Origin of the sequence: Streptosporangium sp. OZ121 (assembly GCF_051918885.1) — a bacterium.
Taxonomy (GTDB): domain Bacteria; phylum Actinomycetota; class Actinomycetes; order Streptosporangiales; family Streptosporangiaceae; genus Streptosporangium.
Genome location: NZ_JBPXMC010000014.1, coordinates 56,131 through 113,801 on the forward strand (window position 1 = coordinate 56,131; position 57,671 = coordinate 113,801).

General features: G+C 72.9%; 40 protein-coding genes (2 of these 40 only partly in view). 22 read left to right on the forward strand and 18 right to left on the reverse strand.

Going from position 1 to position 57,671, the window contains the following annotated elements:
• From ACTOQ1_RS24000 to ACTOQ1_RS24020, 5 genes are all read left to right on the forward strand, one after another.
• On the forward strand, positions 1-1,901 hold the 3' portion of the coding sequence (locus tag ACTOQ1_RS24000; protein ID WP_440070267.1) for a glutamate--cysteine ligase. The gene continues 637 nt to the left of window position 1, outside the view; only the last 1,901 of its 2,538 coding nucleotides appear in the window; its start codon lies beyond the left edge, outside the window; its stop codon occupies positions 1,899-1,901.
• A 121-nt stretch (positions 1,902-2,022) separates the two neighbouring features.
• Positions 2,023-3,810 (forward strand): N-acetylglutaminylglutamine amidotransferase, encoded by a 1,788-nt coding sequence (locus ACTOQ1_RS24005; protein ID WP_440070268.1) that lies wholly within the window; start codon positions 2,023-2,025, stop codon positions 3,808-3,810.
• Positions 3,810-5,975: a S9 family peptidase gene (locus ACTOQ1_RS24010; RefSeq protein ID WP_440070269.1), complete on the forward strand. Its 2,166-nt coding sequence runs from the start codon at positions 3,810-3,812 to the stop codon at positions 5,973-5,975. Before ACTOQ1_RS24005 ends, ACTOQ1_RS24010 begins: the two co-directional genes overlap by 1 nt.
• Positions 5,976-6,320: 345 nt before the next feature.
• Positions 6,321-6,512, forward strand: a complete 192-nt coding sequence (locus ACTOQ1_RS24015; protein WP_440070270.1) for a hypothetical protein — start codon at positions 6,321-6,323, stop codon at positions 6,510-6,512.
• 447 nt (positions 6,513-6,959) lie between these two features.
• Entirely contained in the window at positions 6,960-8,711 is a 1,752-nt protein-coding gene (locus ACTOQ1_RS24020; protein WP_440070271.1) for a proprotein convertase P-domain-containing protein, read from the forward strand.
• A gap of 128 nt (positions 8,712-8,839) precedes the next feature.
• Here ACTOQ1_RS24020 and ACTOQ1_RS24025 read toward each other — a convergent pair whose 3' ends face one another.
• Entirely contained in the window at positions 8,840-10,084 is a 1,245-nt protein-coding gene (locus ACTOQ1_RS24025) for an ROK family transcriptional regulator (protein ID WP_440070272.1), read from the reverse strand.
• A 273-nt stretch (positions 10,085-10,357) separates the two neighbouring features.
• The gene (locus tag ACTOQ1_RS24030) at positions 10,358-11,290 is read right to left on the reverse strand and encodes an AraC family transcriptional regulator (protein ID WP_440070273.1); all 933 of its coding nucleotides are present in this window, start codon (positions 11,288-11,290) and stop codon (positions 10,358-10,360) included.
• Between the two features lie 113 nt (positions 11,291-11,403).
• On the opposite strand from ACTOQ1_RS24030, the gene ACTOQ1_RS24035 reads away from it, so the two are divergent.
• Positions 11,404-12,270, forward strand: coding sequence for an NmrA family NAD(P)-binding protein (locus ACTOQ1_RS24035; protein ID WP_440070274.1), 867 nt, complete (start codon positions 11,404-11,406; stop codon positions 12,268-12,270).
• Between the two features lie 123 nt (positions 12,271-12,393).
• Here ACTOQ1_RS24035 and ACTOQ1_RS24040 read toward each other — a convergent pair whose 3' ends face one another.
• The 3 genes from ACTOQ1_RS24040 to ACTOQ1_RS24050 form a co-directional block, all read right to left on the reverse strand.
• Positions 12,394-13,584, reverse strand: coding sequence for an FUSC family protein (locus ACTOQ1_RS24040; RefSeq protein WP_440070275.1), 1,191 nt, complete (start codon positions 13,582-13,584; stop codon positions 12,394-12,396).
• A gap of 302 nt (positions 13,585-13,886) precedes the next feature.
• Positions 13,887-15,368: a cryptochrome/photolyase family protein gene (locus ACTOQ1_RS24045; protein WP_440070276.1), complete on the reverse strand. Its 1,482-nt coding sequence runs from the start codon at positions 15,366-15,368 to the stop codon at positions 13,887-13,889.
• A 277-nt stretch (positions 15,369-15,645) separates the two neighbouring features.
• Entirely contained in the window at positions 15,646-16,281 is a 636-nt protein-coding gene (locus ACTOQ1_RS24050) for a TetR/AcrR family transcriptional regulator (protein ID WP_440070277.1), read from the reverse strand.
• 152 nt (positions 16,282-16,433) lie between these two features.
• Between ACTOQ1_RS24050 and ACTOQ1_RS24055 the strand changes: the two genes are divergently transcribed.
• The 3 genes from ACTOQ1_RS24055 (at position 16,434) to ACTOQ1_RS24065 (ending at position 18,908) form a co-directional block, all read left to right on the forward strand.
• Entirely contained in the window at positions 16,434-16,637 is a 204-nt protein-coding gene (locus ACTOQ1_RS24055) for a hypothetical protein (protein ID WP_440070278.1), read from the forward strand.
• A 38-nt stretch (positions 16,638-16,675) separates the two neighbouring features.
• Complete coding sequence (locus ACTOQ1_RS24060) at positions 16,676-17,236, forward strand: hypothetical protein (RefSeq protein WP_440070279.1); 561 nt, start codon at positions 16,676-16,678, stop codon at positions 17,234-17,236.
• A 574-nt stretch (positions 17,237-17,810) separates the two neighbouring features.
• On the forward strand, positions 17,811-18,908 hold the full coding sequence (locus tag ACTOQ1_RS24065; protein WP_440070280.1) for a hypothetical protein: 1,098 nt from the start codon (positions 17,811-17,813) through the stop codon (positions 18,906-18,908).
• Between the two features lie 152 nt (positions 18,909-19,060).
• On the opposite strand, the gene ACTOQ1_RS24070 is transcribed toward ACTOQ1_RS24065, so the two are convergent.
• The gene (locus ACTOQ1_RS24070; RefSeq protein WP_440070281.1) at positions 19,061-19,984 is read right to left on the reverse strand and encodes an AraC family transcriptional regulator; all 924 of its coding nucleotides are present in this window, start codon (positions 19,982-19,984) and stop codon (positions 19,061-19,063) included.
• A 114-nt stretch (positions 19,985-20,098) separates the two neighbouring features.
• Between ACTOQ1_RS24070 and ACTOQ1_RS24075 the strand changes: the two genes are divergently transcribed.
• A complete protein-coding gene (locus tag ACTOQ1_RS24075) occupies positions 20,099-20,650 on the forward strand; it encodes an NADPH-dependent FMN reductase (protein ID WP_440070282.1) in 552 nt (183 codons plus the stop codon).
• A 238-nt stretch (positions 20,651-20,888) separates the two neighbouring features.
• Here ACTOQ1_RS24075 and ACTOQ1_RS24080 read toward each other — a convergent pair whose 3' ends face one another.
• Positions 20,889-22,493: a phospholipase D family protein gene (locus ACTOQ1_RS24080; protein ID WP_440070283.1), complete on the reverse strand. Its 1,605-nt coding sequence runs from the start codon at positions 22,491-22,493 to the stop codon at positions 20,889-20,891.
• A gap of 395 nt (positions 22,494-22,888) precedes the next feature.
• Here ACTOQ1_RS24080 and ACTOQ1_RS24085 point away from each other — a divergent pair, with 395 nt between their 5' ends.
• On the forward strand, positions 22,889-25,771 hold the full coding sequence (locus tag ACTOQ1_RS24085; RefSeq protein ID WP_440070284.1) for a carbohydrate-binding protein: 2,883 nt from the start codon (positions 22,889-22,891) through the stop codon (positions 25,769-25,771).
• Between the two features lie 66 nt (positions 25,772-25,837).
• On the forward strand, positions 25,838-27,001 hold the full coding sequence (locus ACTOQ1_RS24090; RefSeq protein ID WP_440070285.1) for a ThuA domain-containing protein: 1,164 nt from the start codon (positions 25,838-25,840) through the stop codon (positions 26,999-27,001).
• Between the two features lie 178 nt (positions 27,002-27,179).
• On the opposite strand, the gene ACTOQ1_RS24095 is transcribed toward ACTOQ1_RS24090, so the two are convergent.
• Together ACTOQ1_RS24095 and ACTOQ1_RS24100 are read right to left on the reverse strand one after the other, a co-directional pair.
• Positions 27,180-28,040 (reverse strand): class I SAM-dependent methyltransferase, encoded by an 861-nt coding sequence (locus tag ACTOQ1_RS24095; RefSeq protein WP_440070286.1) that lies wholly within the window; start codon positions 28,038-28,040, stop codon positions 27,180-27,182.
• Entirely contained in the window at positions 28,037-28,333 is a 297-nt protein-coding gene (locus ACTOQ1_RS24100; RefSeq protein ID WP_440070287.1) for a hypothetical protein, read from the reverse strand. The genes ACTOQ1_RS24095 and ACTOQ1_RS24100 overlap by 4 nt, the downstream gene beginning before the upstream one ends.
• A 62-nt stretch (positions 28,334-28,395) precedes the next feature.
• Here ACTOQ1_RS24100 and ACTOQ1_RS24105 point away from each other — a divergent pair, with 62 nt between their 5' ends.
• Complete coding sequence (locus ACTOQ1_RS24105; protein WP_440070288.1) at positions 28,396-29,031, forward strand: TetR/AcrR family transcriptional regulator; 636 nt, start codon at positions 28,396-28,398, stop codon at positions 29,029-29,031.
• A gap of 135 nt (positions 29,032-29,166) precedes the next feature.
• On the opposite strand, the gene ACTOQ1_RS24110 is transcribed toward ACTOQ1_RS24105, so the two are convergent.
• Entirely contained in the window at positions 29,167-29,523 is a 357-nt protein-coding gene (locus tag ACTOQ1_RS24110) for an ArsR/SmtB family transcription factor (protein ID WP_440070289.1), read from the reverse strand.
• Between the two features lie 56 nt (positions 29,524-29,579).
• Between ACTOQ1_RS24110 and ACTOQ1_RS24115 the strand changes: the two genes are divergently transcribed.
• Both ACTOQ1_RS24115 and ACTOQ1_RS24120 read left to right on the forward strand, forming a co-directional pair.
• A complete protein-coding gene (locus tag ACTOQ1_RS24115) occupies positions 29,580-30,344 on the forward strand; it encodes an SDR family NAD(P)-dependent oxidoreductase (protein ID WP_440070290.1) in 765 nt (254 codons plus the stop codon).
• A gap of 130 nt (positions 30,345-30,474) precedes the next feature.
• Positions 30,475-30,930, forward strand: coding sequence for an N-acetyltransferase family protein (locus tag ACTOQ1_RS24120; RefSeq protein ID WP_440070291.1), 456 nt, complete (start codon positions 30,475-30,477; stop codon positions 30,928-30,930).
• A 153-nt stretch (positions 30,931-31,083) separates the two neighbouring features.
• Here the strand turns inward: ACTOQ1_RS24120 and ACTOQ1_RS24125 are convergent, their stop codons facing one another.
• Positions 31,084-31,815, reverse strand: a complete 732-nt coding sequence (locus tag ACTOQ1_RS24125) for an SDR family oxidoreductase (RefSeq protein WP_440070292.1) — start codon at positions 31,813-31,815, stop codon at positions 31,084-31,086.
• Positions 31,816-31,935: 120 nt separating this feature from the next.
• Between ACTOQ1_RS24125 and ACTOQ1_RS24130 the strand changes: the two genes are divergently transcribed.
• Entirely contained in the window at positions 31,936-32,412 is a 477-nt protein-coding gene (locus ACTOQ1_RS24130; protein ID WP_440070293.1) for an Rrf2 family transcriptional regulator, read from the forward strand.
• Positions 32,413-32,760: 348 nt separating this feature from the next.
• Entirely contained in the window at positions 32,761-35,949 is a 3,189-nt protein-coding gene (locus tag ACTOQ1_RS24135; protein WP_440070294.1) for an AfsR/SARP family transcriptional regulator, read from the forward strand.
• Between the two features lie 190 nt (positions 35,950-36,139).
• Here the strand turns inward: ACTOQ1_RS24135 and ACTOQ1_RS24140 are convergent, their stop codons facing one another.
• From ACTOQ1_RS24140 to ACTOQ1_RS24170, 7 genes are read right to left on the reverse strand one after another with little or no spacing between them, the layout of a single operon-like run.
• Positions 36,140-37,411: a Zn-dependent hydrolase gene (locus tag ACTOQ1_RS24140; RefSeq protein WP_440070295.1), complete on the reverse strand. Its 1,272-nt coding sequence runs from the start codon at positions 37,409-37,411 to the stop codon at positions 36,140-36,142.
• The gene (locus tag ACTOQ1_RS24145; RefSeq protein WP_440070296.1) at positions 37,408-37,584 is read right to left on the reverse strand and encodes an MbtH family protein; all 177 of its coding nucleotides are present in this window, start codon (positions 37,582-37,584) and stop codon (positions 37,408-37,410) included. The genes ACTOQ1_RS24140 and ACTOQ1_RS24145 overlap by 4 nt, the downstream gene beginning before the upstream one ends.
• Before the next feature lies 1 nt (position 37,585).
• Positions 37,586-38,344: a thioesterase II family protein gene (locus tag ACTOQ1_RS24150; protein ID WP_440070297.1), complete on the reverse strand. Its 759-nt coding sequence runs from the start codon at positions 38,342-38,344 to the stop codon at positions 37,586-37,588.
• On the reverse strand, positions 38,341-41,385 hold the full coding sequence (locus ACTOQ1_RS24155; protein WP_440070298.1) for a condensation domain-containing protein: 3,045 nt from the start codon (positions 41,383-41,385) through the stop codon (positions 38,341-38,343). Before ACTOQ1_RS24155 ends, ACTOQ1_RS24150 begins: the two co-directional genes overlap by 4 nt.
• Before the next feature lie 20 nt (positions 41,386-41,405).
• Complete coding sequence (locus ACTOQ1_RS24160; protein WP_440070299.1) at positions 41,406-42,095, reverse strand: TIGR00730 family Rossman fold protein; 690 nt, start codon at positions 42,093-42,095, stop codon at positions 41,406-41,408.
• A 10-nt stretch (positions 42,096-42,105) separates the two neighbouring features.
• Positions 42,106-43,446 carry a crotonyl-CoA carboxylase/reductase gene (gene ccrA, locus ACTOQ1_RS24165; RefSeq protein ID WP_440070300.1) on the reverse strand — a complete coding sequence of 447 codons (1,341 nt, stop codon included), beginning with the start codon at positions 43,444-43,446 and terminating at the stop codon, positions 42,106-42,108.
• Entirely contained in the window at positions 43,443-44,945 is a 1,503-nt protein-coding gene (locus ACTOQ1_RS24170) for an amino acid adenylation domain-containing protein (protein WP_440070301.1), read from the reverse strand. Before ACTOQ1_RS24170 ends, ccrA begins: the two co-directional genes overlap by 4 nt.
• 143 nt (positions 44,946-45,088) lie before the next feature.
• Between ACTOQ1_RS24170 and ACTOQ1_RS24175 the strand changes: the two genes are divergently transcribed.
• The 5 genes in view from ACTOQ1_RS24175 to ACTOQ1_RS24195 are tightly spaced (at most 8 nt apart) and all read left to right on the forward strand, a layout consistent with a single transcriptional unit that may run on beyond the window.
• Positions 45,089-49,534: an SDR family NAD(P)-dependent oxidoreductase gene (locus tag ACTOQ1_RS24175; RefSeq protein ID WP_440070302.1), complete on the forward strand. Its 4,446-nt coding sequence runs from the start codon at positions 45,089-45,091 to the stop codon at positions 49,532-49,534.
• Entirely contained in the window at positions 49,531-51,231 is a 1,701-nt protein-coding gene (locus tag ACTOQ1_RS24180; protein ID WP_440070303.1) for a fatty acyl-AMP ligase, read from the forward strand. The genes ACTOQ1_RS24175 and ACTOQ1_RS24180 overlap by 4 nt, the downstream gene beginning before the upstream one ends.
• On the forward strand, positions 51,228-54,239 hold the full coding sequence (locus ACTOQ1_RS24185) for a type I polyketide synthase (RefSeq protein WP_440070304.1): 3,012 nt from the start codon (positions 51,228-51,230) through the stop codon (positions 54,237-54,239). The genes ACTOQ1_RS24180 and ACTOQ1_RS24185 overlap by 4 nt, the downstream gene beginning before the upstream one ends.
• Positions 54,236-55,858 carry an amino acid adenylation domain-containing protein gene (locus tag ACTOQ1_RS24190; RefSeq protein ID WP_440070305.1) on the forward strand — a complete coding sequence of 541 codons (1,623 nt, stop codon included), beginning with the start codon at positions 54,236-54,238 and terminating at the stop codon, positions 55,856-55,858. Before ACTOQ1_RS24185 ends, ACTOQ1_RS24190 begins: the two co-directional genes overlap by 4 nt.
• 8 nt (positions 55,859-55,866) lie before the next feature.
• Positions 55,867-57,671, forward strand: partial view of an amino acid adenylation domain-containing protein gene (locus ACTOQ1_RS24195; protein WP_440070306.1) — the 5' portion only. It continues 1,330 nt past the right edge of the window; the window shows 1,805 of its 3,135 coding nt (coding positions 1-1,805); it begins with the start codon at positions 55,867-55,869; the stop codon falls past the right edge of the window.

Sequence of the window (57,671 nt, forward strand, 5' to 3'; positions counted from 1 at the left end):
GCATGATCTACTTCGACATCCGGCCCTCGGCGCACCTGCCCACCATCGAGCTGCGGGTCTGCGACGCCTGCCCCCGAGTGGGCGACATCGTGCTGATCGCCGGGCTGTTCAGGGCACTGGTGGCCAGAGAGCTGGAGGCGGCGCAGAAGGGCCCCGAGCGCACGGTCCGGCTGGAGATGGTCCGCGCCGCGTCGTGGCGGGCGTCGCGCTCCGGGCTGGAGGGCGATCTCGTCGACCCGGTCGACGGCACCCCGGCGCCCGCGGGCGAGGTGATCCGGCGGATGATCGACGGCCTGCGCCCGCAGCTGGAGCAGTGCGGCGACTGGGAGCTCGTCACGTCCCTGGCCAGGGAGTCGCTGGCGCGGGGAAGCTCCTCGGCCCGCCAGCGCGAGGCGTACGCCCGCAGCGGCAGGCTGTCCGACGTGGTCGACCTCGTCATCGCCGAGACGCGCTCCGAGGAGTGGGAGACCGCCTTCGGCGGTCCGATGCCGAGGATGCACACCAATCTCCTCGACGGCTACGAGGCTCCCGGCGACGAGGCGATCATCGAGGGAACGGTGCGCGAGTCCTACCAGCCGGTGCTGCGGGTCCTCGACCGCCTGGGCGTGGAAGGACTGCGCGACCGGGAGGAGAAGCGCGACGCCTACCAGCGCCGCAACGGCATGACCTTCCAGGTCGAGGGCGGCGGCGAGAGCCGGATCTACCCGTTCGACCTGGTCCCCCGCCTGGTCCAGGGCGGCGAGTGGGCCGAGATCCAGCGGGCCCTGCCGCAGCGGGTGCGCGCGCTGGAGGCGTTCCTGCACGACGTCTACGACGGGCGCGAGATCATCAGGGACGGCACGATCCCCGCCTGGGTGGTCGACGAGTCGCCCGGCTACCGCAGGCCCGGCCGCAGGGTGCCGCAGGGCACCGTGCGCTGCGCCGTGGCCGGGCTGGACCTGGTCCGCGACAACGTCGGCCGCTGGGCGGTGCTGGAGGACAACCTGCGGGTGCCCTCGGGCCTCGGATACGCCGTGACCAACCGGCGGCTGGTCGCCGAGCTGATGCCGGAACTCGTCCGCGGCGAGGAGCTCGCCGACCCGAGGGAGGGCCTGCGGACGCTGCGGGAGGCACTGCTCGCGGCGGGCTCCGGCGACCCGTCGGCTCTCGCCGTGGTCTCGGCGGGGCCCGAGGACTCCGCCTACTACGAGCACAAGATGCTCGCCGAGGAAATGGGGGTGGTCCTGGCCGTACCGGCCGACCTGTCCTTCAAGAACGGCAACCTGGAGATCGACGGGCGCAGGATCGAGGTGCTCTACCGCAGGATCGACGAGAGAGACCTGCTCGACGGCCGCCTCGGGCTGGAGATCATGGACGCCGTCGAGCGTTCCGCGCTCGTCCTGGCCAACGCGCCGGGCAACGGCGTCGCCGACGACAAGTGCCTGTACCGGTACGTGCCGCGCCTCATCGAGTACTACCTGGGCGAGCGGCCCCTCATCGACAACGTCCCCACCTACCTGTGCCGGGACGCCGAGGACCGGGAGCAGGTGCTCGACCGGCTGGCCGAGCTGGTCGTCAAGCCGGTGGACGGGTTCGGCGGGCAGGGCGTGGTCGTCGGCCCCGACGCCTCCGCCGAGGAGCTCGAGCGGGTCAGGAAGACGATCCTCACCGCACCCGAGGGCTGGGTCGCCCAGGAGACGGTCCGGCTGTCGACGCACCCGACCTTCGACGGGCGGCGGCTGAGCCCGCGCGTGGTCGACCTGCGGGCCTTCGTCTGCTCCGGCGAGACGGCGACGGTGCCGCCGACGGCGCTGACCCGCGTCGCCCCGGCCGGCAGCATGATCGTCAACTCCTCCCAGGGGGGCGGTTCCAAGGACACCTGGCTGCCGAGGAGGGCCGCCGGTGCGCGGCTTGAGCGGTGAGCTCAGGCGTGGACCGGTCACCGAGGGGTTCGATGCGTGAGACGTGTGAGACGTGTGAGACGTGTGAGATGGGTGATCTGGGTGACGGGCTCCGGCCCGAGCCGGTCACCGGGGGGTTTCGATGTGTGGTCTGAGCGGTGAGCTCCGGTTCGACGGCCGCCCGGCGGACGTCGCCGCCGTGGCCCGGATGAGTGACGTGATGCACGACAGGGGACCCGACGGGGCCGGCCTGTGGTCGCTGGGGCCGGTCGCCCTCGGCCACCGGCGCCTGAAGATCATCGACCTGTCGGACCGGGGCGCCCAGCCGATGGTGGACAGCGACCTCGGCCTGGCGGGGGTCTTCAACGGGTGCCTGTACAACTACCGCGAGCTGCGCGAGGAACTGGAGGGCCTGGGCTACCGCTTCTTCTCCACCTCCGACACCGAGGTGCTGGTGAAGTCCTTCCACCGCTGGGGGACCGGCTGCGTCGACCGCTTCAAGGGCATGTTCGCCTTCGTGGTCGCCGAGCGCGACACCGGCAGGCTCACGCTCGGCCGCGACCGGCTGGGGATAAAGCCGCTGTACCTCACCCAGGACGCCGGGCGGCTGCGCTTCGCCTCGTCGCTGCCCGCGCTGCTCGCCGGGGGAGGGGTGGACACCGGCATCGACCGGGTGGCCCTGCACCACTACATGACCTTCCACTCCGTGGTGCCCGCCGAGCGCACCATCCTCGCCGGGGTGCGCAAGCTTCCCCCGGCCACCGTACGCACCGTCGAGCCCGACGGAACCGTCACCGACCACCTGTACTGGCAGCCGCCCCACACCCGGTCGGCCCTGCCCGAGTACGCCGGGCTGACCGCGGACGAGTGGGGCGAGGTCGTGCTCGACCGGCTGCGGGCGGCCGTACGCAGGCGCATGGTCGCGGACGTGCCCGTGGGCGTGCTGCTCTCCGGAGGCCTGGACTCCAGCCTGATCGTCGCGCTGCTGGCCGAGGAGGGACAGCCGGGCCTGTCGACCTTCAGCATCGGGTTCTCCTCGGCGGGAGGGGAGCGGGGGGACGAGTTCGCCTACTCCGACCTGGTCGCCGCCGAGTTCGGCACCGATCACCAGCGCATCCCCATCGACGACGCCCGGCTGCTGCCCGCCCTGGAGCACGCGGTGCGGGCCATGAGCGAGCCGATGGTCAGCCACGACTGCGTCGCCTTCCACCTGCTGTCGGAGGAGGTCTCCAAGCACGTCAAGGTCGTCCAGTCCGGCCAGGGCGCCGACGAGGTGTTCGCCGGCTACAGCTGGTACCCGCCGCTCGCCGGCGTGTCGCGCGAGGACGCCGCCGCCGTCTACGAAAGGGAGTTCTTCGACCGCTCGCACGGGACGCTGGGCGCGATCCTGTCGCCCGACTACATGCCGGCCGAGGACGTCAGCGGCGATTTCGTCCGGCGCCATCTCGCGCGGCCCGGCGCCGACACCGCGCTCGACGCGGTGCTGCGCCTGGACACGAACGTCATGCTCGTCGACGACCCGGTCAAGCGCGTGGACAACATGACCATGGCCTTCGGGCTGGAGGCCAGGACCCCCTTCCTCGACCACGAGCTGGTCGAGCTGGCCGCGGCCTGCCCGCCCGAGCTCAAGCTCGCCTCCGGCGGCAAGGGCGTCCTGAAGAGCGCCGGCCGCAAGCTGCTGCCCGCCGAGGTCGTCGACCGGCCCAAAGGATACTTTCCTGTCCCGGCCATCAAGCACATCCACGGCCCGTTCCTGGAGCTCGTCAGGGACGCGCTGACCGGTCGGACCGCGAGGTCCCGGGGCCTGTTCGACCAGCCGTACGTCGACAAGCTGCTCGCGGCACCGGACGAACACCGCACTACCCTGGGTGCCAACGCGTTGTGGCAACTCGGACTCCTGGAGCTGTGGTTGCAGGCACAAGGAGTTTGATGACCGAAATTCTTGGCGCCCGTTCTGGTCCCTCGATGGGCACGGGCCTGACCGCCTGGAGCTGCCGGGCGCCCGCGCTGGCGCCCGACCTGAGCGCCGTCGCCTTCGTCGGCGACCGGGACGGCTCGCCGCGGGTCTGGATCCAGCCTCTCGGCGCGGAGCTGGAGGCGTGGCCCCCGGGGGAGACGCCGGAGGCCTTCCAGGGGGAGGACCCGGAGGCCTGGCCGGTCGACACGGGTCCCGAGCCAGTCGCCGACGTGAGCTGGTCCCCCGACGCCCGGCGCCTGGCCGTCCTCGTCGTGCCGGGCGGCGGGGAGCACACGCAGGTCTGGACGGTGCGGCCCGACGGCGGCGATCTGCGCCCGCTGGCCGCGCCCGAGGGCGGATCGGCGTCGTTCGTGCGCTGGACCGGCCAGGGAGAGGTCCTCCTCGTCGCGGAGGTCTCCTCCTGTGGCCGTACGGACGCGGTGCTGATCGACGCGGCCTCGGGAAGCCGGGAGGTCATCGCGGACGGGGCACTCCTGCAGCCGGCCGCGGTCAGCCGCGACCACCGGCGGATGCTGCTGCGACGCGGCCCGCGCGGCGTGCGCCGGATGTACGTGGCCGATCTTCCGGCCCTTCCCGGCGATCCCACCGGCCACCTTCCGGCCCTTCCCGGCGACCCCGCGGACTCCCACCCCGGAGGTCTCGTCTCCGGACTGGCCCATCCGGGAGATCTCACCGCGGGCCCGCCGGAGGGAGTTCCGGTCGATCTTCCCGCCGTGATCCGTTTCGATCTTCCTCCGGGCCATCACGCCGACGGCTCGCCCGTTCTGCCCGCCGATCCTCCTGCGGGAATGCGCTTCGATCTTCCTCCGAGCCATCTCTCCGACGTCCCGCCCGGCCTGCCCGCGAGCCTTCCCGACGAGGCCGCGGGCGACCTGCCGGGCCACGGGGAGCGGCCGTTGCTGGCCGGGCTGACCGGCACCACCGACTACGGGATCCTCTCTCCCGACGGGACGACCGCCTACCTGCTGTCCGACGTCGGCCGCGACCGGGCCGCGCTGGTCGCGGTGGGCGAGGACGGGGCGGGGATCGTGCTGGCCGAGCGTCCCGACGCCGAGCTGGACCAGTTCGCGCTGAGCGCCGACGGCCGTATCGCCGTCCTGGTGTGGAACGACTCCGGCCGGTCGGAGCTGGAGGTGATCGAGACGGCCACCGGCGAGACGCGCCCGCTCCCGCCCCTGCCCGCCGAGGTGGTGTCCTCGATCAGGGTGTCCCTGGACGGCAGCCTGGCCGTCCTGGCGGCCGAAGGGCCCGGCCACCCCTCCCACGTGCTGCTCTGCGACCTGGCGACCGGTGGTTACCGGCGGATCGCGGGATCCGGGCGGATCCCCGGAGCGGCCGGCGCGGAGCTGGTGCGCTTCCAGGCGCGAGACGGCATGGAACTGACCGGCTGGCTCTACCGGGTCCCGGGCGTCCGGGGTCCTGCGCCCTTCGTCGTCTACCTGCACGGCGGTCCCGAGAGCCAGGAAAGGCCCACCTTCAACCCGCTGTTCCAGAACCTGCTGGCCGCCGGGATCGGGGTGCTCGCGCCGAACATCCGCGGCTCGTCGGGATTCGGGCGGGCCTTCCGCAACGCCGACAACCACGCCCTCCGCTTCGACGCGATCGACGACGTCGCCGACTGCGCCCTGGAACTGGCACGGGCGGGCCTCGCCGACCCGGCCAGGATCGCGTGCATGGGACGCTCGTACGGCGGTTACCTGACGCTGGCCGCCCTCGTCACCCACCCGCGTCTCTTCCGCGCCGGAGTCGACGTCTGCGGGATGGCCGACTTCGAGACCTTCTACGAGCGGACCGAGCCGTGGATCGCCGCGGCGGCCGTCAGCGAGTACGGCCATCCCGTCGCCGACCGCGAGCTGCTGCGGGCCCTGTCGCCCCTGCACTCCTTCGACCGGCTGGCCGCTCCGCTGCTGATCGTGCACGGTGCCCGCGACACCAACGTCCCCCTGTACGAGGCCGAGCAGGCGCTCCAGGCGGCGCGGGCCCGCGAGGTGCCCTGCGAGCTCCTGCTGTTCGAGGACGAGGGGCACGAGATCCGGCAGATCGCCAACCGGGTGACCTTCGTCAAGAACGTCGTCGAATGGCTCAGATGGCACCTGGCGGTTCCCGACCGGGCATGAGGTCGCGCATTTCCCACCCGGGAACGACACTCGATGGAGTAGACCTCGGGGAATGGACGGCAGACGGTGATCGAGAATGGTTCCGTAAGGCTGGTAGGTTAGCGAGCCGTCTCTGTGGTCGATCACTCGTTGTGGCAGAGGGATGCCGTTGCGATACCTCGTATTCGAGCCACCGGTCGCTGGTGCCGCAGTCACACTGCACGCGAGAAAATCGCTCAGGAAGACCAATAAGTCTGATATTTGGACATACTTCTGGTCTGACTGTCCAATAGCGGACATGTCATGGTTAAGGCGAAATAGGCTGCGGGGCCTCAGGGCGACACGCTTAACGGTGAGGAGGTCGTCGTGCGCGGTGGATTCCATCATGGAGCGGGTGCTGGCGACGCGTGGTCGGTTCTCGATATCACCATGACCCTGAAAGCCGGTGCGGCGGATACCGCCGGCGCCTGCACCTTGTTCGAAGTCACCGCCCCCGTAGGCTTCGGCTCTCCACGCCATATCCACCGGGCCGAGGACGAGGCGTTGAGATGGCCGTGATCTGCGCCGAGCATGGCATGGATGTCATCGGCCCCTCGCTCGCTTGATTCTTCGGCGCGCAGCGGACCGGCCGGACAACGGGCCACCGGCGGCGAAGAGTGAAGTGGTGACGACATCTTAATGTCAGCGGTCAGCCAGGAATCGGCTCCCGGTCTGGGGGGCGTCTCTCATGTGTGGCTCTATTCCGGCTTCTGCGTGCGCGGCATATCCCGCGCAATCTGACCAGATTTCCTGACGTGCCGATCTTCTGAACTCGTGAGCGGCGCGGTGATGAAGCACGCGCATGGCTGTTGTCCGACCACAAGTATGCCCACCCGCGCGCGATTCTTTCCAGCGCGCGAGATCGATCGGCGGCGAGGACGTTCCGCATCTCACGCTAGGCCGCCCATGATTCATCCTGGTACAGGCTTACCCGGTTGCTCCTGTCTTTTCTCGGCCCATCTTCGAATGTCGAATAAAAATTCGGCCCTAAATATGAATATGGCTGTGGTCAATCCAAAGGAGAACGAAAGCATGCTCTCGATCAGAGGGGTAATGCTCTGCCGGGTGCTGCCCGCAGTCGCCTTGCTCGCCGGTTCGGCGGTCGTCGCTCAACCCGCCTCCGCAGATCTGGCTCCCAGACCTACAGCCGCCGTCATGCTCGGCGACAGCTTCGCATCCGGCGAAGGCGGGCGATGGGAAGGCAACAGCAAGCGCGACTCCGGCAACCGGGGTAATACCGACAAGGCCGCGTACCTGGACAATCCCAACGGCGGCGCCGACTTCCACTGGTACTACGACCCGAAGCGGGTCTATGAGCCCGAGTCGGTCGACAACGCGTGCCACCGATCCCTCTCCGCGCCCATCCACCAGGTGAAGGGCTTCGACAAGACGATCAACCTCGCTTGCTCGGGGGCTCTCAACAAGCACTTGTGGCCCATCGCGAACGGGGGCGAATCCTTCCGGGGCGAACTCCCTCAGATCACCCGGCTCGCTCAGCTCGCGCCCTCCCATGACATCGAACTGATCGCCGTCGGCGTCGGCGGGAACGACATGGGCTTCGCCAACGCCATCTTCAACTGCATCGGGGCGTGGGCCATAAAGCACTACACCACCAACGACGGCGCGCTCTGCAGAGACGGCTACGCTGCTCCCGGCCCCTACGGTGAGGACGGCCTCAAGGACCTCACGATGGGGAACCTGAAGCAGGTCTTCGACAACACCGTCAAGACCATCAAGCTGGTCAAGCAGACGATGACGGCGGCGGGCCACCCGGAGGGGAGCTACCGGATCGTGCTCATGGGCGCCCCCGATGTCCTGCCCGGCTTCACGGGTTTCAAGTACGGCGCGGGTGATCGCCGTGAGGCACAGTGCCCGTTCAACGGTCCGGACGTCGCGTACATCGACGAGTCGCTGGTCCCCGCGTTGAACTCCACGATGCAGGCCGTCGCCGAGACCTCCATGGTGGGATTCATCGAGATGTCGCAGGCGTTCGACGGTCACCGGTTGTGCGAAGCCGGCACACGCCGGTCCGGTGAAGGAGGCGGCGCCCTCTACACCAGCGGGATCGACATGGAATGGGTGCGCTTCACCGATGTCGACGTCCCGCTCACCGAGCTCTTCGTCGAGCTCCTGTTCAACCCGGCCTACCCCGTGTGGCTCGCCGGTGATCTGCTCACCGGAACGGGAGACGATGTCGGCAACCAGGGAGACCTCTCCGAATCCATGCATCCGAACATCTACGGCCAGCGGGCGATCGGTACCTGCATGAACCTGTGGAAGGACGTCTCGAACAGCACGAGACGCTACAAGTGCCGCAACACCCCTGGTTCGGACTGGACGGGCATGTACCTGAGCGGACAGCTCCCGGTCACGCCGTACGTCGAGGACACCGTCGACGTTCCGATCGGTGACACCGGCGTGATCACCCGCACACAGATCGTTCCCGCCAGCGGCTACACGCGTCCGGGCAACGTCATCTCCACGTACATGGACATCGTTCACAATCGGAAGGGGCAGCTGAAGGTCTGGCTCACCAGCCCTTCAGGCAAGCAGTTCCTCATCAGGGACTACAACCCGGACGACACCGGCGCCTTCGTCCAAAAGAGGTTTCTCTTCCCCCACGCACCTGCGGAGCCGGGCGCCTGGACGTTGCGAATCGATGACAACACCGCGGGCTTCACCGGTGTCCTGCGCGGCTGGGACATCAACTTCTACTGACTGACAGCGGGGTGCGCGCGAAGGAAACATCGGGCTCACCCCGCCCGCCACCCGGGTCGACGTCACCAGCGGCTTCCCGCTCTCCCGCAGCGGCCGAAAGCCGGGACCGGGGGCGAAGGGGAAGACGGTCACCGCGGGGCGGGGTGTGCCCTCCCGGCCCCGATCCGGCCGGCGCCGTGGGCGAGCGCCTCCAGGGGGTTGGCCAGCACCTCGGAGAAGGCGAGCTCGGCCGCGCCGGTCAGGGTGGCGTCGTCGCCGAGGGCCGAGGTGCGCAGCCGCACCCTCTCCCGGGAGATCACCAGCACGTTGGCCTCGACCCGGCTGTGGACCTGGGCCGCCGAGCCCTGGTAGACCTCGCGCAGCATCCCGCCGAAGATCACCAGGCCGGGGTTGAAGAGGTTGATCAGATTCGCCACCCCGATGCCGAGCCAGTCGCCGATCCGGCGCAGCGCCTCCACGGCCGCGACGTCCCCGCGCCCGGCGGCGTCCACCACGGCCCGTACGCCATCGCGGCCGGTCAGCTCGGAGGAGCGGCCGGCGGCGTCGATCAGGGCCTGCTCGCCGACCTCCGCCTCCAGGCAACCGTGCGAGCCGCACCCGCAGGGCCGACCGTTGTACGGGTTCACCATCATGTGCCCGAGCTCGCAGCCGTACCCGCCGTCGCCGTCGAGCAGCTTGCCGCCGACGATGATCCCGCCGCCCACGCCGACGTCCCCGTGCAGGTAGACCAGGTTCTGGAAGCCGACGCCCACCCCGCGCTCGTGCTCGGCCAGCGCGCCCAGGTGGGCCTCGTTGCCCACCGACACCGGCAGCCCGAGCCCCAGCCTGAGACCGAGCTCGGTGCCGAAGGCCTGGTCCACCCAGCCCATGTTCGGCCCGAAACGCACCATCCCGTCACCGGGCCGGATCATGCCGCAGTAGGCCGCGCCGACCCCGACGCACACCGCGTCCGGGCGTGCCTCGCGGTACATCTGGCGGGCGAACCCGGCGAGGGTCCCGACCACGTCGTCGAGGTCGGCCCCGGCGCGCGGCCGGATCGCCTCCCTGCGGTCCAGGACCGTTCCGCCCAGCCCGACCCTGGCGGCGACCAGCCGGTCCACCCGGACGTCGAAGGCGATCACGTAGACCCGGTCGGACTCCGGCCGGACCACCAGCGACGGCCGGCCCGCCCTGCCGGTGTCCTTGGGGAGTTCCTCGCGGACCAGGCCCGCCGCGGTGAGCTCCCCGGTCAGCCCCATGATCGTGCTGCGGTTCAGGCCCATCCGGTCGGCCAGCTCGGTGCGGGAGAGCGGGCCGCCCAGGTGCACGTGCCGGAGCAGGGCGCCAAGGTTGTGCTGGCGGATCTCCTCCTGGGACCGACCGGCTTTCAGCATCGTGGGGATCCTGACGACTCGGGGCTTGCCATCGTTGCGCGCCGCAACGGCGGGACGGGGCGGCCACGCCGACCGCGAGCACTGGAACAGATCCTGTCACACCAGGAGAACACCGGCCGGTGGCCGCGGGAGTATTTCCCCGTTGCTCCCGGCCGGTGGGTGCGGGATGTCCGGATGTCCACCTTCGGGCGAGTGGCGGGCCGGCGGCGGGCCGGCGGCGGGCAGGCGGCGGGCAGGCGGCGGGCAGGGCGTCGGCGATCGTGGCTATGCGTCTTACCCGCCCGTCCGATGGCGGCTCGGGGACACGCCGCGTACTCGTTTGAAAGCCACGCTCAGCGCGAAGGCGTTGGCGTAGCCGACGTCCCGGGCGACCGAGTCGATCGTGGTGTCGGAGGAGCGCAGCAGATCGGCGGCGAGCGCCATCCGCCAGCCGGTGAGATACGCCATGGGGGGCTCCCCCACGAGGGTGGTGAACCGGCGCGCGAACGCCGCGCGCGAGGCGCCCACCTTCCCCGCCAGTGAGGCCACCGTCCACGGGCGGGCCGGGTCGTCATGGATCAGCCGCAATGCCGGACCGATCAACGGATCGCTTTGCGCCCGGTACCAGCCGGGTGCCTGAGCCTCGGGGCGGGCGAACCAGGCGCGCAGGGTCGCGAGCAGCGCCAGATCCAGAAGCCGGTCAAGGACGACCTGCTGGCCAGGCCCTTCGCTGTTGACCTCTTGAGCGAGCAGTTCCATGATCGGGGACTGCTCGCTCGACCGCGGCACGAGCACGACCTCCGGCAGGGCGTTCAGGAGCCGCTCGCTCACGTCTCCGCTGACCTGGTAGGTCCCGCTGGCCACGATCGCCGACCCGTCAGGGGTGCGTCCGCTCGTGCGCGGCCCGAGCCGCAACTCGTCGGTGACGTCGATGCCGTCCATGGTGGTCAGCCGGTTGCCCGGATGGACGATGATCTCCGGCGGGGTCGATGGATCGTCGCTGATCGTGTACGGATCCGGCCCCTTGACGATGGCCACGTCCCCGGTGCGCATCAGCACCGGCTCACCGCCGCCGAGCATGATCCAGGCGTGCCCGCGCAGCGTGGTGGCCAGGGCGAGCGGGGCGCCGTCGGAGATCAGCAGCGACCACGGTGGTTCCAGTATCGCCTGACAGAACGCCGCGCTTCGGGCACGAACGCCGTCGAGTAGGTCAGCGAGCGGATCCACCACCTCAGTTTAGACGGACAGAAATGGAAGTGAGCGTACGGAATATGGATCGTCTCTCCCGGCGCGTGTTCACTGGGGCGTGACCCACCTCGACGACTCACCGGAGGTATCCGATGTACGCGATCACAGGAGTGACAGGCCACGTGGGAGGGGCGGCGGCCCGGGACCTCCTGGCCAAGGGAGAACCGGTGCGAGCCGTGGTCCGCGACGCGGCCAGGAGCGCGGACTGGATCGGAGCGGGAGCCGAGGTCTCCGTCGCAGACTTCGGCGACAGGGCGGCGCTGGCGGAGGCGTTCCGCGGTTGCCGCGGGGCGTTCGTCCTGCTGCCGACGGATCCGGTGGCGGCCGACGCCGACGTCTACCATCGCCGGCTGGCCGACTCGATCGCCGGTGCGGTCCTGGACAGCGGCGTCCCGCACGTGGTGATGCTGTCCTCGATCGGGGCCGAGCTTGCTGAGGGCACCGGTCCCATCCGCTGGCTCCACCATATGGAGAACCGGCTGCGAGAGACGGGCGTGCTCCTGACCGCGATTCGCTCGTCGCACTTCCAGGAGAAGGTCGAAACGGTGCTCGGCGCCGCTCTCGGGGCCGGCGTCTACCCGGTCTTCGGCGCGTCGGCCGACGTGCCCGTCCCGATGGTCGCGACACGCGACATCGGCAGGGTGGTCGCCGAATCCCTCACGGCGCCCGCCACGGCCGGCGAGATCATCGATCTGGACGGTCATCAGTACTCGGAACGGCAGGTGGCCGAAGAGCTGGCGGCCGTTCTCGGCAGGCCGCTCACGGTGGTGACCATCCCGCAGCCCGCATGGGTCGGCACGATGGTGGAGGCGGGCGTTCCGCCCCAGCTCGCCGAGGAACTCGCCGGCCTGTACGACGCCGAGCAGCGAGGCATCCTCCAGCCCGGAGGCGACAGGAGCTTCACGTGCCCGACCCCGCTCGGTGAGACACTGCGCCATCTCGTGAAGACCACTCTTTGAGCTGGGCCGAAGGGCTCTCACCGGATGGTCTCGGTGCTGAGCCCGAGGCCGGCGACGTCGCGACCGGCTGAGATCCGGCACGCGCCGCCGGGCCGCAGCGGGAATTCAGCGGGGCGGTCGGCCTCACACCACGGCATCGGCGGCATCGGCGACATCGGTGGCCTCGGCGATTTCGGCGGTGGCGTGCAGGGTGGTCAAGATGGTCAGGATCCGCTCGGCGTCGGTGAGCAGGCTTCCGGTCACGGCCCAGCCATGCGGCTGGTCCAGCCGGCCGGTGCGGACCTCTTCGGTCATCTGTTCCTGGATCGCGCCGGCCCGCTCCAGCGCGGCGGAGATCACCGCGTTCAGCCTCGCGGGCTCATCGGCGGTGCGCATCTGCGCCTGGAGCGCCTGGGCGAGCAGGTCCAGCAGCGCGGCGTAGTCGCGGGCGAACTCGTCGCTGATCCACGGCGGAGCGTCGGCGTGGCGGTGCCGGCGCTGGGCGGCATAAGCCAGCGCCCGCACCAGGGCGTGGATGTGCACGCCGATCTCGCTCATCGCCTCCAGCAGCCCTTCGTGATCATCGTTCGTCTCGGGGACGCGGGTGCGGCGCAGGTTGTAGCGGCGGCTTTCCGCGCCGGCGGCGATGGCCGCACTCGCTCGGGCCAGATGGGCGTCCAGCCGGGCGGCGTGGCGCTGCCAGCCGGGCAGGTCCGACAGATCACAACGCTCGCGCAACCCGCCTGCCACGGCCTCCAGCAGTTCGGCGGCCTCCTTGCTCAGCCGGCGCACCGCCTCATAGGGGCGGCGCTGGTACAGCGGCGGCCACAGCATCGCGTTGACCACTCCTCCGGACAGCGCGCCGATGCCGGTGGCCACCACATAGGCCAGCAGATAACGCTCCTGGGAGGCGGCGCCGAACGACAGCATCAGCACCGCGGTGGTCGCCACGTCCGTGCCGTGCCGGCCCATCCGCCGCCAGCGCGCGGCCACCAGCGCCGGTGGCACGACCAGCACCAGGCTGAAGGCGTTGAGGCCGATCAGGTGGCCGACGCTGCCGGCCAGGATGACACCGGCGGCCACCGCGCACACCCGCCGCACCCCGTTGGTCAGTGTCTGGTACACCGTCGCGTGCACCATGATCACAGCGGTGGCCGGGGCGATCCACACCGTCTCGCGCGGCAGCAGCCGATCGGCCAGGAACCAGGCCAGCACCGCGGCCAGGGTCGCCTTGGCGATCTGGCGCAGCTCGAAGCGCTGCTCGGAATCTCGCCGGCCCAGCCCGGCCAGCTGGCCGCGCAGATACCGCACCTCACGGCGAACCGTTGTCCGCACCCAGTTCATGTTCCGGTTAATCACCATGTGGCATTTACCTAATGTTGTGACCGGAAACCTGTGCCGGGCTCGCGACGATCAGAGGCCGGAAAGATCATCAGATGTCGGCCCGGCGGCCCCCTCCGGTCTCGGCACCAGCGGCCATCACCTGGCGAACGGTGAACGACACCCGGCCCCCCGGGCAGCGTTTCCGCAGATCGCGGTGACCATCCGCACCATGACCCATCTCACCGCCAACGGCTGTGCTCGCGGTCCCCGACTCCGCATCCGTGCCGCCCACCGGACCGGCGGGCGGGCCGGGGTCAGGGGGGCGCGTCGCCGCGTGCGGCCTCCTGGGCGCACACCTCGTCCAGGTCGTCGAGCCGCCGCATGCCGTGCACGCCGCGGGCCGTGCGCGGGTTGGCGGCCAGCCACTCCTGGTTGCGGGCGAAGAACCACCAGTAGCCCGCGGTGAACGGGCAGGCGTCCTCGCCGGTCCGCCGGGAGGGCCGGTAGCGGCAGGGCGCGCAGAAGTCGCTCATGCGGTTGATGTACGCGCCCCCGGCCGCGTACGGTTTGGTCGCCAGCATGCCGCCGTCGGCGTGCTGCGACATGCCGATCACGTTGGGCACCATCACCCAGTCGTACCCGTCGACGAAGCAGCGGTGGAACCAGTCGGTCAGCCGCGCGGGGTCGTACCCCCGCTGGAGCGCGAAGTTCCCGAGCACCATCAGCCGGACGATGTGGTGGGTGAAACCGGTGTCGCGCACCTGGGCGAGCGCCCACGACAGGCAGCGCGCCTCGACGGCACCGGCGTCCAGCTCCTCGAACCAGGCGGGCGGCGCCGCGCGGGCCGACAGCCGGTTGAGGTCGCGGTAGTCCTCACCGAAGTGCCAGTACAGGTGCCAGATGTAGTCGCGCCAGCCGATGAGCTGCCGCACGTAGCCCTCGACGCTCGCGAGCGGGGCGTGGCCCGCCCGGTAGGCGGCCTCGGCGGCCCGCACGCACGTCATGGGGTCGAGCAGCCCGAGGTTGATGGCGGGCGAGAGCATGCTGTGTGCCATGAACGGGTCGCCGGCGAGCATCGCGTCCTGGTGCGGGCCGAAGGCGGGCAGCCGGTGGCCGACGAAGCGCCGCAGCGCGCTGCGGGCCTCCGCGGCGGTGGCGGGGAACGTGCGCGGGCCGTCGCGCCCGACGAAGGACATCTCGCCGTCGCGTTCCCACCGGTCGAGGTCGTGGCGCACCCGCTCGTCGATCTCGTCCTCCTCGGCCGTCCACGGGCCGGGCACGTCCAGCCCTCCGGCGGGCGGCGGCTCGCGGTTGTCCGCGTCGAGGTTCCACCGGCCGCCGGCGGGCTCGTCGCCGTCCATGAGCACGTCCAGGCGGCGCCGGGCGTCGCGGTAGAAGTCCTCCATCAGCAGCCGGTGGCCGTCCCTGCCCTCGGCCCAGGCGGCGAACTCCTGCGCGGTGCTGGTGAACCCGCGCGAGGGCAGGACGGTCACCTCGGCGCGGCCCCGGACGAACGCGTCGGCCGCGTGGCTGGTGGGCCCGCAGACGGTGACCCGGCCGCCGGCGCGGCCGAGCGCCTCGGCGAAGGTGTCGGTCCGCAGGAACAGCGCGCGGTCGCCCAGCTCGGCCGCCCGGTGCCGCAGCGCCGAGAGCACCAGGTGCGCCTTCTGCCGGTGGTAGCGCCGCCGCCGCAGCACCGACCTGGCCTCGACCAGCAGCACCGGCTGGTCGTCGGAGTCGAGGAAGTGGTCCCCGAGCTGATCGGCGAAGAGCCATCGCCTGCCGTGTTCCCCCATGCCGCCATCTTGGCGGCTCGGCGCGCCGCTTCCTCCGCGCCTCGCTGGTCGGACCGCGCGCGATACGGCTCCTCGTGGCGGCCGCGCCCGAACGGCGGGGCGGCGTGCGTGCCGCGCTCGGCCGGCGGGGCGGCGTGCGTGCCGCGCTCGACGCCCCCGCCGGCAGCGGGCGCGGGTGGTCGTCGGAACGCGTCGTCGAGCCGGCGGCGCGGCTGCTCGCGTGAGGGTCCTTCCTCGACGCTGACGTCCCACGTCACGAGATCGGCGACAGGGCCGGTCAGCGTGCGGGTGCGTCAGCGGCGTCTTCGGGCCCCGCCGGTCCGGTGTCGCCGGTGGCGGCGTGAACCCGCACGAGCCTCTCGACTCCGTGCAGGAAGGTCTCGCAGATCAGCGCCGGGTCGAACAGGCAGCCGGCGGCCATGGCGCCGTCGCGCATCATCACGAAGTGGCGGCCGGCGGGCTCGGCGCCTGTCTCCCGGACCTTGGCCAGCAGCTCCGTGACGGTTTCCAGGAACCACTGGCGGTGGGCGAGCACGGCCTTGCGCACCGGGGACTCGGGGTCGGGAAACTCGGCGGCGGCGTTGAGGAAGGCGCATCCCCGGAAGCCGGGGGACCGGATGCCCTGGGCGATGGACGTGCCGAGGGCTCGGACGGTGTCGGCGGCCGGGAGCCCGGCGGCGACGGCCTCGTCCGCCTGGCTTCGCATGATCCGGTCGACCTCGTTCAGGTAGGAGAGGACAAGGTCTTCCTTGCCGGGGAAGTGCCGGTAGAGGGTGGCCCGCGTCACCTGCGCCTCCGCGACGATGCGATCGATGCCGACGGCGTGGATGCCCTCCGCGTAGAAGAGCCGGGTGGCCGTGCCGAGCAGCCGCGATCGCGCTTCGGACGGCCGGCCTTCGGATTGGCTGCGCATGCCGCCATCCTAATAGGTAGAACGTTCGGTCTTGACAGTCCGTGCCGCGAGTTGCCATGCTGTGGAGCGATAGAACGTTCTGTCTTGCGGGGAGTTGTTCCAGTGGTTCGTACACGCGAGCACGCACCGCCCCGCTGTTCATCGGTACAGCCGTGGTCACCCGCGGCCGGCCTGTCGGCGGCGACCCCGACGCCGAGGCCCTGGTCCACGTGGCCGGCCAGGTCCTGGACGCGGGAGAAAGCCCGGGCTCGCCGGCCCGGGTTCCCGCCGAGCACCCCATGCCGGCACCGCGGGCGGCCGAGGTCCTGACCGTCGCCGCCGACCTGATCGAGAAGGCCGGCCGCGGGACGCGCTGAACCGCTCTCCTCGTCACTCCTTCACCGAAAGGCTCATCATGAGCACCATCGCTGCTTCGCCCAATGTTTCCGGGACCGCGTCCGCGCTGCGGCGGCTGTACTTCGTCCGGTTCGCGTTCGCCATCGTCTGGGCCCTCGCGATGTTCACGACCGCCTCGCAACTGGGTCCGGTCGCGGTCACCCTGCTCGTGCTCTACCCGCTGTTCGACGTGGCCGCCGCCGTCATCGACGCCCGCGCGACGCGCACCACCGGATCACCCGCACTGCTGTACGTGAACATCGCGGTCAGTCTGATCACCGCCGTCGGCGTGGCCGTCGCCTGCGCGTCCGGTATCCCGGCGGTGCTGCGCGTGTGGGGCGCCTGGGCGATCGTGGCCGGGCTGGTCCAGCTGATCGTGGGTGTCACCCGCCGCAAGATGGGCGGCCAGTGGCCGATGATCATCAGCGGCGGCATCTCCGTACTCGCCGGTGCGTCGTTCATCCTCGGCGCCTCCGCGGCCAACCCGACGCTGACCAACGCGGCCGGCTACGCCATCCCCGGCGGCATCTTCTTCCTCATCTCGGCCTTCCGCCTCGGCCGCGCCGCGAAGGGGAACTGACGCGACTCCTCCGCTTCCTGAAGGAAGCGGCTTCTCGCTGAGCCGCTTGCGCAGCCCGACGAAGGGCAAGCCCTGCCCTGAGAACGTCGATCCCCACTGCGGCGCCCGCCCCACCGGTCAGGCCGGTTTTTCACCGTATTTATTTATCTTTGCGGCCTGCTGCTGATAACAGATCGGTAAGACCGTACTGTCATGGGCCGCATACAGTGGGTGATTTTGCCAGGGTGAGGAGGCCAGACGCGACACGGGAGGCGAGATGCACGGTGAGCACGATCGCACTCACGGCCACGGCCTCAAGGCGAGACCGCGAGGGCGCATGCCGTACGCCGACCCGCCGCTCCCGCCTCCCGCCGAACCTCCGTACTCCGCCGGATTCCCCGGCTCCGCGGGGTCTCCGGAGCCGGCCGGGCCGCCGCGATCCGTACGCCTTCCGGAGTCTTCGGAACCTTCGCGCGCCGGGCGCGTTCCGGCGCCCTCGGAGCCTCCGCGACCCGGGGGGTTTCCGGAGTCCCGGACGCCCGCGGAGCCGGCGCTTCCCTCGGATCCCGGCCGGCGCGAGGGGGAGGGGGCGTCGGTGCCGCGCGGGGCCGCGCGGCACCGGAAGGACGAGGAAACGGGCAACGCGAACGACGCGGGCGACGCGGGCGACGCAGGCGACGCGGATGACGCTGCCACCCGTCCGATGGTCCGCCACTCCTGGACATACCTCGACAGCAGGCCGTTCTCCATGCCCCCGCCCCCCAGCCCGTGGCGGCGGCCCTGGGCCCGCCTCTCGCGCGACCAGCTTCTGAGACCCGCGCTGATCGCCGGGTTCCTCGCCGCCGCGGGGATCGGCGTCTGGTCGTCCGGCTGGTCCCCGTGGGGCGGGGTGCCCATCGCCGGCACGTCGCCCGCGTCTCCCGGGGAACGCCTCCTCGCCGGGCGCGACATGGTGATCACCCCCTCGCGGGCCCCGGTGGTGGCCGAGACGGACGCGAAGGCGCCGGCGGGGAAGCGGAAGGCCCTCGAGGGCGAGAAGGGGCCGGGCGCGGCGGGGGCCGGCGGTGGCGGCGGGAAGAAGGTTCCGGGGCGTGATCCGGAGCGGGTGCTCCCGGCGGAGCGGGCCCTTTCCGGCGCCGGAAACATCCGGGACGAGTGGGTCGAGCGGGTGGAGCGTGCCCAGACCGTCAAGAAGCCGGCCAAGCGGGCCGGGCGGCACCGCGAGGGCGAGGGCTCCGCGCGGGCCGGTGCCGGGCCGGGAGGGACGGGCGGGGCGGGAACCGCCGCGCCGGGGACCGGTGCCAGGCGGGCGAACGGAGGCGCCGGGCACGAGAGCGGAGGCCGGGGAGGCGGAGGCGCCGGGCGGCGCACCGCGAGCACCGGCGGGGACGCCGGGAGTGCCGGGACGGCGGGACGGCCGCGCTCAGGGACGCGGGGCTCAGGGAAACAGGGCTCAGGGACGCAGGGTTCCGCCGGGCAGGAGGGCAGGTCACAGCCCCGGGCGGGCAGGACGGGCACGCCGGCCACCAGGTCGCCGTCGCCCTCGGCCTCCAGGAACAGGCCGCCGGCCACCGGGGGCGCCGCCGGCATCAGCGCCGCCTACGCCTGCCGCCACCTGCCTTCCGGGGACTGGCGCCACGCCTACTGCGTGCGGGTGTGGAACGACTACAAGACCAGGAACGGCCTGCCCTGAGGCCTGGCTGACACTTCGAGGTGGCGGAACCGGAGCATGACGGATGCCAGGGCGGCACCTGCGAGCCGGCGCCCGGCGAGCTTGCCGGAGCGGGTGGCGACGGCTCGCCACCCGACCCCCGGGCACGTGCCACGCCGCTTGACCGACCGGGCTCAAACCACCGCGACTCGGCGGCGGTACCGGCCGGGCGCCACACCGAACTCCCGCTTGAAGGCGTTGCCGAAGGCGAACTCCGACCCGTACCCCACCCGCTCGGCCACCTCCGCCACCGACGCGTCGGACTCGCGCAGCATGCGCGCCCCGCTCACCAGCCGCCACCAGGTCAGGTACGCCAGTGGCGGCTGTCCGGCCAGCCCCGTGAAGCGGCGGGCGAAGCCGGCGCGGGACATGCCCGCGTGGGCGCCGAGCGACTCGACCGTCCAGCGGCGGGCCGGGTCGCGGTGGATGGCGTCGAGCGCGCGGCCGATGGCGGGGTCGGCCAGCGCGGCGGCCCAGCCGGACAGCGTGCAGGGCTCGTCCTGGGTCTCGAAGTAGGCCCGCAGGACGTACAGCTGCAGCATGTCCAGCAGGGACGACACGACGGTGTCCGTGCCGGGGCGAGGGGTGTCGATCTCAGCGGCCAGCAGCTCGACGGCGGCCCGCAACTCCGGATGGCTGCCGAGCGTCGCGGGCAGGTGGATCACGCCGGGCAGCGAGGCCAGGATCGGGTGAGTCCTGCCGAGGTCGAGCTGGTAGCCGCAGGCCAGGATCACCGTCTCGGGCCCGGCGCCACCGAAACCGGCCGAGGCGAACAGCTCCGAGTGCGAGGCGCAGTCCGACTCGACGAGCGGCCTCGCGGGATCGTCGGCCAGCCCGAACGAGTCGCTGTGCGGCATGAACACCACGTCGCCCACGCTCAGCGGAACGGGCTCGCCATCGGGGGGGATGAGCCAGCAGGACCCGCGCAACACCACCTGGAAACCCGCGGAACCGGGCGTCGCGCGAAACGACACGCCCCAGGGAGCCCGCCAGGAGACGCGGGCGGAGGAGGGGCGCCCACTTCGCATGAAGGACACCACGTCGCTCAGCATATCCATACGCCGAGTCTATAGCCTGAGACGCTCGCGTATAAATGTTGGACAGGCACGCATTCAGTATCTCAGCAGCTCTCCCTACTGTTGGTTCGCGTAACCAATCGAGGGAGCATCGACATGCTGAGGGTAGGCATCATCCTGGGCAGCACCCGCCCCGGCCGCAACGGCGAGGTGGTGGCGCAATGGGTCCGCGATCTGGCGGTCAAGCGAGGCGACGCCGAGTACGAGCTCGTCGATCTGAAGGACTACGACCTGGGCAACCTGGACGAGCCCGAGCACCCCGCCACGGGCGACTACCGGCATGAACACACCAAGCGCTGGTCGGCCAGGATCTCGCCCCTGGACGCGTTCGTGATCGTGACCCCCGAGTACAACAACTCGTATCCCGGCGCGCTCAAGAACGCCCTCGACTTCCTGTACGCGGAATGGCACAACAAGGCGGCCGGTTTCGTCGGCTACGGCGTGGACGGCGCGCCCCGGGCGATCTCGCACCTGCGGCACGTGCTGGGCCTGCTCAGCGTGGCCACCGTGTCGAACCAGGTGGGGCTGTCGATCCACACCGACTTCGCGGACGGCTTCAAGCCCGCCGCCGCCCACGAGGACCGACTGAACCTCGTCCTCGACCAGGTCCTCGCCTGGGGCTCCGCCTTGCGTCCGCTCAGGGGCTGAGCGGAACCGGCAGGAGCCCTCGTCCGCTACCTCGTCGCCCTCCCCTGGACGGTCCTCATGTCCGTGGGCCTGTTCGCCGGATACGCCTCGAGCGACCTCCCGGGCCCCTGGGGCGATCTCGCTCTCGTGCTCGGACCCGGCCTGCTCGTGACAGTGGTGGTCTTGCGACATCTCCGCATGTGTAGGCCTCGGTGCGCCGGCGCCTTATCTGGTCGCCCGACCGCCCGGTCGTGCGGGATCAGTACCTCCCGGCGCGGCGCATGGCGCGGGGGCGGCCGTCGGGGTCGCAGAGGAAGCGGTAGAACGGGGTGGCCCAGGCGGTGGTCCACGGGGACATCCGCGGCACCTCGTAGGCGCGGAGCCGTCCGGGGGGCCGGGGGCCGCGGCGGCCCTCGGCGTACCAGCTCTCGAGTTTCGCCGCGGAGGAGGCGAAGGCGTCGAAGAAGGAGGCGGGGTCGAGCAGGTCCGCGTCGGAGCCCTCGTGCCGGTCGAGGTGCTCGCGGGCGAGGGTGAGGCGCAGGTCCCTGGGCAGGCGGCGGGCGCCGTCGCCGAGCCCTCCGGGGTCGAGCGGTTCGCGGCCGTCGTGGGTCTCGTCGAGCACCGCGCAGGTCAGCTCGGAGTCGTAGGTCCAGGAGCGCCGGTTGAAGTTGTCGGAGCCGATGGTCGACCACACGTCGTCGATGACGCAGACCTTGGCGTGGACGTACACCGGGGTGCCCTCCCGGTTCTCGACCCCGTAGACCGCGACCCGGTCGCCGCCCGCGCGCTTCAGGACGTCCAGCGCCTGGTTGCGGCCCAGGATCTGCGGGACACCGCTGATCAGGCCGTCCTGGTCGGGGTGGAGCGGCAGGACGCTGATCATCCTCAGTTCCGGGTTGGCCTTCAGCGCCTCGGCGAAGGACTCGGCGACCTGGGGCGACCACAGGTACTGGTCCTCGATGTAGATCAGGCTGCGGGCGCGGCGCAGGGCCTTGAGGTAGCCGCGGGCGACGCTGCGCTCCCCGCGCGGAGCGAAGGAGTAGCGGGTCCTGCGGTGGGCGTAGGTGCGCAGGAGCTGTACGGCGTGCGGGCCGCAGGCGGGCGGGTCGGGTGGCTGCGGGGGCAGCGGATCCGGCTGGGTGTCCTCGCGCCGGACCAGGTCGGCGACGCGGTGCACGGGGTTGCGGGTCAGCGGCTGGGGATCCTCCCAGCGCTCCCTGAAGACGGTCTCGACGTCGCCGACGGCCGGTCCCTGGATCGCGGCCTGCACGTCGTGCCAGGGCGGGCGGCTGCCGTACACCTTGGCCATGGGGGCGGCCTGCGCGTCGCCCTCGTGGGAGGAGTCGTCGCGGCGGCTCCAGCACAGGTCGATGCCGCCGACGAACGCGATGTCGCGCCGGGGGTCGTCGCGGTGGCGCAGCACCACCAGCTTCTGGTGGTGCGAGCCTCCCATGGGGACGCGCATGTCGCGCAGGCACTCCCCGCCCGCCTCCTCGATGGCGTCGCCGAGGTGGCGGTTCTCCTCCGCGCTGAAGAAGAGCTTGTCCCAGTGCGAGCGCCACAGGAGGCCCTTGACCACGACGCCGCGCCTGGCGGCCTCGGCGAACACGCCGGCGACCTCCGTGCCGGGGCCGTCCAGCCTCTCCCCGGGGTCGCCGCGCCAGTCGGTGAACATCAGCAGGTCCCCCGAGCGCAGCTCGCGGACGCGGGAGAGCAACTCGGTGAAGTAGGGCGCGCCGTGCGGGATGGGTCGCACGGTGTTGCCGTGCGACCAGGCGGTCCCGTCGTCGTGCCGGGTGTCGATCCGGGACGCCGGGTTGCCGCGCTCCTCGCGGTCGAGAAACCAGTTGTCTTCGGTCACCATGCCCGATCTACCCAATTTTTATATGTTTTCACCCGTCGCGGCTGGACGGTCACCGCTTCGGCTCGCAGCCCCGGGGGTCGCGGGGCGCAGGCGCGTAACTTCCGGCGCTCCCGCACCAGGGGACTGACCTGGGAAGCCCTGACAAGGGGTTTACACGAAGTTGCCTGCGTGTTAAAAATCTGTAACTCGTACATCAGGTCGCGAAAAAAACAGACTGCTGGTCTCCATCGGTCTGTCCCGGAGACGGCACCCTCCGGGACCGCGCGCAACAACCGCACCACCGCACCACCAGACCCGGCATCATCCGGTAGCGCGTGACAGCGCTGCCGGACGGCATAAGCGCGGCGGCGCGCGCCTTGCCTGACTGATCCCCCCAAGTCAGGAAAGGACCCTCCATGTCCCCACGCCCTCGGCCGTGGGCCAGGCTGCTGACCGCGGCCCTGCTCATCACCACCGGCGCCGTGGCCACCGGCCCGGCGGCCCACGCGGCCACCGGATCGACGGCCTCAGCGGCCACCGGATCGGCCACCGGCGCGGCGGCCCGCGCGATGGTCGACATCCCGGCCTCCGACTACCAGCAGGTCCCCCTGGCCACCGGCTCGAGCGAGCTCGGCGAGGCCATGTCGCTGACGGTGCTGCCCGACAGGTCGATCCTGCACACGGCGCGCGACGGCACGATCCGCCGTACGACCGCCGCCGGCGACACCACGACCGCCGGCAAGCTCGACGTCTACACCCACGACGAGGAGGGGCTGCAGGGCATCGCCGCCGACCCCGCCTTCGCCACCAACCGCTACGTGTACGTGTACTACTCGCCGAAGCTGAACACCCCGGGCGGGGACGCGCCCACCAGCGGCAGCGCGGCGACCTTCGAGGCGTGGAAGGGACACCTGAACTTGTCCCGGTTCACCCTCAAGGCCGACAACACCCTGGACCTGGCCAGCGAGAAGGTCGTGCTGGAGGTGCCCAACGACCGCGGCCAGTGCTGCCACGTGGGCGGTGACATCGACTTCGACGCGGCCGGGAACCTGTACCTGACCACGGGCGACGACACCAACCCGTTCGAGTCGAACTCTTACACCCCCATCGACGAGCGCACCGACCGCAACCCGCAGTTCGACGCCCAGCGCTCCTCGGGCAACACCAACGACCTGCGCGGCAAGGTGCTCCGCATCAAGCCGCAGGCGAACGGCACCTACACCATCCCCAGCGGCAACATGTTCGCCCCGGGCACGGCCAAGACCCGTCCCGAGATCTACGCGATGGGCTTCCGCAACCCGTTCCGGATGTCGGTCGACAAGGCCACCGGCATCGTCTACCTGGGCGACTACGGGCCGGACGCCGGCAGCACCAACTCCAGCCGCGGTCCCGGCGGCCAGGTGGAGTTCAACCGCATCACGGCCCCGGGCAACTACGGCTGGCCGTACTGCACCGGCACCAACACCACCGCCGAGACCTACAACGAGTACACCTTCCCGTCCGGACCGTCCCAGGCCAAGTACAACTGCGCCGGAGGCCCGACGAACAACTCGTTCCGCAACACCGGCCTGACCACCCTGCCCGCGGCCAAGCCCAGCTGGATCCGCTACGGCGGTGACGCCGGATCGCCGCCGGAGTTCGGCAGCGGCTCCGAGTCGCCGATGGGCGGCCCGGTCTACCGCTACGACGCGGCCCTGAACTCGGCCGTCAAGTTCCCCGCCTCGCTCAACGGCCGCTACTTCGCCGCCGAGTACGGCCGCCGCTGGATCAAGGCCATCGAGGTCACCTCCTCCGGCGCGCCCGGCACGATCGACGCCTTCCCGTGGACCGGCACCCAGGTCATGGACCTGACCTTCGGCCCCGACGGCGCGCTGTACGTGCTCGACTACGGCACCGGCTCCGGCAACCAGGCCCTCTACCGCGTCGAGTACATCGGGGGCAGCAACCGCAACCCGATCGCGAAGGCCGCCGCCAACAAGACCTCCGGGCCCGCCCCGCTGGCCGTCACCTTCTCCTCGGCGGGCAGCTCCGACCCCGAGGGCGGCGCGCTGACCTACTCGTGGAACTTCGGCAACGGCGCCACCTCCACCGCGGCCAACCCCACCTACACCTACACGACGAACGGCACCTACACCGCCACGCTGACCGTCAGGGACTCCGGCGGGCTGACCGGCACCGCGAACGTCACCATCACGGTCGGCAACACCGCGCCCACGGTGAACCTCGCCCAGCCCGTCAACGGGCAGCTGTTCTCCTTCGGCGACACGGTGCCCTTCCAGGTCAACGTCAGCGACCCCGAGGACGGGACCATCGACTGCACCAAGGTCAAGGTCACCTACCTGCTGGGCCACGACAGCCACGCGCACGAGATCACCAGCAGGAACGGCTGCTCGGGAAGCATCGCGGTCCCGACCGACGGTGAGCACGACAGCGCCGCGAACATCTACGGCGTCTTCGTCGCCAGCTACACCGACAAGGGCGGCCTGACCAGCGAGAGCACCCGCACCCTGCAGCCCCGCCACCGTCAGGCCGAGCACTTCGGCGCCCAGTCCGGCGTCCAGATCGCCGATCACGGCCCCGCCGAGGGCGCCAAGACCGCCGGGTTCATCGACAACGGCGACTGGATCTCCTTCACCCCGTACGCGCTCGGCAACGCGACCTCCATCACCGCCCGCGTCTCCTCCGGCGGTGTCGGCGGAACGCTCGAGGTGAGGGCGGGGTCGGCCACCGGCACGCTCCTCGGCACGGCCACCGTGCCGGTCACCGGCGGCTGGGAGAACTTCCAGAACGTCTCGGCCAACCTCGGCAACGCGCCCTCGGGCACCACCACGCTGTTCCTGGTCTTCAAGGGGGTCACGGGTCAGGGCAACCTCTTCGACCTCGACGCCTTCACCCTGAACACCGGTGGCAGCGGGACCAGCACCACGGTCGAGGGGGAGGCCTACACCTCCAACTCCGGCGTGCAGCCGGCCGCCCACGCCGCGGCCAGCGGCGGCACCACCATGGGCTACATCGACAACGGCGACTGGGCCGGGTACACCACGCTGACCGCGCCGGGGGCCAAGACCTTCAGCGCGCGCGTCTCCTCGGGCGGTCCCGGCGGCACCATCCAGGTGCGCGCGGGCTCGCAGACCGGGACGGTGCTCGGCTCGGTGGCCGTGCCCAACACCGGCAGCTGGGACACCTTCCAGAACGTCACCACCACCCTCACCGGGACGGGTTCAGGGTCGATCTTCCTGACCTTCACCGGCGGCTCGGGTTCGCTGCTGGACGTCGACACCCTCACCATCACCAAGTAGTGACGGATCCCCGGTGCGGCGGTCTCCCGCCGCACCGGGGATCCGTCCGCACACGAAAGGACAGCGATGCGCAGTCTCATCGCACGCGGGCTGGCGACAGTCGCGGCGGCCACCATGGCGGCCGCGACCGTGCTCGTCCCGGCAGCGGCCCAGGCCGCCGCCCCGTACGAGGTGCTGGTCTTCTCCAAGACGGCCGGGTTCCGCCACGACTCCATCCCGACCGGCATCCAGGCCATCAGGGACCTGGGCGCCGCCAACGGCTTCACCGTGACCGCGACCGAGGACGCAGGAGCGTTCACCGCGTCCAACCTGGCCACGTACGAAGCCGTGATCTTCCTCAGCACCACCGGTGACGTACTCAACGACACCCAGCAGACCGCGTTCCAGAACTACGTCAACGGCGGCGGCGGCTATCTCGGCATCCACGCGGCGGCCGACACCGAGTACGGCTGGGCCTACTACGGCCAGCTCGTCGGCGCCCGGTTCAACGGCCACCCCGCGATCCAGCAGGCCACCGTGCGGACCGAGGACAACACCCACCCGGCCACCTCCCACCTCGGCGCCACCTGGAGCCGCAGCGACGAGTGGTACAACTACGGCACCAACCCCCGCTCCACCGCGCGCGTCCTGCAGTCTCTCGACGAGAGCAGCTACAGCGGCGGCACCATGAACGGTGACCACCCCATCACCTGGTGCCACCCGCAGGGCTCTGGCCGCTCGTTCTACACGGGCCTGGGCCACACCATCCAGTCCTACGCGGAATCGGCCTTCCGCAGCCTGCTCCTCGGCGGCATCAGGTACGCCGCGGGACAGGTCGCGGCCGACTGCAGCCCGAGGACCGGCGGCACCGGCACCACGGTCGAGGGGGAGGCCTACACCTCCAACTTCGGCGTGCAGCCGGCGAACCACGGCACGGCCAGCGGCGGCAGGACGGTGGGCTACATCGACAACGGCGACTGGGCCGGGTACGCGTCGGTGAACGCCTCCGGGGCGAAGACCTTCAGCGCCCGCGTCTCCTCGGCGGGTGCCGGCGGCACCATCCGGGTCCGCGCCGGTTCGCAGACCGGGACGGTGCTCGGCTCGGTGGCCGTGCCCAACACCGGCAGCTGGGACACCTTCAGGACCGTCTCCACCACCCTCACCGCGACGGGCTCGGGGCCGATCTTCCTGACCTTCAGCGGCGGCTCCGGCTCGCTGTTCGACGTGGACACCTTCACCATCACCAGGTAGTGCCCGGCGGTCGGCGAGTGCCTCACACGATCGTGATCAACTTGATCGGTTGCTCGCGGAAGTGGTCGTACTCGTCGACCGCGCCCAGCAGGACGCCGGAGTCGCGCTTTTCGGGGCGCGCCACCGGGTGTCGCGGCCCGATGATCCTGAAGCCGCGAGGGTCACGGCGGCGCCCGCCTCACGGGGCCACCGCGGTGATGAGCCAGATCCCGGTCGTCAACCGGTAGCCGGACGCCGGCTCGCGGAAGCGGGCCAGCAGCCGGGCCGCCCCGGCGCGCGCGGCCGCCTGCTGTTGCGGTGTGGCGTCACGGTACGCGGCTCCGGCCGGGCCGATCTCGATCAGCCATTCGGCCACGGTGCCGGGGTCGCCGGGGGCGTCCAGGGCGATGTCGTGCGGCTGGACGGTGACGGCCTCGAAACCGGCCTCGGTCAGGACGCGGATCACCCGTCCGGAGTCGGCGAACGCGAACGGGCCCGGCTCGTCGACGGCGGGCATCGGCGCGAGCGGCCCGAGATGCGGCGCGGCGCCGAGCAACACCGCGTGCATCCAGGGGCTGGTCGCGCCGTCACGGAAGACGGTGGCGGCCATGCGCCCACCCGGACGCAGCGCCCGCCGGATCGTGGAGCAGCCGGCGACGGGGTCGGCCAGCAGCATGAGGGCCGTCCGGGAGAAGACCGCGTCGAAGGGCGCCCCCGCGACGGTGCCGGCGGTCTCGATGTCGGCGGCGGCGAAGCTCAGGCCGGGATGGCGGTCACCCGGGAACCGCGCGGCCGCGGCCGCCACCATGGAGTCGTCCAGGTCCAGGCCGACCACCGCGCCGGTCGGGGCGACCGCCGCCGCGAGTTCGGCGGTGGTGCCGCCGCACCCGCAGCCGACGTCGAGGATCCGCTCTCCGGGCCGGGGGCGCAGCCAGTCGAGCGCCACGGCACCCAGCGGCCGGCCGTACTCGTCCTGACGGTCGGCGTGGTGTATCCATCCCGGCGCGGCCTGCGCCCAGAACGTGGCGTTGCGGGCCCGCACGGCGGCGATGTCGGTCACGGGAAGGGCATCTCGGCGCCGTCGACCGTCACGGACCGGAAATTCGCGGCCTTGCCCGCGTCGAACCCGTCCATCTGGGCGGCCAGACCGGCGGCGCGCATGAGCCGCTCGGACTGGAAGCGCCGGAACGCCTCCGCGTCCTGCCAGACGTTGATGATCCGCCAGCCGCCTTCGACCGGCCCCGCGACATGGGCGAGCAGGCCCGGCGGCCGGTCCGGGCCCAGGTTGCGCTCCACCGCGAGGTATTCCTCCTCGGTCACGCCGGGCATCTCCTGCATCACTCCGAACGGCATCGCGATCACCTCTCTATTAGATAGAGTGAGACTCTATCTAATGGAACCTTATACTAACGCGGGTGGACGGCAAGCGGAGCTACCAGTCGGAGCGACGCCGGGAGCAGGCCCGCCAGACCCGGCGGGCGATCCTGGAGGCGGCCGGCAGGCTGTTCGTCGACCCCGGCTACGCGGCCACTCCGCTGACCGCCATCGCCACCGAGGCCGGCGTGGCGGTCCAGACGATCTACGCGGCCTTCGGCAGCAAACAGCAGTTGCTGTCCGAACTCGTCGACGTCACCGTCGCCGGCGACGACGAGCCGGTCGCGCTGCCCGACCGGCCGTTCGTGGCCGAGATCCGGGCCCTGTCCGATCCTCGCGCCAAGCTCGCCCGCTACGCCCGGCACCTCGTCGTCACCCACGCCCGCCAGACCGAGGTGATGATCGCGCTGGCCGGCGCGGCCACCGCGGACGCCGACGCCGCGCGCATCTGGCACAAGAACGTCGAAGACCGCAGGCGCGGCATGACCATGCTCGCCGCCGAGCTCGTCGCCACCGGATCCGTGCGTCCCGACCACGACGTCGACAGCGTCGCCGACGTCCTGTGGCTGGCCATGGACTTTCGCAACTACGACTGGCTCGTACGCCGGCGCGGCTGGCCGGCCGAACGGTTCGAACGCTGGTACACCGACACGGTCGCCGCCGCGGTGCTGGCTTGAGCATCCCGAGGCGGGAAGGGCGGGCGGGGCGGCCCGGCGCCCCGCGCGATCCTCAAGGGGCCACGGGTGCCACCGGTCACCTGGACGGGCCGCCCGGCCCGCCGCCGGCATCCGTCCCGGCCACCTGACAAGGCACTACCGGGCGGTGTCGGGGTCTTCCTGCACGCTGACGTGGCCGCCGACGTCGTCGCTCTGGGCCGCGGCCAGCACCGTCCGCACCAGCCCGGGAAAGCGCGCCTGCAGATCCTCCCGGCGCAGGACCACGTAGCAGCGGGTCCCCTCCTGCCGGGTGCGGGTCAGCCCGGCGTCGCGCAGGACTCGCAGGTGGTGGCTGAGCGTCGACTTGGCCACGGGTGCCCGTAGCTCTCCCCAGCCGCGCTCGCGCCCGTCGGCCAGCACGCGCACCAGCCCGACCCGGATCGGGTCGCTGAGGGCGGCCATCACCTTGGTCAGCGCGATCTCGCTTGGTTCGGGGTGGTGTGCCTGCCTCATCCTGCGATGTTATACGTTGTTCGATGTTTCATAAACATCGAACATTGGGGAGTTCCATGACCGACCAGCCCACCGGCCGCCTGCGGGACCGTGCCGTGATCGTGACCGGAGCCGGGTCCGGGATCGGCCGCGCCACCGCCCTCGCCTTCGCCCGCGCCGGAGCGCACGTCCTCGGGGTGGGACGCCGCGCGGAAACCCTGCGGGACACGGCCGCCCGGCATCCCGGCATCGACGTCCTGGCCGCGGACGTCCGCGCCGACCGGGCTCCTGGGGCGATCGTCGACGCGGCGATCGAGCGGTGGGGGCGCCTGGACGTCCTGGTGAACAACGCCGGAGCCACCGCGATGATGTCGCTGGCCGACACCGACGCCCAGCGCGTCGGCGACCTGTTCGCCCTCAACGTCACCGCACCCAGCATGCTCGCCCGCGCCGCGCTGCCGCACCTTCGCGCCGGTCGCGGCACGATCGTCAACGTCTCCTCCACCTACGGGCATCGGCCGCTGCCCGGTGCGGCCCACTACGCCGCGTCCAAGGCCGCCCTGGAGCAGCTGACCCGCAGCTGGGCGCTGGAGCTGGCCGCCGACGGCATCCGGGTCAACGCGCTGGCCCCCGGTCCCACGGAGAGCGAGGCCCTGGCCGCCGCCGGGCTGTCCGAGGCGGCGGTCGAGCAGATCAAGCAGGACGAGGCCGCGAGCATCCCGCTCGGCCGCCGCGGGAGCCCCGAGGAGGTGGCCGCCTGGATCGTGCACCTGGCCGACCCCGCGGCCACCTGGATCACCGGCCAGATCCTCACCGTCGACGGCGGCCTGGAACTCACCTGAGGCGGCACGCGGTGCCGGCGTACGACTTCCGGTCCAGAGCCAGCCACAACTACACGTGCGGAGAGGTGCGAGCGTGTGGCCGGCCGATCGGAAACCAGGCGTCTCCACGCGGAGTGAGAAGATCGCGCCCATGAACAACGTTCATGACTTGCGCGCGCTCACCATCCGGGCCGGCACGCCGGCCGATGCGCCCGCTCTCGTGGCCCTCGACCCGGTGGCGCGATCCGACGGTGATGAGCGGCGCACCCATATCCAACGCTGGTGTCGCGCGGGCTCGATCCTTCTCGCCGACACTCCGACCGGCCCAGCGGGCTACTGTGTACTGGAATACACCTTCTTCGACCAGGGCTTCGTGACGATGCTCATGGTCGCCGAGTCCGGGCGGGGTCATGGCGTCGGCGAGAAACTGCTGCGCGCCGCGATGGCCTCATGCCTGACCGGCAAGCTGTTCACCTCGACCAACCTGTCCAACCAGCCCATGCAGCGGCTGCTCCAACGCGTCGGCTGGCGATCGGTGGGCATGGTCCACGGCCTGGACGACGGCGATCCTGAGGTGTTCTACCTCTGCACTCCCCGGACTCGATGATCAGGCGGCGCCGCATGTCTGTCCGTACCGACCTCTGCGCGCGGAATGGTACGCAGGCACGCGGGGCCGTCACCGTCCAGCCGTCCTCCTCATGCCGGGGCCGGCCTCGGGTGACGGCTTCCCGCCGTCGGGCGTCTGCGCGCGGAGCGCGGTCTAGTTCTTCAGCCAGTCGGTGTAGTGGGTGGGGGCGATGCGGGCGCCGTCCTTGGCGGTGAGGACGTCGCCGGGGACGGCGGCGAACATGCCGCCGTCTTCGTCGGTGGTCACCGAGCGCCTGTCTCCCCTGGCGGCGAGGGTGATCCGGCCCAGTTCGTCCAGCGGGTACACGTCGGGCCCGGCCAGGTCGAGGACGCCGCCCAGGGGTGCCCCGGCCGCGACGTCGGCGACGGTGGCGGCCACGTCCGCCGCGGCGACCGGCTGGAGGGGGGTGCGAGGCAGGCGGACGGTCTCGTCGTCGGCGGTCCAGGACAGGATGTCGCCGATGAACTCCATGAACTGGGCGGCGCGCACGATGGAGTAGGGGATGGGGCCGGCCTTGAGGAGGTCCTCCTGGAGGGTCTTGGCGCGGTAGTAGTCGGTGGGGACCTGGTCGACGCCGATGATGGACAGGATGACGAAGTGCCCGGCGCCCGCGCGCTCGGCCGCTGCCAGCAGGGTGTCCATCGAGGTCTGGAAGAACGCGGGGGAGGCCTCGTCGAAGGTCGGGGAGTTGGTCAGGTTGACGACCACGTCGGCGCCGGTCAGCGCCGCGTCCACGCCCTGGCCGGTGAGCACGTCGACCCCGGTGGACAGCGAGTGCGGCACCGCCTCGTGCCCGGCCTCGTTCAGGATCTTCACGACCTTCGACCCGATCAGCCCGGTTCCGCCGATGACTGCGAACTTCATGGCACGTCCTGCCCTTCCTCGGTGATCCATGCCCGCTAACTCGGACATCTGTTATCCGAGATGCTACACGGATATTTTTTGTCCGAGTCAAGGGGGGACGGATAGAGTGAGGAGGTGAAGATGTCCGGCGGGGTCGAGTGGGCTCTGCACTGCTGTGTCGTGCTGACCTCGGTGGAGGAACCGGCACCGGCCGCGCGGCTGGCGCAACTGCACGACGTCTCGCCCAGTTACCTCGCCAAGCAGCTCCAGGCACTCTCGCGCGCCGGACTCGTCCGCTCGGTCCAGGGCAAGGCGGGCGGCTACGTCCTCACCCGCCCTCCCGAGCTGATCACCGTGCTCGACGTCGTCGAGGCCGTCGACGGGCCCGGCCCGGCCTTCGTCTGCACCGAGATCCGCCTGCGCGGCCCGCTGGCCGCCTCGCCGGAGTCGTGCACCGCCCCCTGCGCCATCAAGCGCGCGATGGCCGGTGCCGAGAACGCCTGGCGGGACGCCCTGCGATCCATCACGGTGGCCGACCTGGCCCGCGACGTCACCTCCGACTACGGCCCCGGCGCGCTGGCCGGGATCAGCGCGTGGCTGGGCGCGGCCGAGGCGTAGCCCCTGACGCCCCTGACGCCCCTGACGCCCGGTCCCAGGGGAGCGCGCCAGGCTGTTTGGGAGCGGCGGGCCACGGAACGCCGGCGGCGATACCGGGGAAGGCGCCGCCCGCCTCCCTTCGCGGTTCCGGCCGCCTCCTCCTTCGCGGTTCCGGCCGCGTCGTTCGGCGTGGATACGGACGTCCGGTCACAGAAAAGCCCCGACAATCCCGCAAGTGAGACCATACTCGAGGGTGCTTGCACCATAAAGACTGGACATGCCAGGACAAATGCTGTTGGAATGGGGTTTTTCGCGAATAAATGATTCACCCTGCGTAAGGGGCAGTCGAACACTTCCCGATGGTGGCGCATGGACACTGCTCTGTCGTTTCGAGTTCTCGGTCCACTTGAAGTCCTGGTAGGTGAGCAAAGGGTCTCGATCGGCGGGTCACGCCAGCGCATCATTCTCGCCACCCTCATCCTGCGTGCGGGCCGGGTCGTCCCCGTCGACCTGCTCGCGGTGGCGATATGGGGCGAGCGTCCACCTCCCACCGCCCGCAGCCAGGTGGTCATCTGCGTCTCCGGGCTCCGCCGCGCCTTCCTGGAGGCGGGGGCGCCGGCGAACCTGCTCGGCACCTCCTCTCCCGGGTACGTCCTGCAGGCCGACCCGTCGCAGGTCGACGTCCTGCTCGCCGAGCGCCTCGCCTCCCAGGCGCGGTCCGCGGAGAGCGCGGGCGACCTCGCCGGCGCCGCCCGGATGTTCGCCGAGGCGTGCGGCCTGTGGCGCGGTCCGGTCCTGGCGGGCATCGAGAGCGCGTTCGTCGAGTCCGAGGCGCGCAGGCTGGACGACCGCCAGCTGACGCTCACCGAGGAGCGCGTCCAACTGGAGCTGGCCCTGGGCCGGCACCGGGAACTCATCGACGACCTCTCCGTCTTCGTCGACGCCAACCCGCTGCGCGAGCGGCTGCGCGCCCAGCTGATGCTGGCCAGATACCGGTGCGGGCGCCGGGCCGAGGCGCTCGACACGTACCGGATCGGGCGGATGCAGCTGGTCGAGGAGCTCGGCATCGAACCGGGAACCGAGCTGCAGGAACTGCACGACGCGATCCTCCGCGACGACCCGGACCTGACCCCGGCGCCCGCGCCGCCGCCCGCCAGGAAGTCCGCGCCCGCCCCCGAGGCCGTCGCGGAATCCGGGCCCGCGCCCGCCGAGCCCGCGGCGGCGGTGGCTCACGCCGAGCACGGGGTGGTGCCCGCGCAGCTGCCCGCGGACGTGCCGCACTTCGTCGGCAGGGCCACCGAGATCGCCGAGCTGGACGCCCTGCTGGACAAGCGGCTCGGGCAGGGGCTGCTCACCATCGCCCTCATCACCGGGGTGGGCGGGGTCGGCAAGTCGGGGCTCGCCGTGCACTGGGCGCACCGGGTCGCCTCCCGCTTCCCCGACGGCCAGCTCTTCGTGAACCTGCGCGGCTACGACCTCAACGCCCAGCCGCTGACGCCCGGCGCGGTCATGGACCGCTTCCTGCGGGCCTTCGGCATCGGCGGCGAGCGCATCCCCGAGGACCTGGACGAGCGCGCGGGCCTGCTGCGCACCGTCATCGGCAAGCGCCAGGTGCTGCTGGTGCTGGACAACGCCCGCGCCATCGACCAGGTCAGGCCGCTGCTGCCCGGTTCGGGCACCTGCTGCGTGATCGTGACCAGCCGGGACCCGCTGGGAGACCTGGCCCCCAGGGAGGGGGCCAGCGTGATCCATCTGGAGGTGCTGGGCTCGGCCGACTCCGCCGCGCTGCTCTCCGGGGTCGCCGACTCCGTGGTGATGGACGAGGATCCCAAGGCCGCCACCCTGCTCGGCGAGCTGTGCGACGGCCTGCCGCTGGCGCTGCGGATCGTGGGCGCGCGCCTCACCGCCCGCTCGTACTGGACCCCGGCCCGCCTGGCCAAGCGCCTCGCCGACGAGCGCCGCCGCCTGGACGAGCTGAGCTACGGCCAGCTGACCGTACGGGCCAGTTTCGCCCTCAGCTACCGCGACCTGAGCCCCCGGGCGGCGCTGATGTTCCGCAGGCTGGGGCTGCTGGAGGCGCCCGACTTCGCCTCCTGGGCGGGTGCGGCGCTGCTCGGCGTCGACGACCTCGACGCCGAGGACCTGATCGACCAGCTGGTGGACGCCCAGCTCGTCGAGGTGCTGGGCCGCGACGGCGCCGACCAGATCCGCTACCGCTTCCACGACCTGGTCAGGTTGTACGCCAGGGAGTGCGCCCACGCCGAGGAGCCGGCCGAGGACCGCCTCGCCGCGACCACCCGCGCGCTGAGCTGCTGGCTCGCGCTGGCCGAGGAGGCACACCAGCGGGAGTACGGCGGCGCCTTCACCCAGCTGCACGGCTCGGTGCCCCGCTGGCGGCCGGCCGACGCCGACGAGCTCCTGGAACGGCCCCTCGACTGGCTGGACGCCGAGCGCGGCGCCATCGTCGCCGCGATCTCCCAGGCCGCGCACCTCGGCGCGTCCGAGCTGTGCTGGGACCTCGCCGTCACCGCCACCACCCTCTTCGAGGTCCGCAGCTACTTCGACGACTGGCGCACCACCCACGAGACGGCCCTCGAGGCCGCCCGCAAGGCCGGTGACCCGCGCGGCGAGGCGGCCGTCCTGTGCTCGCTGGGAAGCATGCACCTCTTCCAGCAGGTCCCGGAGCGGGCGGGCGAGTGCCTGAGCGCGGCGCGCGAGCTGTTCGAACGGCTGGAGGACCCCTACGGGATGGCGCTGGCGCTGCGCAACATCTCGCTGCTCGACCGGCTCGCGGGCCGCTTCGACACGGCGCTCGACGGGTTCCTCACCGCGAAGAGGATCTTCGCCGAGGTCGGTGACCACTTCGCCGAGGCCCACGTGCTCGGCGGCATCGCCCAGGTCCACGTGGACCTGGGGAGGCTGGAGCTCGCCGAGCCCCTGCTGCGGCAGGCGCTGGAGGTGTTCCGCCGGCTGGGCAGCGAGCGGGGGCAGGCGCAGATCCTCAACAGGCTGGGGGAGGCGCTGCTGCGCCAGGACCGGCCCGCGGAGGCCGAGGAGATCGTGCGGGCCGCGCTCGCCCTGGTCAGGAAGCGGCAGGACGGTATCGGGCAGGCGTACATCCTGTGCGGGCTGGGGGAGATACAGATCCGCCAGAGCCTGCTGGCCGCCGCGGTGGAGAGCCTGGACGAGGCGCTCGTCATCGCCCAGGGGGTGCGGGAGAGGTTCGTGGAGGCGCGGATCCACCTGGCCTTCGGCCAGGTGCACGCCCGGTGCGGCCGGTTCGACGAGGCGGTGGCCCACCTGCGGGAGACACTGGAGATATCCACCGAGCTGGACACCCGGTTGTGGCGGTTCAGGGCCCTGTCCGCGCTGGGCGAGGTGTTTATTCTCAAGGGGGACGAGCCCGCGGCCTTCGACGCGCTGAATCGTGCTCTGGATTATTGCGCCGGCACCGGCTCCGAGGATTATCGGCGAATCACGGAGCGGTTGGCGACTTTATCCGTAATGCCCTTGGAATCGTCAGGTCCATGTGCTGTCGCCGGTGGTGTGGGCGATTGACGCCGCCGCGGAGACCGTGCCCTGAACGACGGCCAGGGGGAGTGCGAAGAGCGCGGCAGTGGCGGTGACTTTCGCGACCCAGGTAATCCACCGAGACATTTTCGACCTCATTCATCCGTGTTGTTTTCTTTCCTTCTTCCGTTCTGCGACAAACGTAGAATGGGGCACGATCGAGTCGGTATCGCATCGGCTACCGGTCGATATCCGGGGCCGCGTCGCGCATCAGCACCGCCGTGAGCAGCACGTCCGCCCCCCACGCCAGGTGCTCCGGCGCGGTGTACTCCGCGGGCGCGTGGCTCACGCCGCCCCTGCTCGGCACGAATATCATCCCGACGGGCGCGATCCGCGCCACGATCTGCGCGTCGTGGCCGGCCCCGCTGGGCAGGCGGTGGTACGGCAGGCCCTGCCCGGCCGCGGAGCGGGCGACGATGTCGCGCAGCCCGGCGTCGCAGTCGACCGGCGCGGTGCGCGCCCCGGGCACGACCGTGACGCGGGTGCCGGTCGCGCCCGCGACCTCGGCGGCGACCTCGGCCAGCCGCGCCAGCGCCGCGTCCAGGGCCCCGGCCGAGGTGTCGCGGAACTCCACCCCCAGCCGGACCCTGCCGGGGATGACGTTCCACATGCCGGGCTCGACGGCGCACGTCCCGGTGGTGGCGCGCAGCACCAGCCGCTCGGCGGCGGCGATGGCCCGCACGGCCAGCACCAGCCGGGCGGCGCCGTCCAGCGCGTCCGCCCGGTGTTCCATGGGCGTGGTGCCCGCGTGCCCGGCCGTGCCGTCGACGGTGACCGAGACGTTCACCCGCCCGGTGATCGTCTCGACCACCCCGATGGGCACGCCCAGGCGCTCCAGCACGTCTCCCTGCTCGATGTGGAGTTCCAGGTAGGCGGCGACGTCACGGGGCGACCAGGCCGCCTCGGCGAGCCGGCCCGCGTCGCCACCGACCGCCGCCAGCAGGTCGGCGACCGGGACGCCGCGGTCGTCGAGGGCCAGCGCCGCCTCGGGCGGCAGCACCCCGGCGAACCCGTGCGAGCCCAGCATCCCCATCGTGCCGTGGGCGCCCTCCTCGTCACAGAAGGCCACCACCGCGAGCGGGTGGTTCAGCCGCACGCCCTCCTCGTACAGGGTCCTGGCCACCTCGATGCCGGCCAGCACCCCGTAGGCCCCGTCGTAGGCGCCGCCGTCGGGCACCGTGTCGATGTGCGAGCCCAGGACCAGCGCGGCCGCCCCCGGCACGGAGCCGGGGCGGCGGCCGATCAGGTTGCCGGCCGCGTCGACCTCCACGGTCAGCGCCGCCTCCTCCATGAGCCGCGCGACGTACGCGCGCCCCTCCACGTCCTGGGGCGTGAACGCCAGCCGCGTCACCCCGCCGCCGGGGACCGCGCCGACCGCGCCCAGCCTCGCCACGTGCTCCACCAGGCGCCCGGCGTTGACACGGGGCCGGGTCCCCTGCAGGACGGTCATGGCGTGCGCAGCGATCTGGGGCGCATGTCGGTCCACACCCGCTCGATGTGCGCCAGGCAGTCGTCACGGCCGCCGACGGTCCCGGTGGCGGTCCACCCGGCGGGCAGGGCCCGGCCGTGCGGCCACAGGGAGTACTGCTCCTCGTCGTTGACCACCACTGCGTACGTGCTCACGTCAGACCTCCAGGTCGCGGATGATGTGGCCGAGCAGTTCCGCCCGGCGCTCGTGCAGGAAGAAGTGGCCGCCGCCCAGCACCCGGAGCCGGAGGTCCCCGGCGGTGTGCGGGCCCCACAGCAGGGCCTCGCCGGGCGAGACGACCTCGTCCCCGTCGCCGGTGTAGACGACCAGCGGGCACTCCAGCGGCGCCTCGGCGGCGGGCAGGTAGGTCTCGGTCACCCTCAGGTCGGCCCGCACCCGCGGCAGGACCACCGCCAGCAGCCGCGGGTCGTCCAGCGGCAGGCCGCCGCTGCCGCCCAGGCGGCGCATCCAGGCCACCAGCTCGCCGTCGGGGGCGTCGTGGACGGCGGGGGCGCGCGGGCCGTCCGGCGCGCCGGCCGCCGCGGCCAGCAGCGTCAGCGGCGCGGGAGCGCCCCTCCGCCGCAGCTCCCTGGCCAGCTCGAACGCCACCCAGGCGCCCATGCTGTAGCCGAACAGCGCGTACGGCCGTCCCAGGTGCGGGGCCAGGGCACAGGCCAGCTCGGTGACCAGGCCGGCCATCACCGTGTGCGGGGCCTCGCGGAACCGGCGCTCGCGTCCAGGCAGGTGCACCGGCACCACCTCCACCGTGTCCGGCAGCAGGTCGGCCCACTGCTGGTACTCCACGGAGCCGCCGCCCGCGTACGGCAGGCAGAACAGCCGGACCGCGGCCCGCGGACGGGGGGCGGGGAAGCTCACCGCCCGCGCCGCGCGGTCGAGCACGCGCGTCGTCGTCATGCCGTCACCTCGAGGGGAAGGCCGGGGCCGGTCACCAGGGCGGTGATCGACCGTTCCAGCTCTGCGGCCATCGCGGCGACCGTCGCCGGGAGGAACAGCGCCGTGTCGTACTCCAGCACCGCCCGCGCCGAGCCGCCCAGGTCGGTGACCTCCAGGGCGAGGTCGAACTGCGAGGTGCCCAGCGGCGTGACCAGCCGCTCGGCCGTCACCCCCGGCAGCCCGTCGTCGGCCGACTCCAGCAGGCGCTCGTCGTGCAGGGTGAACAGCACGTCGAACGGGGTCGCGCGGCCCATGCCCAGTTCCGCGGCCAGCCGTGACAGCGGCAGCTCCTGGTGCTCGTAGGCGCCGAGCAGGCTCTGCCGCACCCGGCCGACGACCTCGGTGAAGGTGCGCGCCCCGCCCAGGTGCGTGCGGACGGCCACCGTGTTGACGAAGTGCCCGACCAGGTCGGCGACCTCGGCCCTGGACCGGCCGGAGACCACCGAACCGACCACCACGTCCCGGGTGCCGGCGCGGCGGGCCAGCCAGACCTTGAACGCGGCCAGGTAGACCATGTGCGGCGTGGTGTCGGTGGCGCGGCACAGCTCCCGGACGTCGACCGGCAGGTCGAACGCGTGCTGGGCGCCCTGGAACAGCGGCCGCCTCGGGCGCGGCAGGTCGGTGGGGAGCGCGGTGCCCTTCGAGCCCGCCAGCCGCTCCCGCCAGTAGTCCACCAGGCCGGCCAGCCGGTCGCCGGTGAGCGACTCGCGCTCCCAGACGGCGAAGTCGACGTACTGCACGCCGGGCGGCGCCGGTTCCGCAGTGCCGCCGGCGTCGCCGGCGCCCTCGACCCGCAGGCGGTAGAAGGCGCACAGCTCCCGCCAGAAGACCGCCGTCGACCAGCCGTCGAAGACAATGTGGTGCACCAGGACGAGCAGCACGTGCTCGGTGGGGGAGACCCGGTACAGGACGGGCCGCAGCAGCGGGCCCATGGCCAGGTCGAACGGCCTGCGGTACTCCTCCAGGACGAGCCCGGCGGCGTCGGCCGTCTCCACCACCGGCAGCGGCACCGGCGCCGGGTCGGCCACCCGCTGCACCGGCCCCCGCCGGGTCATGGTGAACGTGGTCCGCAGCGACTCGTGCCGGGCGGTCACCCGCCCGATCGCCCACTCCAGCGCCTCGACGTCCAGCGGGCCGCGCAGCCGGAACGCGTGCGGCGCGTTGTAGGCGGGACTTCCGGGGGCCAGCTGGTCGAGCACCCACAGGCTCTCCTGCGCGTGGGAGAGCGGGTAGGTGGCGCCGGGTGTCCTGGGCACCGGGCGCGGCCCGGCCCCGGTGGGCCCGGCCAGCCAGCCCGCCAGCCCGGCGGGCGTCAGATGGTGGAAGACGTCGGAGATGGACACCTCCACGCCCAGCCGGTCCTGGATCCGCATCGCCACCTGGACCGCGGCCAGGGAGTGGCCGCCCAGGTCGAAGAAGTCGTCGCCCGGGGCGATCTCCCCGGCCTCCAGGCCCAGCACCTCGCTCCAGATGCCGGTGACGGCCTCCAGCAGCTCGGCCGGTGCCCGTGCGGCCGTGGAGACCGGGACGCCGTCGCGTGTCACGACGCCGGGACGCGGCTCCCACGGCACGGCGCCGACCGGACGGCCGGGGTCTTCGGCCACGAAGTCCAGCACCCGAAGGTAGCCCTCGGCGAGCCAGGCGATCGTGGCCTCGTCGAACAGGCCGGTGGCGTAGCGCAGCAGGCCGGAGATCTCGCCGTCGGCGGAGACCAGCTCCAGCTCGACGTCGAAGCGGACGGTCGCCTGGTCGAGGGGGTAGGTCGACAGGGCCAGCTCGCCCAGCCGCAGCAGCATGCCCCGCTCGCCCGCCGAGGAGGCGCCCAGCGGCGACACCGCCTCGGGCGACTCGGCGCGGACGATCTCCCCCCGCTGCGAGGCGCGCAGCGTGAACGCCACGTCGAACAGCGGGGAACGGCTCGGGTCGCGGTGCGCGCCCAGCCGCTCCACCAGCAGCGGGAACGGGTAGTCCTGGTGGTCCAGGGCGCCGAGCACCGCCTTTCTGGTGCGGCCGAGCACCTCGGAGAAGCCCGGGTCCCCCGACAGGTCGGCGCGCAGCACGACCGGGTTGACGAAGTAGCCGGCCACGTCGGAGAACTCCGGGCGGCTGCGCCCGGAGGTCCAGGTGCCGAGCAGGAAGTCGTCCTGGCCGGCCGCTCTGCCCAGCAGCACCTGGAAGGCCGCCAGCAGCGTCGTGTACAGCGTGGAGCCGCTCCTCGCGGCCAGCTCCGCGACCGCCGCCGACCGCTCCGCGCCCAGCCGGAAGGCGTACGAGGAGCCCTGGAAGCCCTGGTCGGCGGGGCGGGGCCGGTCGGCGGGCAGCGCCAGCACCGGCGGCGGGTCGGCCAGCAGCCCGGTCCAGTACGCCTCCATCCGGGCGCCGTCGGGGCCGGCCAGCATCGCCGCCTGCCACGCCACGAAGTCGGCGTAGGTCGCGGCGGGCGGCGCGCCGGACGGCTCGGCCCCGTCGCGCAGCGCCGTGTACGCCCGCCCCAGCTCCTCCAGCAGCTGGAACAGCGACCAGCCGTCGATCGCGATGTGGTGGGTGACCCAGAGCAGCACGGGCGCCGCCGCCGGGCGCCGCACCAGCACCACCCGCAGCACCGGCCCGCGCTCCAGGTCGAACGGGCGGGCGGCCTCGGCGCCCAGCAGGGCCGCGAGGTCCTGGCCGGGCGCGAGGGTTGCGATGCGGAAGTCCAGGCCGCCCTCCGGGGTGACCCGCTGCACCGGGGTCCCCTTGACGTGCCCGTACGTCGTGCGGAAGATCGGGTGCCGCGCCATCAGCCACTCGAACGCGCCGCGCAGCGCGCCAGGGTCGGCGTCGTCGTGCACCGTCCACGCGAACGGCATGTTGTAGGCGACGCTCGCCTCCCTGCGCACGCGGTCCATGAACCACAGGGACTGCTGGCCGTACGAGAGCGGGAAGGGCGTGGCGCCCGACTTCATCAGCCTGGCGAGCAGGGCGCGCTTGTCCGCGGGGGACAGCGGCGCTCGGGTCTCCATCGGGGTCCTCCAGTAGGGGGTCAGGCCGCCGGGACGGCCAGCTGCTCGACGAGGGCGAGGGCCGCCTCGGGGGAGTCGACGGAGTGGAACACCGGCCGCGCCGACGAACCGGCCGGGGCGACCAGCTCGTAGCGCCGCAGCGTCTCGACCAGGCTGACGAAGCCGTCCCAGAAGCCGCCGGTGTTCACCAGGACCAGCGGCTTGGCCGACGTGCCCAGGTAGGTGGCGGAGATCACCTCGAGGATCTCGTCCAGCGTCCCGTAGCCGCCGGGCAGCGCGACGAAGGCGTCGGAGCCGCGCAGCATGTGCTCCTTGCGCCGGTGCAGCGTGTCGGTCAGGTGCGTCTCCTGGACCGGCGCGGCGATCGCCCGCTCCCGCTCGTACAGGAAGCGCGGGATGATCCCCCGGATGGCCGCGCCGCTCTCCGACGCGGCCCACGCCACCTCGCCCATCAGGCCGGAGCCGCCGCCCCCGTAGACCAGGTGGTGGCCGCGCTCCCCGATGAGCCTGCCGGTTGTCCTGGCCACATCGACGATGGCCTGGGAGTTGCTCCGTCCCGCGCCGCAGAAGACGCAGATGTCCAGCGGCCTGCCGCTCCCGCCGCCCGGCGCTGTACCGGGCCCGCTGTCCAGTGGCCTGCCGGAGCCGCCGCCCGGTGGCTCGCCGGCCCCGCGCGCGCCCGCGCCGGGTTCGAGGATTGTCGAGGTCATGGCTTGCTCCTTAGGAGGACCGGTAGCGCGTGATCGCCGGCAGGTGCCGCTCGCGGAGCTCCTGGTCGCGCACGCCGAGACCCTCGGCGGGGGCGAGACAGAGAACGCCGATCTTGCCCTGGTGCACGTTGCGCCGGACGTCGTGCACGGCCTCGGCGCTCTGCTCCAGGGGGTAGGTGCGTGACAGGGTCGGGTGGACGCGCCCCTGGGCGACCAGCCGGTTGGCCTGCCAGGCCTCGTGGTAGTTGGCGAAGTGCGTGCCGACGACGCGCTTGAGGCTCATCCACAGGTACCGGTTGTCGAAGGAGTGCATGAACCCGGTGGTGGAGGCGCAGGTCACGATCGTCCCGCCGCGGCGGCAGACGTAGACGCTCGCGCCGAAGGTCTCCCTGCCGGGGTGCTCGAACACGATGTCCGGGTCGTCGCCGCCGGTCAGCTCGCGGATGTGCCCGCCGAAGCGCCGCCACTCGGCGACGTCGGGGGTGTGCTCGTCGCGCCAGAAGGAGTACTTCTCGGCGGACCTGTCGATGATCAGGGAGGCGCCCGCCCTCCTGGCCAGCTCCGCCTTCTCTGGGGAGGAGACCACGCAGACCGGGGTGGCGCCGCCGTTCAGCGCGTACTGCGTGGCGTAGGAGCCGAGCCCGCCGGACGCGCCCCAGATCAGGACGGTGTCGCCCTGCTTCATGGCCGCGCCGTTGCGCGAGACCAGCTGCCGGTAGGCGGTGGAGTTGACCAGCCCCGAGCAGGCCGCCTCCTCCCAGGTCAGGTGGGCGGGCATGGGCATCAGCTGGTTCGCCTTGACCAGCGCGAGCTCCGCCAGGCCGCCGAAGTTGGTCTCGAAGCCCCAGATCCGCTGCTGCGGGTCGAGCATCGTGTCGTCGTGCCCCTCGGGGTCCTCCAGCTCCACCGACAGGCAGTGCGCCACGACCCGGTCGCCGGGCCTCCACTTGGTGACGCCGGGCCCCACCCGCAGCACCACGCCGGAGACGTCGGAGCCGAGCACGTGGTACGGCAGGTCGTGGCGGCGGGCCAGCTCGCTGCGGCGGCCGTAGCGGCGCAGGAACCCGAAGGTGGCCACCGGCTCGAAGATCGCCGACCAGACGGTGTTGTAGTTGACCGAGCTGGCCATCACCGCGAGCAGCGCCTCGCCGGGCCCGACCTCGGGGGTGGCGACCTCCTCCACGTGCAGTGACTTGCGCGGGTCCTTGTCCTCGCCGCGCATCCCGGCGAACATGTCGACCTCGTCGGCGTGCACGGTGACGCCCCAGTAGGACTCCGGCACGGCCAGCGCCGCGAAGTGGCCGGGGTCGCTCTCGCCGGACAGGACGGCGTCTCTGATCGCGTCGGTCATCGCGTTGCCTCCAGGGCGAGTCGGTCGAGCTTGCCGTTGGGGTTCAGGGGCAGGACGGGAACGGTGTGGAACCGGGCCGGGATCATGTGCGCGGGCAGCCGCTCCCCGCACAGGGCGCGCAGCTCGCGGGGGGAGACCGGCTCGCCGACCAAATAGGCGGCGATCAGCGGCTCGCCGCCCGGCGGGGTCCGCACGACCACGGCCGCGTCGCTCACGCCGGGGGTGTTCCGCAGCACGGACTCGATCTCGCCCAGCTCGACGCGGAACCCGCGGATCTTGACCTGGGAGTCGATGCGGCCCAGATACTCGAACGACCCGGACTCCAGCTGCCGTACCAGGTCACCGGTGCGGTACCAGCGCCGCTCCCCGTCGCCCAGGTCGGCCAGCGGGAACCGCTCGGCGTTGAGCTCCGGGCGCCCGACGTAGCCCGCGGCCAGGGCGGTGCCGCCCACCCACAGCTCTCCCTCGGCGCCGGCCGGCACCGTGCGGCCGTCCGCGCCGACGACGGCGGTGCGGACGTGGCGCAGCGCCCGGCCGATGTTCGTGGGCCCGGAGGTGTCCTCCACCGTCGCGCGGTCCACGACCGTGCAGGTGGAGAAGACGGTCGTCTCGGTGGGGCCGTAGATGTTGACGATCTCCTCGCGCCCGCCGGTGAGGTCCATCCAGGCGCGGATGGTGTCGCGGTCGATGGCCTCGCCGCCGAAGATCAGGTAGCGCAGCGCGAGCGGGCGGGGGCTCTGCTCCATCGCCCAGGCCAGGTACTTGAACATGCTGGGCACCTGGCAGAGCACGGTCACCCGTTCGGCGTCCAGCGTCTCCAGCAGCAGCCGGGGGTCGCGTCCGGCCGAGACGGGGATGGCCACCACACGCCCGCCGTGCAGCAGCGCCCCCCACATCTCCCAGACGGAGAAGTCGAAGCAGTGGCTGTGGAACCAGCTCCACACGTCGTCGGCGCTGAAGGAGAACCGCTCGCGGGCGGAGCGGAACAGCTCCAGCACCGCCCCCTCGGGGGTGGCGACGCCCTTGGGCGTCCCGGTGGAGCCGGAGGTGTAGATGATGTGGGTGGGGATCTCCGGGGAGCGCCGGACGGGCGGCAGGACGTCCCCGCCCGAGAGCGCGCCGGTCACCTCGATCCTCGGCATCCCGGCGAAGGGCCACGGCCCGTCCGGGTCGGCGCAGATCGCGCGCAGCCCGCTGTCGCCGGCCATGAACCGCACCCGCTCGGCGGGGTAGTCGGGGTCGAGGGGGACGTACGTGCAGCCGTGGCCGATCACCGCCACGACGGCGGCGACGACCCGCCAGGAGCGCCGCATGAAGACGCCGACCCGGTCGCCGGGGACCAGCCCCAGCGCGTCGAGCGAGCGGCGGATCCCGCAGGCGGCGTCCGCCAGCTCGGCGTAGCTCACGGATCGGTGTTCGTCGGTGACGGCGAGCGCGTCGGGCCGCCGCAGCACGTGCTCGTAGAAGGCCGAGGCCAGGGAGCCGAATTCTTCGTCCACAGGTCAGGACGATCTCCAATGGCACGACATATGGGTATTCGTCGGCGGGCTAGGCTTCCCCCGGCGACCCGGTCTGGCGGCTAGGTACCGTCCGCGCCCTGCGACGGAAGACGCCGGGGCCGCGCCTGGCGATGCTTCTCGGCATGAACGGTGTCGTTTTCGTCTTCCCCGGCCAGGGTGCCCAGTGGCGCGGCATGGGAAGCGCCCTGCTGGAGCAGGAACCGGCCTTCGCCGCGGCGATCCGGGAGTGCGAGGTCGCGCTCGAACCGTATCTGGACCGATCCGTCACCGACGTACTCGCGGGCAGGGCCGGCGCCGACCGGATCGACGTCGTCCAGCCCGCCCTCTTCGCCCTCCAGGTCGGGCTGGCCCGCCTGTGGGAGGCCAACGGCGTCGTGCCCGCCGCCGTGGTCGGGCACAGCCTGGGCGAGGTCGCCGCCGCGCACGTCGCGGGCGCCGTGACCCTGCGGGAGGCGGCCAGGATCGTCGGCGTCCGCAGCCGCCTCTACCGCAGGCTCAGCGGGACGGGCGCGATGGCGCTGCTCGGCCTCGGCTGGGAGGAGGCCGCCACCGTGGTCGCCGAGCAGAACGACCGGCACGGCGGCCGCATCTGCCTGGCCGCCGCCAACGCGCCCGGCTCGACCGTGGTGGCCGGAGACCACGACGCGGTCCACGCGCTCGTCGAGCAGCTCCGCTGGGAGGACGTCTTCTGCCGCCTGGTCGGCGCCGACGTCGCCGGCCACAGCCACCACGTCGACCCGCTCCTGCCCGAGCTGCGCGAGGCGCTGGCCGCCCTGGCGCCGGTCCCCGCCACGATCCCGCTCTGGTCGACCGTCACCGGCTGCCCCGGCACGACGCCCGACGCCGCCTACTGGTGCCGCAACCTGCGCGAGCCCGTCCTGTTCTGGCCGGTGATCCGGCAGCTGCTGGCCGCGGGACACGACACGTTCGTCGAGCTCAGCCCGCATCCCACCCTGCTGTCCGGATTGCGCGACGTCGGCGCCCTGCTGCTGCCGTCCGTGCACAAGGAGGACGCCGCCGCCTTCGCCGGCTCCCTCGCCCGGCTGCGCGAGGTGGAGCTGACCGCGGACGGCCCCCTGGGCGACCACCGGGTCGAGGGCCGGCCGCTCTTTCCCGGCGCCGGGTACGTGGCGGCCGCCCTGGAGCACTCGGACGCGCTGGCCGGGGTGGAGTTCCACGCCCCGCTGGTGCTGGACGCCCCGCGCCGCCTGGGCGCCGTCCTCGACGGCGACGCGATCGACCTCGTGGCGGAGGGGCGCGTGCACGCCTCGGCCTGCTGCACGACACCGGAGCCCGCGGCCGACCTGGACCTCCCGCTGATCAGGTCCCGCTGCGCCACCCGGGTCGGCGCGGACGAGCTCTACGCGGGCTTCGACGCCAGGGGCATGGGGTACGGGCCCGCCTTCCAGCGGGTCGAGGAGGTCTTCGCCGCCCCCGGCGAGTCCCTCGCCCGCCTGCGCGCCGTACCCTCCTGCGCCGCGCCCTCCGACACAGCCGGGCCGTACCGCCTGGACATGGCGCTGATCGACGCCTGCCTGCAGGCGGCGGCGCCCGCCCTCGGCGGCGGGGACGGCCTGCTGCTGCCCCGCGCGGTGGCCCGGGTGTCGGTGCTGGGCGAGCTCGGCACGGCCCGCTGGGCGCACGCCAGGGTCACGGGAGCGGGTACGGGCACACGAGGGGGCGCGAGCGGCGGATCCGAGGGCGGGGCGGACGTGCTGCTCGGTGTCGACGCCTGCGACGAGGACGGCCGGGTCGTCCTGGCGCTGCGCGGGGTGCGGCTGCGGGCGATCGAGCGCGAGGCCGGGGCCGGCGGCTGGACGTACGCCACGCGCTGGGTGCCGGTGGAGCCCGGCATCGGCGAGCCGTTCGACGGCGTGGTCCACCGGGTCGAGCCGGGACGGCCCGCGGAGGAGGCGCTGCGGTCGCTGCTGGAGCTGGTCCAGGAACTGGCCGCCGCGCCGGAGCCGGAGCGGCTGTGGGTGGTGACCAGGAACGCCCAGCCGGTGGAGCCCGGCGACCCGGTCGACCCCGACGCCGCCGCCGTGTGGGGGATGGCCCGCACGGTCAGGCACGAGCACCCCGAGCTGCGCTGCGCCCTGATCGACCTGGACGCCGGGCACGACCCGTCCACCTGGACCCCGGCCGGGCACGAGCCGCCCGCGCGGACCCCGGCCCCGGGCGAGCCGTCCGCGCCGGGCCAGGACGCCCCCGGTGCCGTGGACGGGCCGCCGACCTGGCACCTGGGGGGCGAGAACGAGGTCGCCCTGCGGGGCGGCAGGGCGTTCGCGCCGCGCCTCACCCCGCGACCGGCCGGGCCGCGCGGCCCGCACCGGCTCCTCCAGCGCGTCCAGAAGGACCTCGCCACCCTTTCCCTGGTCGAGGAGCCCCTGGCAGGCAAGGACCTGGCCGGGCGGGATCCGGTGGGGGAGCCCCTCGGAGGGGTTTCCTTCGGAGCGTCCCTCGCCGGAGAGGTGTCCGCCGGAGGCGTTCCCGGCGCGCCCGGAGCGGGCAAAGTGCGGATCCGGGTGCACGCCGCCGGGCTCAACTTCAACGACGTGCTGCGCGGGATCGGCATGCTGGGCGAGCAGCCCGAGCCCCTCGGCTACGGCCTGGAGTGCGCCGGCGAGGTGACCGCCGTCGGCGACGGCGTCACCGGCCTGGCCCCGGGCGACCGGGTGGCGACCCTGGTCGCAGAGATCGGCGCGATGGCCTCGCACGTCACCGTGGACGCCCGCCTCGCCGTGCCCATCCCCGCCGACCTCGGCTTCACCGAGGCGGCGACGCTGCCCGCGGCGTACGTCACCGTGGTCTACGGCATGGAGCGGCTGGCCCGCCTGGAGGCGGGGGACCGGGTGCTGGTCCACGCCGCGGCAGGCGGCGTCGGCCAGGCGGCGGTGCGGCTGGCCCGGCGCGCGGGCGCGGAGGTCATCGCCACCGCGGGCTCGCCCGGCAAGCGGGCCTGGCTGCGGGAGCAGGGTGTCGAGCACGTCTTCGACTCGCGCTCGCTGGACTTCGCCGACCAGGTCATGGAGGTCACCGGCGGCGCGGGCGTCGACATGGTGGTCAACTGCCTGGCCGGGGAGGCCGTCGACGAGGGCCTGCGCGTCCTGGCGCCCTTCGGCCGGTTCGTGGAACTCGGCAAGCGCGACATCGCGGAGAACAGGCCGCTGCCGCTCGCGCCGTTCGCCAAGAGCCTGTCCTTCCACGCCGTGGAGGCGTTCTCGCTGGCCGGGCGGCGCCCGGAACTGGCCGGGGCGATGCTGCGCGAGGTGGTGGACGCGGTCGCGGACGGCACGCTCGGCCCGCTGCCGGTGACGGCCTTCCCCGCGGCCGAGGCCGAGGCGGCGTTCCGCCACATGGCGTCGGCCAGGCACATCGGCAAGGTGGTCCTCACCTTCGACGGGCCCCGGCTGCGCGCCGACGGCACCTACCTGGTCACCGGCGGTCTGAGCGGTCTCGGCCTGGCCGCGGCCGAGGGCCTCGTCCGGCAGGGCGCCAGGCACCTCGCCCTGATGGGCAGGAGCGAGCCGGGCCCGGACGCGCGGGAGCGGATCGCCGCGCTGCGCGAGGAGGGCGTGCGGGTCACGGTGCTCGCCGCCGACGTCGCCGACGCGGACGCGCTGGAGAGCGCCCTCGACGGCCTCCGCGCCCAGGCGCCGCCCCTGCGCGGCGTCCTGCACGCCGCCGGGGTGCTGCGCGACCGCACGATCGCCGCCACGGACTTCGACGAGGTACGCGAGGTGCTGCGCCCCAAGGTGGACGGCACCCGCAACCTGCACCGGCTCACCTGCGGCGACCCGCTGGAGCTGTTCGTGCTGTTCTCCTCGGCGGCCGGGCTGCTGGGCTCCGGCGGCCAGGCCGGCTACGCGGCGGCCAACGCCTTCCTGGACGGCTTCGCGCACTGGCGCAGGGGGCAGGGCCTGCCCGCCACCAGCGTCGACTGGGGCGTCTGGTCGGAGATCGGGCTCGCCGCCCGGCCCGACCGGGCGGGCCGCCTCGCGGAGAAGGGCATGGGCTCCATCGACCCCGCGTCGGGGCTGCGGATCCTGGCGGGCCTGCTGGCGGAGTCGCCGGCCCAGGTCGCGGTCGTCCCCCTGGACGCGCCCGCCTGGTTCGCGCACAACCCGGGGCAGGAGCGCTGGTCGATCTTCGCCGGGCTCGCGGGCGGCCACGCCGCGACCGGCCCGCTGAGCGTCGCGACCCCCGAGGAGCTGGAGAGGGCGCTCACCGGGTGGGTGGCGGGCGTGCTGCGTACCTCCCCGGCCGCGATCGACCCGGAGGTGTCGCTGACCCGCCTCGGCCTCGACTCCCTGATGGCCGTCGAGCTGCGCAACCTCCTGGAGGCCCGGCTCGGGGTGCGGCTGCCGACCCCCGCGTTCCTCGACGGCCCGACCGTCGCCGAGCTGGCCGGGCGGGTGAGCGCTCACCTGGGGGAGCGGCCGGCCGGCGGCGACCCCGTGGCGGACGCCCGCGACCCGATGGCGGCGCGGCTGGACGCCCTGTCCGACGCCCAGGTGGACGCCCTGCTGGACGAGCTTCTCAACGACCACATCGGAGGAATGGCATGACATCTCATGATTCGGTGCTGGCGTCCCTGCTGGGCACCGCCGACGAGCACGGCGAGCGACCGGCCCTGACCTTCCTGGGCAGGGGCGGCGAGCGCACCGGGTGGACCTTCGCCGAGCTGGCCCTGCGCGCCCGCCAGGTCGCCACCCGCCTCACCGAGGCCGGCGCGTGCGGCGAGCGCGTGCTCCTGGTCTGCCCCTCCTCCATCGAGTACGCGCCCGTCTTCTACGGCTGCATGCTCGCCGGAGCCGTGCCCGTGCCCGTCTACATGCCCTCCATCGCGCACTTCAGGTCGGCCTGGTCGAAGATCGCCTCCATCGCCCGCGACTCCGGCGCCGCCTACGCCGTCGCCCCCGAGCCGCTCCCCGACGCCGGCGCGCTGGAGGCCCTGCCCGGGTTCCGCGGCTGGCTGCACCTCGCCGACCTGCTCTCCGGCGACGCCGCCGACCACTGGTCGCTGCCCGCCCCGGGGGACCTGGCGTTCCTGCAGTACACCTCGGGCTCCACCGGCAACCCCAAGGGCGTCATGGTGACCCACGGCGGCCTGACCCACAACGCCCGCGCGGTGGCCGCGGCCGTCGGCGCCACCCACGAGACCACCACGGTCTCCTGGCTGCCGCTCTACCACGACATGGGGATCATCGGCTCGCTGGTGTCGCCGCTGCTGTGGGGCGCCCACGTGGTCAAGATGTCCCCGCAGGCGTTCGCGGCACAGCCGGTCGGCTGGCTGCGGGCCATCTCCGAGTACCGCGGGCACCTCTCCTACGCGCCCAACTTCGCCTACGAGCTGTGCGCCCGCAAGGTCACCGACGCCGAGCTCGCCACCCTGGACCTGAGCGGCTGGCGGGTGGCCATCAACGGCGCCGAGCCGCTCAGGTCGGCCACCCTGCGGCGCTTCGCCGAGCGGTTCGCGCCCGCCGGGTTCGACGCCTCGGCCCTGCGCGCCGGATACGGAATGGCCGAGGCCACCCTGGTGGTCTCCACCGGGCGGCTGGACGTCGCCGACCCCGGCGTCCAGGTGGGGGAGCGCCCCTACGTCCGCTGCGGCACCCCGCTGGAGGACATGACCGTCGAGATCGCCGACCCCGCCACCGGCCTGCCCTGCCCGCCCGGCGAGGTGGGCGAGGTCTGGGTGTCCGGGCCCTCGGTGGCGGACGGCTACTGGCGACGCCCCGACGCCACCGCCGATACCTTCCACGCCCGCCTGCCGGGACGGCCGGAGAGCTTCCTGCGTACGGGAGACCTCGGCGTGCTGGACGGCGGCGACGTGGTGATCGTCGGCCGGCACAAGGACCTGATCGTCATCAACGGGGTCAACCACTATCCGCAGGACGTCGAGTACACCGTCGAGCAGGTCAGCCCCGCCGTGCGGGGCGGCTGCGGCGCCGCGTTCGCCACCGAGCCCACCGGCGACGTGCCGCAGGCCGAGGCCGCCGTGGTGGTCGCCGAGGTCACGGCGGGGAACGCCGGGAACCTCGACGAGCTGATCACCGAGATCCGCCTCGCCGTGGCCAGGGAGCACGACGTGATGCTCGACGGGGTGTTCCTGGTCGAGCCGCGCAGCGTCCCCAAGACCACCAGCGGCAAGATCCGGCGCCGCGAGTGCCGCGCGATGCTGCTGGACGGCGAGTTCACCGTGCTGGCCGGATGGACCTCGCCCGCGCTCGCGGGTGCCGGCCCGGTGGCGGCCCTGCGATGAACATCCAGGACCTGCTGGTCTCCCTGGTCGCCGAGCGCACCGGCCTGGCCGGCGTCGACGCCGACCGGCTGTTCATCGACTGCGGCGTCGGATCGGCCGACGCGGTCGCGCTCGCGGCCGAGCTGGAGGCCCGGCTGGGCGTCCCGCTGCCCACGACCGTCTTCTACGACCACCCCACCCCCCGCGCGCTGGCCGCGTACCTGACCGCGTCGGCGCCGTCGGCGCCGTCGGCGTCGTCGGCGCGGCGGTCCGGGCGGGAGGTCGCCGGGTACTCCCCCGAACCGGTGGCGATCGTCGGCATCGGCTGCCGCCTTCCGGGCGCGGACGGCCCCGGCGGCCTCTGGAGGCTGCTCGCGGACGGCGCCGACGCGGTCGGCGCGGTACCGGGGGAGCGGGCCGCGCGGCACCCGGGCTGGCGCGAGCCGGGGGTGGGCGAGGGCGGGTTCCTGCCGGACGTGGAGGCGTTCGACCCGGCGTTCTTCACGGTCAACGCTCGCGAGGCCGAGGCGATGGACCCGCAGCAGCGGATGCTGCTGGAGGTCGCCCACGAGTCCCTGCAGGACGCCGGGCTGCGCCTGGACGGCCCGGCCGGCCTGGCCGGGACCCGGACCGGCGTGTTCGCCGGCATCAGCAGCGGGGACTTCCTGGTCCGCAGCTTCTCCGGGACGGCAGAGCCCGGTCTCTACACCCCGACCGGCGTGGCGCACAGCGTGGCCGCCAACCGCATCTCCTACGTCTTCGACCTGCACGGTCCCTCGATGTCGGTCGACACCGCCTGCTCGTCGTCGCTGGTCGCCGTGCACCAGGCGGTGACGGCCCTGCAGACGGGCCAGTGCGACACCGCCCTCGCCGGCGGGGTCAACGCGATCCTCTCGCCCGACATCGGCCTGTGCTTCCGCACGGCCGGGGTGCTCGCTCCCGACGGCCGCTGCAAGTCCTTCGGGGCCGGCGCCGACGGCATGGGCCGTTCCGAGGGGGCCGTCGTGGTGACGCTCAGGCGCCTGGGCGACGCGCTCGCCGCCGGGGACCGGATCTACGCCCTCATCCGTGGCGGCGCGGTCAACAGCGACGGGCGTACCAACGGGCTGATGTCGCCGAGCGCCCCCGCGCAGGCACGGCTGCTGCGCGCGGCGTGCCACGCGGCCGGGGTCGACCCCGGCGACGTCGGCTACGTCGAGGCGCACGGCTCCGGCACCCGGCTGGGCGACCTGATGGAGCTGCGCGCCCTGTCGGAGGTGATGGGCACCACCGCCGGTCGCCGTACCCCGCTGCGGATCGGCTCGGTCAAGAGCAACGTGGGCCACCTGGAGGCCGCGGCGGGCGCGGCGGGCCTGGCCAAGCTGGCCCTGGCGCTCTTCCACGGCACGCTCCCGGCCAGCCTGCACGCCGCGAGGCCCGCCGAGGACTTCGACTGGTCCGGTGGCGGCCTGCGCGTGCAGGAGCGCCTCGAACCCTGGACCGGGCGCCTGGCCGGGGTCAGCTCCTTCGGCTTCGGCGGCACCAACGCCCACCTGATCCTGGAGGCGCCCCCGGCCCCGGCCCCGTCCCCGGCCCCGTCCCCGCCCCCGGCCTCGTTCCCGGTCGCCGCTCCGGTCGCGACGGGACGTGCGGGCGAGGTCTCGGGACAGGCGCGCCCCCGGGCCCGCACCCGTCCCCGGCGGCAGGTCTGGGAGGACTGCGAGGGACTGCCCCCCGACGAGATGTGGTCGTATCCGAACAGGCCCGCGGAGCCTTCGGCTCCCACCGAGATCTCCTCCTCCCAGGGGACCGGGGAGACGGCTCCCGTGGCCTCCTCGGGCAGGCGCCACTACCTGCCGCTGTCGGCGCACACCCACACCGCGCTGCGGGAGCTGGTCGTGCGCTGGCGGGCCGCCCTGCGGGACCCGGGGCTGGACCTGGCGGCGGCCTGCCACACGGCGGGGAACCGGCGCGACCACCACGCCCACCGGGTCGGGGTGACCGGCGCCGGCGCCGCCGAGCTGGACCGCGAGCTCGACAGGGCGCTGACCGACCTGGCCGCCGCGACACCCGGCGGCGTCGCCCCGGGCGGCCTGGCCTTCGTCTTCGCCGACGAGCCGTACGCCGGTGGGTCGTACGCCGACGAGCCGCACGCCGGCGTGCCCGGCGTGCCCGGTGGGTCCGCCGGGCTCGCCGACGAGTTGCGCCGGGCGGGCATCCGCCCCGACCTGGTGATCGGCCACGGCGCGGGGGAGGTCGCCGCCGCCCGCCACAGCGGTGTGCTGGCGCCCGCCGCCGCCGGCGCCGTGGCCAGGCACCGCGCCAGGCTGCTGGCCGGGCTGCCGCCCGTGCACGCCCTGCGGGTCCGGCTGGCGCGCAGGCTGGCGGAGGCCCTGTGCGCCCGCGTCGGCCCCGCGCTCGCGGTGGCCGCGGTGGAGGACCCGCAGACCTGCGTCATCGTCGGCCCCCGGGCCGCGCTGGCCGCGCTGGCCGCCACCCTCTCGGCGGGGGACGTGCTCTGCGGCGACCTCGGGCCCGCCACCGCCGACCACAGCGGGCTGGCAGGGCCGCTCGCCGCCGAGCTGGAGGAGGCCCTGGAAGGGCTGCCCGCCAACGTCGGGGAGACGGTGTCGCTGTCGACGCTCACCGGCGGGCCGATCGACGGCCGCGCGCAGGGCGCCGGGTACTGGGCGCGCCACCTGGCCGGGCCGAGCCTGCTCGGCGACGCGCTCGCCGGCGCGCTGGACCGGGGCGTGCGCACCTTCGTGGAGATCGGCGCCGTGGGACTCGGCCCCCGGCTGCGCGGCGTCGCGGGCGGCAGGCGGGCCCGCGTGGTGCGCTGCGCCGCCGCGAGCGACCTGCCCGGCGTGCTGATCCGCCTGTACGAGCTCGGCCACGACCCCGACTGGGCCGCGCTCAACCCGCCGGGGGCGGTGACGTCCATCCCGCTGCTCCCCTGGTCCCGGGACTGGTCCACCCCGCTTCCACCGCTTCCTCCGCTGTCCCCGGCCGGTCCGGTGACCGCCGTTCCCCAGGAGGTGACCGCATGAGCACCGTCGAGACGGCTCGATCGGGAGACGGCGGCGTGGACGCCGTCCCCTACGAGGAGGCACGAACGGGGGACGACGGTGTGAGCACCGTCCTGCACGAGGTGGCCCGCCAGGTGGAACGTACGCCTGACGCGCTCGCGGCGCTCGACCCGGGCTCCGAGATCACCTACGGGCGGCTCGCCGCCCGCGCCGGAGAGGTGGCCCGCGCCCTGCGGGACCGGGGCGTGCGCCCGGGAGACGTGGTCGGCGTCGCGCTGCCCCGCTCCGCCGACCACGTGGCCGCGATCCTGGGCCTGTGGCAGGCCGGCGCGGTCTTCCTGCCCCTCGACCTCGCCCTGCCACCCGAGCGGCTCCGCTTCCAGCAGGAGCAGGCGGGCATGAGCCTGCTCCTCGACCGCCTGCCCCCCGCGGAGGGCGCTCGTGAACCGGGAACCGGGGACGCGCGGGAGCCGCGGGAACCACGGCCGGGACTTGAGGGGGCGCCGGGCGGCGTGAAGGCGCCCGAGCCGCTGGACGGTGGCGAGCCCGAGCCGCGAGACGGCGCGTACCGGCTGCCGGCCGGTGACGTCCGTCCCGAGCAGTGCGCGTACGTGATGTTCACCTCCGGCTCCACCGGGCGGCCGAAGGCGGTGCGGGTCTCGCACGCCTCGCTGCACAACTGCGTGCGGGCCGTCGCCGAGCTGCTCGCCCCCGGCCCCGCCGACCGGTACGCCGCGAACCAGACCTTCTCCTTCGACATCTCGCTGCTGGAGATGTTCGTCCCGCTCTGCCACGGTGGCGCGACCCTGGTGACCTCCGAGGCGCTGCAGGCCGACCCCGGGCGACTGGTGGGCTGGCTGGAGCAGCACGGCGTCACCGTCGTGCACGCCACCCCCACCGCCTGGCACGCGCTGCTGCCGCACCTGACCCCGGGGCGCGAGGCGCTGCAGGCCGTCTGCGGCGGCGAGGTGCTGACCGCGCGGCTCGCCGCCGAGCTGGCCCGGCACGCCGGGCGCGTCTGGAACTTCTACGGCCCCACCGAGGTCACCGTGTGGTGCACCGCCGGGCTCGTGGACGCCGGGGAGCCCGACCCGCTGCCGGTGGGCAGGCCGCTGTCCGGCTACCGCGTCCTCGTGCTCGGCGACGACGGCGAGCGGGTGGCGGACGGTGAGCAGGGCGAGATCCACGTCGGCGGGCGCGGCGTGGCCCTCGGCTACGGCGGAGCCCCCGAGCTGACCGCCGAGCGGTTCGTCGACCACCCCGAGCACGGCAGGCTCTACCGGACCGGCGACCTGGGGCGGCTGCGCACCGACGGGCAACTGAGGTTCGACGGGCGCCGCGACCGCCAGGTGCAGCTGCGCGGCTACCGGATCGAGCTGGGCGAGATCGAGTCCGTGGCGCAGGAGCACCCGCTGGTCGAGCTGGCCGCCGCGCACGTCGTGGACGGTGTGGACGGTGCTGACGGCGGCCTGCTGCTGTTCGCCCAGGGAGGCGTCACCCCCCGGGCGCTGCGCAAGCACCTGGCCGCCCACCTGCCCTCGTACATGATCCCCGCCAGGATCGACGTGCGCGGCGCCTTCCCGCTGACTCCCACCAAGAAGATCGACCGCGTCGCGCTGCTGGCGTCGGCGAACCGATAGGAGAAGTCGTGGCCGGATTGCACGAGCTGGTCGAAGCCCAGGTGGAGCGGACCCCGCACGCCGTGGCCGTCATCGACGCCGACGGCAACACCCTCACCTACCGCCAGCTGGAGCGGCGCGCCAACCAGCTCGCCCACCACCTGCGCGACCTGGGAGTGGTCGCCGACACCCCCGTGGCGGTGTGCGTGCACCGGGGACTGGACCTGGTCATCGCGCTGCACGGGATCCTCAAGGCCGGTGGCGCCTACCTGCCGGTGGACCCCGACGCGCCGCCCGCCCGGGTGCGGCTCATGCTCGCCGAGGGCGCGGTGCCGTTCGCGGTGGGGGAGCAGGCGCTCGCCCACCTGCTGCCCGGCGACATCACCCGCGTCGTGCTGCTCGACCGCGACAGCGAGCTGATCGACGGCCGGCCGGTGACGCCCCCCGGCGCCGGGACGCGCCCGGACCACCTGGTCTCCCTCTACTACACCTCCGGCTCGACGGGCACGCCCAAGGGGGTGGCCAGCACCCACGGGGGCTGGGTCAACCGGATGCGGTGGATGCAGGCCGAGCACCGCCTCGAACCCGGCGAGACCGTGCTGCACAAGACGACGCTGAGCTTCGACGACTCGGCCGTGGAGGTGTTCTGGCCGCTGTCGGCCGGCGGTGTGGTGGCGATCCTGCCGCCGGGCGAGCACCGGGACCCGGTCGCGCTGCTGGAGGCCACCCTCCGCTTCGGCGCCGCGGTGGTGCAGTTCGTGCCCAGCATGCTCTCCCTGTTCCTGGAGGCGCACCGCAGGGCCGGGCTGCCGCCGCTGCCGCACCTGCGCCACGTGGTCTCCAGCGGGGAGGCGCTGACCGCGCCCCTGGCCCTCGCCTTCCACGAGCAGATCGGCCTGTACGGGTGCCGCCTGCACAACCAGTGGGGCGCCACCGAGGTGTCGATCGACTCCACCCTGTACACCTACGACCCGCACGACCCGTACGCCGGCCCGGTCGTCTCCATCGGGGCGCCCTTCACCGGCAACACCGTGCACGTGCTGGACGAGGCCGGGGAGCCCGTACCCGACGGCGAGGCGGGGGAGCTGTTCATCGGCGGGATCGGCCTGGCGCGCGGCTACCACCGCAGGCCCGCGCTGACCGCCGAGCGCTTCGTGCCCGACCCGTACGGCCCGCCGGGATCGCGGCTGTACCGCACCGGGGACCTGGGGCGGCGCCGCCCCGACGGGGCCCTGGACTTCCTCGGCCGCACCGACCACCAGGTCAAGATCCGCGGCGTCCGGGTCGAGCTGGGCGAGATCGAGGCCACCCTGGACGCCCACCCGGCCGTCCGGCGGTCCGCCGTCACGGTCACCGGGGAGCGGCTGCTCGCCTACGTCGTCGCCTCCGACACCGTTCCCGGCACCGTCCCCGACCCGGCGGAGCTGCGGACTCACCTCGCCGACCGGCTCCCCCCGTACCTCATCCCCGCGCAGATCGCGGTGATCGCCGAGATGCCGCTGACCACCAGCGGCAAGGTCGACCGGGCCGCGCTGCCGGAGATCGTCGCGCCCGCCGAGCGGCCCGAGGGCAGGCCCCCGGTCACTCCCGTGCAGAAGACGCTCGCCGCGATCTGGGCCGACGTCCTGGACCTGGACCGGGTGTGCCTGGACGACAACTTCTTCGAGCTGGGCGGCAACTCGCTGCTCGCCACCCAGGTCATGTTCCGCATCCAGGACGACCTGCGCATCGACTTCCCGCTCTACCTGCTGTTCTCCGCGGAGTCGCTGGAGGAGCTGGCCGAGGAGGTGGCCGAGACCCGCGCCGAGCAGCTCCCGCCGCTGCCGCGCGCCTC

Excerpts from the sequence above, each read along its gene's own strand:
- ACTOQ1_RS24005 (WP_440070268.1), top strand. The coding sequence starts at position 2,023 with ATGTGTGGTCTGAGCGGTGAGCTCCGGTTCGACGGCCGCCCGGCGGAC.
- ACTOQ1_RS24010 (WP_440070269.1), top strand. The coding sequence starts at position 3,810 with ATGACCGAAATTCTTGGCGCCCGTTCTGGTCCCTCGATGGGCACGGGC.
- ACTOQ1_RS24020 (WP_440070271.1), top strand. The coding sequence starts at position 6,960 with ATGTCGAATAAAAATTCGGCCCTAAATATGAATATGGCTGTGGTCAAT.
- ACTOQ1_RS24025 (WP_440070272.1), bottom strand. The coding sequence starts at position 10,084 with ATGCTGAAAGCCGGTCGGTCCCAGGAGGAGATCCGCCAGCACAACCTT.
- ACTOQ1_RS24035 (WP_440070274.1), top strand. The coding sequence starts at position 11,404 with ATGTACGCGATCACAGGAGTGACAGGCCACGTGGGAGGGGCGGCGGCC.
- ACTOQ1_RS24045 (WP_440070276.1), bottom strand. The coding sequence starts at position 15,368 with ATGGGGGAACACGGCAGGCGATGGCTCTTCGCCGATCAGCTCGGGGAC.
- ACTOQ1_RS24050 (WP_440070277.1), bottom strand. The coding sequence starts at position 16,281 with ATGCGCAGCCAATCCGAAGGCCGGCCGTCCGAAGCGCGATCGCGGCTG.
- ACTOQ1_RS24060 (WP_440070279.1), top strand. The coding sequence starts at position 16,676 with ATGAGCACCATCGCTGCTTCGCCCAATGTTTCCGGGACCGCGTCCGCG.
- ACTOQ1_RS24070 (WP_440070281.1), bottom strand. The coding sequence starts at position 19,984 with ATGGATATGCTGAGCGACGTGGTGTCCTTCATGCGAAGTGGGCGCCCC.
- ACTOQ1_RS24075 (WP_440070282.1), top strand. The coding sequence starts at position 20,099 with ATGCTGAGGGTAGGCATCATCCTGGGCAGCACCCGCCCCGGCCGCAAC.
- ACTOQ1_RS24080 (WP_440070283.1), bottom strand. The coding sequence starts at position 22,493 with ATGGTGACCGAAGACAACTGGTTTCTCGACCGCGAGGAGCGCGGCAAC.
- ACTOQ1_RS24085 (WP_440070284.1), top strand. The coding sequence starts at position 22,889 with ATGTCCCCACGCCCTCGGCCGTGGGCCAGGCTGCTGACCGCGGCCCTG.
- ACTOQ1_RS24090 (WP_440070285.1), top strand. The coding sequence starts at position 25,838 with ATGCGCAGTCTCATCGCACGCGGGCTGGCGACAGTCGCGGCGGCCACC.
- ACTOQ1_RS24100 (WP_440070287.1), bottom strand. The coding sequence starts at position 28,333 with ATGCCGTTCGGAGTGATGCAGGAGATGCCCGGCGTGACCGAGGAGGAA.
- ACTOQ1_RS24110 (WP_440070289.1), bottom strand. The coding sequence starts at position 29,523 with ATGAGGCAGGCACACCACCCCGAACCAAGCGAGATCGCGCTGACCAAG.
- ACTOQ1_RS24115 (WP_440070290.1), top strand. The coding sequence starts at position 29,580 with ATGACCGACCAGCCCACCGGCCGCCTGCGGGACCGTGCCGTGATCGTG.
- ACTOQ1_RS24120 (WP_440070291.1), top strand. The coding sequence starts at position 30,475 with ATGAACAACGTTCATGACTTGCGCGCGCTCACCATCCGGGCCGGCACG.
- ACTOQ1_RS24125 (WP_440070292.1), bottom strand. The coding sequence starts at position 31,815 with ATGAAGTTCGCAGTCATCGGCGGAACCGGGCTGATCGGGTCGAAGGTC.
- ACTOQ1_RS24130 (WP_440070293.1), top strand. The coding sequence starts at position 31,936 with ATGTCCGGCGGGGTCGAGTGGGCTCTGCACTGCTGTGTCGTGCTGACC.
- ACTOQ1_RS24135 (WP_440070294.1), top strand. The coding sequence starts at position 32,761 with ATGGACACTGCTCTGTCGTTTCGAGTTCTCGGTCCACTTGAAGTCCTG.
- ACTOQ1_RS24140 (WP_440070295.1), bottom strand. The coding sequence starts at position 37,411 with ATGACCGTCCTGCAGGGGACCCGGCCCCGTGTCAACGCCGGGCGCCTG.
- ACTOQ1_RS24150 (WP_440070297.1), bottom strand. The coding sequence starts at position 38,344 with ATGACGACGACGCGCGTGCTCGACCGCGCGGCGCGGGCGGTGAGCTTC.
- ACTOQ1_RS24155 (WP_440070298.1), bottom strand. The coding sequence starts at position 41,385 with ATGGAGACCCGAGCGCCGCTGTCCCCCGCGGACAAGCGCGCCCTGCTC.
- ACTOQ1_RS24160 (WP_440070299.1), bottom strand. The coding sequence starts at position 42,095 with ATGACCTCGACAATCCTCGAACCCGGCGCGGGCGCGCGCGGGGCCGGC.
- ccrA (WP_440070300.1), bottom strand. The coding sequence starts at position 43,446 with ATGACCGACGCGATCAGAGACGCCGTCCTGTCCGGCGAGAGCGACCCC.
- ACTOQ1_RS24175 (WP_440070302.1), top strand. The coding sequence starts at position 45,089 with ATGAACGGTGTCGTTTTCGTCTTCCCCGGCCAGGGTGCCCAGTGGCGC.
- ACTOQ1_RS24180 (WP_440070303.1), top strand. The coding sequence starts at position 49,531 with ATGACATCTCATGATTCGGTGCTGGCGTCCCTGCTGGGCACCGCCGAC.
- ACTOQ1_RS24185 (WP_440070304.1), top strand. The coding sequence starts at position 51,228 with ATGAACATCCAGGACCTGCTGGTCTCCCTGGTCGCCGAGCGCACCGGC.
- ACTOQ1_RS24190 (WP_440070305.1), top strand. The coding sequence starts at position 54,236 with ATGAGCACCGTCGAGACGGCTCGATCGGGAGACGGCGGCGTGGACGCC.